Genomic DNA, 57,671 nt, shown 5'->3' with positions numbered 1-57,671 from the left:
CTGCTGTGGGACGTGACGGCCCGGCGCGTGCTGGGGCGGCTGCCCGCGCTGCGCGACTGGCACGGGTGCCAGGACCACTACGACTTCAGCGGCGACCGCACCGTGGTGGCCGACCTTCAGGGCGGTTACGAGGAGTGCGCGTTCGCGTTCTGGGACCTGCCGGGCGGCCGCCGCCGGTCCCTGCCCGGGCGGTGCAACCTGGAGGAGGCGGCCGCCCTCAGCCACGACGGCAGGCTGGCCGCGGTCGACGTCACCTTCCACGAGGAGGGCGAGCCCACCCCGGACGGCATCCACGTCGTCGACACCCGCACCGGACATCTCGTCGGCCCCGTCCTGACGGGCCATCTGAACGGCGCCGTCGCCATGGCCTTCGACCGGTCGGGCCGGCTGCTCGCCGTCGCCGCCTCCGACGGGGTGGTGCGGATCTGGGAGCTGCCCCGCTGACACCGGCACCGCCGGCACCGCCGCACCGCACCGGCGGAGCGACGGCGTCCGGATGTCGGGGTGCGGAGCCCGTCGCCCGTTTGGCCCAGCGCCTGACGGTCAATAGGATCCGCCGGTGATCACTAAAATCCGGCCGGCGGCATGGCTCTGGGTCCTGCTCGCCGCGCTCACCATGGGACTTCAGCCCGGTCCCGCCCTCGCGGGCGAACCGGGCGGGGACGCGGCGCCGAAGGTCGAGCTGGTACTCGACGTCAGCGGCTCGATGCGTGCCCGGGACATCGACGGCGGCTCCCGCATGGCGGCGGCGAAGCAGGCGTTCAACGAGGTGCTCGACGCCACCCCCGAGGAGGTCGAACTCGGCATACGCACCCTCGGCGCCCAGTACCGCGGCAACGACCGGCAGGAGGGCTGCAAGGACACCCAGCAGCTGTACCCGGTCGGCCCGCTGGACCGCACCGAGGCCAAGACGGCCGTCGCCACCCTGGCGCCCACCGGCTGGACCCCGATCGGACCGGCCCTGCTCAAGGCCGCCGACGACCTGCAGGGCGGCGAGGGCTCCCGCCGGATCGTCCTGATCAGCGACGGCGAGGACACCTGCGCCCCGCTCGACCCGTGCGTGGTGGCCCGCGAGATCGCGGCCAAGGACATCCACATCACGATCGACACCCTCGGCCTGGTGCCGGACGCCAAGACCCAGGCGCAGCTCAGCTGCATCGCCTCGGCGACGGGCGGCACGTACACCGCGGTCCGGCACAAGAAGGACCTGTCGCGGCGGGTGAACCAGCTCGTGGACCGGGCGGCCGAACCCGAGGTCACCCCGGTCGCCGTGGAGGGCGCCGCCGAGTGCGCGAAGGCCCCGGAGCTGGCCTCCGGGCTGTACACCGACCGGGAGGAGGCCGGCACGCACCGCTGGTACCGGGTCGCGCTGAAGCCCGGTCAGGAGCTGCGGGCTTCGGTGAGCGTGGCGGCCGACCGGGCGGTGGCCCGGGACTACGGGGTGCTGCTGCGCGCCACGACCCTGTACGGGCGGGAGATCGTCCGCGGTCAGGAGGCCGGTGACGGCCGCACCGACGTGATCTCCACCGGGCTGCGGTACCCGCGGCCCGAGGCCGGGTCCGACGACGAGGCCGACAACGCCGCCGAGACGGTGTGCCTGCGGGTGAGCAACTCGTTCGCGCCCGCGCCGGGCGTCAAGACCGCCCCCGGCTTCCCCGTCGAGCTGACGGTCGACGTGGTGGACGGTCCCGACGAGGCCTCGGACGTGGCCGCGTTCGGGCTGGGCCGCGGCTGGTGGCTGCTGGCCGTACTGGTGCTGGCCGGGTTCCTCGGGGGCCTGCTGTGGGGCTGGATCTCGCGTTGGCGCGTGACCGTGTGGAGGACCAACTGATGGGCGTCAAGCTGATGGGCGTGCGGACGATCGCGGCGGGCACCGCCGCCGTGCTGCTGCTGATGACCGGGGCGGGTGCCGCGGGCGCCGCGAGCCCGTCGCCGTCGGCGGGCACCGGGGGGTCGGGGCCGGCCGAGGCCGGGACCTCGTTCCGCACCGCCGGCGAGATCGAGGCGGCGGGCCGCGGCAGCGCCGACGCCTCCACCGGCGACTACCTGTACTGGTCGTTCGCCGCGGACGCCGGACAGCAGCCCACGGTGCGCGCCACGGTGCGGGTCCCGGAGACGGCCGCCGGCCGGTCCTCCTCGGCCTGGCAGCTCGACGTGTACGACGGGCTGCGCCGCCGGCAGGCCTGCCGGTACGGCGTCACCACGCGGGCCGCGACGGCCGGCGAGCGCGAGGTCGAACTGGTCTGCGCGCTGCGGACGGTGCGGGCATGGACCGAGCCGTGGGCCGTGGACCCGCTGCCGGGCACCTACTACGTCCGGCTGACGGCGGTCGGCCTGGCCAAGGCCGACCAGGGCCTGCCGGTGCACGCCGAGGTCGCGGTCGCCGCCGAGGACGTGGGCGGGGCGGCCGCGGTGGACGGCTCGCTGGCCGAGCCGCTGGTGCCGGGCATCGCCGCCGCGAAGTCCGGCGACGAGGCGGACTCGAAGGCCGGGCGCACGGTGGCGAAGCTGTTCTCCGGTGAGCCGGAGGACGGCTGGTCCTCGGGCTGGTGGACCGACCGCTGGCTGTGGACCGCTGCGGGCGGCCTGCTGGCCGCCCTCGCGGGCGTCTGGGGCTACCGCCTCACGCGCGGCACGGGCCGCCCGTCGCACCTGCCGCCGGGCACCTGACCCGAGTGACACGGAGCCCCTTCTCCCCGGCCGGGGAGAAGGGGCTCCGCGCTGTCGGCGACCGGGTTCAGGCGGGGGTCCTGACCGCGGCTCCGGCGATCACCTGGTCGAGCAGGGCGACCAGCACGTCGCGTACGTCGGCGCGCCGGCGGGCGTCGAGCATCAGGACCGGTGTGCCGGGGTTGCGCAGGTGCAGGGCGGCCGCGATCTCCTCGGCGGTGTAGTGCTGTTCGCCGTGGAAGCAGTTGGCGCCGATCACGAACGGCAGGCCGCGGCTCTCGAAGAAGTCGACGGCGGCGAAGCTGCGGTCCAGCCGCCGGGTGTCGACGAGGACGACCGCGCCGAGCGCCCCGTTCAGGAGGTCGTCCCACATGAACCAGAAGCGCTCCTGGCCGGGCGTGCCGAACAGGTACAGCACCACCCCGGCGTCGGTGAGGGTGAGCCGGCCGAAGTCCATGGCCACGGTGGTGACCGCCTTGGACTCGATGCCGTCGAGGTCGTCGACGCCCACGCCGGCGGCCGTCAGCCGCTCCTCCGTGCGCAGCGGCTCGATCTCGGAGACCGCCTCCACCAGGGTGGTCTTGCCGACTCCGAAGCCTCCGGCGACGAGGATCTTCACGGGGGCCGCCTGCGGGGCGGGGGTCTCATATCCGGGCAAGGTTGTCCCTGATTCTCATGAGCAGGTGGACGTTGCTGGTCTCGGCCCCCGCGAGCGGCGGCCGGTGGTGGACGAGTCCGCGGTCCGCGAGTTCGCCGAGCAGGAGCGTCATCGGGGTGAGGCGGATGTGCATGCGGGCCGCGAGTTCGGCGACCGCCCGCCCCTGGGGCGCCCGGCAGAGCGCGAGGACGGCCCGCCACTCGCTGGGCAGCCCGCTGTCGGCGTCCGGGTCGGCCGCGGCCGTGATGGTGGTGTCCATGGTGAGGACGGTGCACTCGGCGGCGGTCCGCCCGTCGGTGAGGGCGTACAGGCGGGTGCGGCGGCGGCCCCGGGGCCGGACGGGGACGGGCCCGCGCCCGTCCCCCGGCTCCTGCGCCCCGTCGGTCGGCTCCGGCGGCCCGTCGGCCGCCCCGTGCGGCGCCCCGGCCATTACGGCGTGGGCACCTGGGCGCGCTGCGGGGTGTCCAGCCACTCCCCGAGCGCCTGGGCGGTGCGGACGGCCTCGCCGCCGAGCTCGCCGAGGCGGGCCTTGCGGGAGGTGACGACGATGAGGGTGCTGCCCTCGCCGCAGCCGACGAGGCACAGGTAGCGGTCGTCCATCTCGACGAGCTGGCGGATGATCCGGCCGCCGTCGATCTCCCGGGATATCGCCTTCATGGTGGCGGCGACGCCGGAGGAGGCGGCGGCGACCCGTTCGGCCTGGTCGCGGTCGAGGAGGTAGGCGCTGAGCATGATCCCGTCGTTGGAGAGCAGCACGGCTCCCTGGATGCCGGCGATCCGGCTCAGGTTGTTGTCCAGGACGCTGAAGATCATGTCGTTGGATGCGGTCATGGCTGTTCCCGTCTGAGCTCTTGTTCCACTGTCTGGGTCCCGTGTTCGTAGTCGGCCCAGGCGTCGGCCACCTCTTCGGGGGTGGCGGTGTCCGGGCCGGTCGCCGGCTCCGCCGGGCGGGGCCCGCGGAGCTGCTCGGTCATGTGGGTCTGCGGGACGCGCTCGGGGAGGGCCGGGCGGCCGGCGGCGGGGCGCTGCGGCGGTACGGCGGCGGGCTCCACGGCGGCCTGCGGCGGGCCGGTCCTGCGGCGGGCGGGCAGCCCGGCCGCGGTGGGCGGCAGCGGTTCGGCGGCGGGCTGCGGTCCGGACGGGCGGGGCGCGGCGGGTACGGGCTCCGGGGCGGGCGCGGGTACGGGCTCGGGGCCGCGTGCGGCAGTGCCGGCGGGCACGGGGAGGCGCACGGGTGCGGGCAGCGGGGCGGCGGGCGGGCGTCCGGCGGCGGCCGCCGGGGCGGGTGTACCGGCCGTGGCCAGCAGTGCGCCCGGCAGGATCACCACCGCCGAGGTGCCGCCGTACACGGAGCGGCGCAGGGTGACGGTGGCGCCCAGCCGGTCGGCGAGGTGGCCGACGACGAACAGGCCGAGCCGGTGGGCGTTCTCGGCGAGGACGGAGTACGGCGGGGCGGTGTGCAGGCGCCGGTTCATCTCCTCGTACCGGGCGCTGCCGACGCGGGGGCCGCGGTCCTCGATCTCCACGGAGAGGCCGTCGGCGACGAGTTCGGCGCGGATGACCACCTTGGACCGGGGCGGGGAGAACCGGGTGGCGTTGTCGAGGAGCTCGGCGAGGAGGTGGCTGATCTGGCTGATCGCCTGCGGTTCGACGCTGGCCTCGTCCAGGGCCTGGCGTTCGATCCGGCGGAAGTCCTCGACTTCGGCGGCGGCTTCGCGCAGCAGGTCGGCCACCCGCATGGGTTCGGCGTGCGGGTCGGGGATCTCGCCGCCGGAGAGGATGAGCAGGTTCTCGATCTGGCGCCGCATGCCGACGGTCAGCTGGTCGGCGCGCATCAGCTCGGCGAGGAGCGCCTCGTCGTGGCCGAAGGTGTCCTGGAGGTCCTCGGTGAGGGCGAGCTGGCGGCTGACGAGGTTGCCGGTGCGGGAGGCGATGCCGGAGGCGAACATGCCGAAGCCGTGGCGTTCGGCGGCGAGCTGCCGGTGGCCGTCCACGGAGACGGCGACGACGCGGGCGAACGCGTCGTTGATGCGGCCCACTTCGTCCCGGTGCCCGCGGACCTCCGGCAGGGCGTCGGCCACGGAGTCGATGGAGTGCCCGCGGTGCAGCCGGGCGACCACGTCGGGCAGGACCTGCTCGGCGAGGGTGACCGTACGGCGGTGCAGGCCGTCGAGGCGGCGGAGCACGGAGCGGGTGGTGAGGACGACGACGGCGACGACGAGCAGCAGCACGCCGCCGCTGGTGCCGATGAGCCAGCCGACCTCGGCCTCCAGGGCGTCGGCGTCCGCGTCGGCGTCGGTGAGCACGGCCCGCCAGCGGTTGGCGCTCATGTCGGCGAGCCGCGGGCCGAACTGCTCGTACGCGACGCGCCAGCCGGCGACTTCGGCGGGCAGCCGGACGCCGGTCGCGACGTCCTCGTGGTCGGCGATGACGGCGTTCTCGATGCGCAGCTTGGTGCGCCAGGCCTGCGAGGCGGTGATCCGGTCGTAGAACTCGCGTTCGCGGACCGGGAGGTAGGGCACGATCGCGGTGTCGTACAGGTAGCGGTGGGAGCCGACGGCCTCGACGAAGCCGGCGAACTCGGTGCTGGTGAGCCGCCCGGAGGGGCCGGCGAGGGCGAGGAAGGAGCCTTCGCGGGCGACGGTCTCGAAGGCGGAGAGCAGGGCGACGGCGGCCCGGCTCTCCTGGCCGAGCCCGGAGTCGTCGGCGTGGCTGAAGGCCTCCTGGCAGAGCCGGATCAGCCGGTCGATGACGTCGGTGTAGTAGGCGATGGCCAGTTCGGGGCCGCCGACGTGGGTGTCGGAGCGTTCCCGCTGGGGGGCGAGGACGTCGAGTCCGCCGGCCACTTCGCGGAGCATCCGGTCGGCTTCGGGCGAGCGCTGGGTGCCGGCGGACATCCGGCGGAAGTCGGCGACGGCCCGGTCGGTGGCCCGGCGGCTGTCGCGCATCTCGGCGGCGGCGAGCGGGGCGCCCACCCACCAGCCGGCGGTGGCCGTGCGCTCGGTCTGGAGGGCGGACATCAGTTCCAGGAGCGGTTCGCCCATCCGGCGGCCGGACTCCAGGTCGGCCCGCAGGTGGTGGGATTTGGCCAGCAGCCGGTCGGCGGTCAGGACGGTCTGGGCCGCCATGGCGACGGTGGGGACGACCGCCAGCCAGATCAGCAGGGTGCGCAGCCGCACGGTCCGGCGCCGCCGGCGGCGCTTCAAGGGTGCGGGTATGCCTTCGGGTTCAGGGGCAGACATCGGACCTCGGGGACGGCGGGAGGGACGCGCGCGGAGCGAACCGGAGCGGGCCGGAGCGGGCCGGAGCGGGCCGGAGCGGATGTGACCAGGCGGGAGGCGCTGATCATATCCAGCCACACCGAGGAAACGGAGGGGTTGTTTCGATGGTTTGTACGTGTGCGGGGCAGCGGTTTCGAGGGCCGCGCCCGGTGACGGTGGGGGAAACGGGTGGAAACGGGGTGAAAAACAGCCGGGCCGGCCCGTGGTGGCGGGCCGGCCCGGATTCAGCCGGTGGGGCGGGGCAGGGTCAGGACAGGTCGAACCGGTCCAGGTCCATGACCTTCGCCCAGGCGGCGACGAAGTCGGTCACGAACTTCGCCTTCGCGTCGTCGCTCGCGTAGACCTCGGCGAGCGCGCGCAGCTCGGAGTTGGAGCCGAAGACCAGGTCGGCGCGGGAGCCGGTCCAGCGGACCGCACCGGAGGCGTCGGTCCCCTCGAAGGTGTGGGCGTCCGGAGAGGTCGGCTGCCACGTCGTGCCCAGGTCGAGCAGGTTGACGAAGAAGTCGTTGGTGAGGGTGCCGGGGTTGTCCGTGAACACGCCGGTACGGGACTCCTGGTGGTTGGCGCCCAGCACGCGCAGGCCGCCGACGAGCACCGTCATCTCGGGGGCGCTCAGGGTCAGCAGGTTCGCCTTGTCGAGCAGCAGGTACTCGGCCGGCAGCCGGGTGCCCTTGCCGAGGTAGTTGCGGAACCCGTCGGCCTGCGGCTCCAGGGCGGCGAAGGACTCCACGTCGGTCTGCTCCTGCGAGGCGTCCACGCGGCCCGGGGTGAACGGCACCTCGACGTCGAAGCCCGCGTTCTTGGCCGCCTGCTCGACGGCCGCGCCGCCGGCCAGGACCACCAGGTCGGCGAGGGAGACCCGCTTGCCGCCGGTCTGGGCGGCGTCGAAGGACGCCTTGACGCCCTCCAGGGCGCGCAGCACGCCGGCCAGCCGGTCGGGCTCGTTGACCTCCCAGCCGCTCTGCGGCAGCAGGCGGATGCGGCCGCCGTTGGCGCCGCCGCGCTTGTCGCTGCCGCGGAACGAGGAGGCGGCGGCCCAGGCGGCGGAGACCAGCTGCGAGCCGGGCAGGCCCGCGTCGAGGATCCGGCGCTTGAGGTCGGCGGCGTCGGCCGCGTCGATCAGCTCGTGGTCGCGGGCCGGCAGCGGGTCCTGCCAGAGCAGTTCCTCGGCGGGGACCTCGGGGCCGAGGTAGCGGACGACCGGGCCCATGTCACGGTGGGTCAGCTTGTACCAGGCGCGGGCGAAGGCGTCCGCGAAGGCGTCCGGGTCGGCCAGGAAGCGGCGCGAGATCTGCTCGTACACCGGGTCGAAGCGGAGCGACAGGTCGGTGGTGAGCATGGTCGGGGCGTGGCTCTTCGACGGGTCGTGGGCGTCGGGGATGGTGCCCGCGCCGGCGCCGTCCTTGGCGACCCACTGGTGGGCGCCGGCCGGGCTCTCGGTGAGCTCGTACTCGTAGCCGAAGAGGTTCTCGAAGAAGCCGTTGCTCCACCGGGTGGGGGTGCTGGTCCAGGTCACCTCCAGGCCGGAGGTGATCGCGTCGGCGCCCTTGCCGGTGCCGTACGTGGAGGCCCAGCCGAGGCCCTGGGCCTCCAGCGGGGCGGCCTCGGGGTCGGCGCCGACGTGGTCCGCGGGGCCGGCGCCGTGGGTCTTGCCGAAGGTGTGGCCGCCGGCGATGAGGGCGACGGTCTCCTCGTCGTTCATGGCCATGCGGCGGAAGGTCTCGCGGATGTCGCGGGCCGCGGCGATCGGGTCCGGGTTGCCGTTGGGGCCCTCCGGGTTGACGTAGATCAGGCCCATCTGGACGGCGCCGAGCGGGCTCTCCAGCTCGCGGTCGCCGGTGTAGCGCTGGTCGTCGAGCCAGGTGGTCTCGGGGCCCCAGTAGACGTCCTCGTCCGGCTCCCAGACGTCGGGGCGGCCGCCGCCGAAGCCGAAGGTCTTGAAGCCCATCGACTCCAGGGCCACGTTGCCGGCGAGGACCATGAGGTCGGCCCAGGAGAGGCTCTGGCCGTACTTCTTCTTGACCGGCCACAGCAGGCGGCGGGCCTTGTCGAGGTTGGCGTTGTCCGGCCAGCTGTTGAGCGGGGCGAAGCGCTGCTGGCCGGCGCCGGCGCCGCCGCGGCCGTCGCTGATCCGGTAGGTGCCGGCGCTGTGCCAGGCCATGCGGATCATGAAGGGGCCGTAGTGGCCGAAGTCGGCCGGCCACCAGTCCTGCGAGGTGGTGAGCACCTCGGCGATGTCCTGCTTGACGGCCGGCAGGTCGAGGGTCCGGAAGGCCGCCGCGTAGTCGAACTCCTCGCCGAGCGGGTTCGCCACGGCGGGGTTCTTGGCGAGGATCTTCAGGTTGAGCCGCTCCGGCCACCACTGGCGGTTGCCGCCACCCTGCGTGGGGTGGGGGGCGCGCCCGTGGACGACCGGGCAGCCGCCTGTGCCCTCCGCCGTCGCGGCGATGTCTGCGTCGTGCTTCTCGGACATGAAACGAATTCCTTCCGAACTTAGCGGATCTCGGAGCTCGGGAACTGAGGGCGATGGGACAGTCCGGGCACAGTCCACAGTAGGTGACCGGGGTCACAAACGAGAGCGAAGCCGTGGTCGTGTGGCACCCGGTCGCTCCTCGTACTCGGTCTCGTTCTGTTCCTTGGCTGCCACCGGATGCGATCCTACGATGGACAGATTCCAAGTCAATACGACAACAAGACCCGTACGGAATCACTCTTCGGACATCTCAGCGTGAGGCTGGTGACCATGAGCAACCTGCTCGAACGGCTCCGCGGACGCGGCTGGCGGATGACCGCCCAGCGCCGCGTGGTCGCCGAGGTGCTGGACGGCGAGCACATCCACCTGACCGCGGACGAGGTGCTGGCCCGGGCCTCCGCACGGCTTCCGGAGATCTCCCGGGCGACCGTCTACAACACCCTGGGCGAGCTGGTCTCGCTCGGCGAAGTGATGGAGCTGCCCGGGGACGGCCGCGCCAAGCGGTACGACCCGAACGCCCACCGCCCGCACCACCACCTGGTCTGCTCGGGCTGCGGCGCGATCCGCGACGTCCACCCCGACGGCGATCCGCTGGCCGCCCTGCCCGCCGCGGAACGCTTCGGCTTCTCCGTCTCCGCCGCCGAGGTCACCTACCGCGGGCTCTGCCCGGTCTGCGCGGCCCCCTGACGGCAGGCTCGCGCGCGGGCACGCGGAAGGGGCGGCCCCGGGTCCTGTCCGGACCGGGGCCGCCCCTTCGCGGGTGCGAGGCACTGCGCCTGCGTCAGCCCTGGCCGTCGGCGTCGGGCGTCAGGCGCAGGGAGATGGAGTTGATGCAGTAGCGCTGGTCGGTGGGGGTGCCGTAGCCCTCGCCCTCGAAGACGTGGCCGAGGTGGGAGCCGCAGCGGGCGCAGCGGACCTCGGTGCGGACCATGCCGTGCGAGGTGTCCGCGAGGAGTTCGACGGCGTCGCTGTCCTTCGGGTCGTAGAAGGACGGCCAGCCGCAGTGCGAGTCGAACTTGGTGTCGGAGCGGAACAGCTCGGCGCCGCAGGCGCGGCAGGAGTAGACGCCGGCGGTCTTGGTGTCCGTGTACTCACCGCGGAAGGCCGGCTCGGTGCCCGCCAGCCGCAGCACCTGGTACTCCGAAGGGGTGAGCTCCGCCTGCCACTGCTCGTCGGGCTTCTCGATCTCGTACGGCATGACGGCTGCTCCCTCAGTTCGCCAGACGGGCCAGGATGGCCGGGCCCAGGTCGGTCACGTCGCCCGCACCCATGGTGAGAACGAGGTCGCCGGGCTTCGCCATTCCCGCGATCACGTCCGGGACGGCGCCCTTGTCGTGCTCGGGGGCGGTGTCCGCGCCGGCCTGCCGGGCCGCGTCGATGATGATCTCGCTGGTGATGCCGGGGACCGGGTCCTCGCGGGCCGGGTAGATGTCCAGGACCACGGAGGAGTCGGCGAGCGCCAGGGCCCGGCCCATCTCGGTGCCCAGCTCCTGGGTGCGGGAGAACAGGTGGGGCTGGAAGACCACCAGGATCCGGGCGTCGCCGGCCGCGCCGCGGATGGCCTCCAGGTCGGCGGTCATCTCGGTCGGGTGGTGCGCGTACGAGTCGATGACCTGCACGCCGGCCGCCTCGCCCTTGAGCTGGAGGCGGCGCTTCACGCCGGTGTACTTGCCGAGGGCGGCGGCCAGCTCGGCGGCCGGGACGCCCAGGGCGGAGCCCGCGACCAGCGCCGCGACGGCGTTGTGCGCGTAGTGGCGGCCGGGCACGGAGACCGTGAAGGTCAGCGGGCTGCCGTCGAGGACCACGGTGACCTCACTGGTCAGGCCGCGCGGGACGACCTGGAGGACGCGGACGTCGGCGGTCTCGCTCTCGCCGTAGGTGACGACCTTGACGTCCTGGGCGGCGCGGACCCGGCGGGTCAGCTCGACGGCGCCGTCCTGGTCGGCGGAGACGACCAGGGTGCCACCGGGCACGACCTTGCCGACGAAGGTCTCGAAGGACTCGTGGATCTCGTCCATCGAGGCGTAGTTGGCGTGGTGGTCCAGCTCGGTGTTGAGGACGATCGCGACCTCGGGGGCGTACGTGTGGAAGGAGCGGTCGCTCTCGTCCGCCTCGGCCACGAAGATCTCGCCGGTGCCGTGGTGGGCGTTGGAGCCCGGCGCGTCCAGGTCGCCGCCGATGGCGTACGAGGGGTCCAGGCCGAGCGCCGACAGCGAGACGGCCAGCATCGAGGTGGTGGTCGTCTTGCCGTGGGTGCCGGCGACCGCGATCGGGCGGGTGCCGGTCATCAGGGCGGCCAGGGCGTCCGAGCGGTGCACGACCGGAATGCCCAGCTCGGCGGCGCGGGCCAGCTCGGGGTTGTCCGCACGGATGGCGCTGGAGACGACGACGCAGCTGGCGTCGTCGGCGAGGTGGCCGGCAGCGTGCCCGATGTGGACCGTCGCCCCGAAGGTGCGCAGCGCCTCCGCGGTGGCGGACTCGCGCGAGTCGCTGCCCGCCACCTTCGCTCCCCGCTGCGCGAGGATCTTCGCGATTCCGGACATGCCGGCGCCGCCGATGCCGATGAAGTGGGGCCGGTCCATGGCGGTCGGCAGGCCGAGTGTCATGCGTGTGTCTCCCGAGGGCGTGCCCGAAGGCGTGGTGCGGGCGGTGCCCCGGAACGGGACACCTACCCCCGCAGCCTATTCGTTCTCGTTGTGGGCGAAGAGCTTGAGCACGGGAACCCCCACTTTGTGGCGGGCCCGGGAGGCCCAGTCCCGGTGGAAGAACTCCTCCACGAAGTGCGGCGCCGTCAGCACGATCACCTCGTCGGCGCCGGTCTCCTCCACGACCGCCCTGAGCCGGTCCAGCGGGTGGTCCTCGACGATGTGCCCCACCGCCGAGTGGTTGCGTGCGCGCAGCGCCCGGAGCGAGTGCTCCAGGGACTGCGCGGCCGGGCCGAGCGCCTCGGCGCCTTCCGGTTCGTCGCCCTCCCGGATCGCCTCGGGGAGCTCGCCGAGCGCGACGTCGTCGATGGCGCGCAGCAGCCGGTCCCGGTCGCCCCGGGGCTGCAGCAGCACGACGAAGGAGACGGGGTCGTCTCCGTGCAGGGTCGTGACGAAGTCCACGTCTACGGATGTCAGAGGCTTCTCGATCATCAATACGCTCGTGAACACGGACGCCCTCTCGTTTTCATGGGCCGTGGGCCCCTGCGGAAACCATCCTGCCCCGCTGGCGCACGGGGCCGGTGCAGGTAAGTGTGCCCAGCCGGAGAAAAGCGGAACGGTAAATTCCGCAACGTGTCAGCTCCGACGGTAACGGGTGAACAGGAACCCGGCCTCCTCCAGCAGCCCGGCGAGTTCCAGCCGGGCCGGCACCGCCAGGGAGGGCCCCCCGGCGATCCGCTGCGCGTCGCCCGCGGTCAGGGTCGGCGACACCGTCAGGCACAGCTCGTCGAGCACCCCGGCCGCGATGAACTGGCCCAGCAGCCGCGGCCCGCCCTCGGTGAGCTGGCGCCGCAGCCCCCGCCCGGCGAGGGCGGTCACCGCCCGGGCCGGGTCCACCCCGGCGCCGTCCCCGGCGAACAGCACCTCGGCGCCCGCCGTCCGCGCCCCGGCCACCCGGTCCGCGGGGGCCGCCGCACCGGTCAGAACCAGGGTGGGCACCAGCGGGGAGGTGAACAGGGGCAGCGAGAAGTCCAGGTCCAGGCTCGCGCTGACCACGGCGATGGCGGGGGCCGGGCCCTGGCCGGCGGCCGCTCGGCGGGCGGCGAAGGCCTCCCGGGCCCGGGCCGGCCGGTAACCCTCCAGGCGAACCGTTTCCGCACCGACGACGACCACATCGGCCAGCGCCCGCAGGGTGCCGAAGATCCGCATGTCTGTGTCGCTGGAGATCGGCTGGGAGCGGCCCTCGTGCTGGGCGGCACCGTCCAGCGAGGAGACCATGTTGCCCCGCAGCCAGTGCCCGTCCGCCGCCTGCGCGGGGTAGGCGTAGGCCTCGGCCAGCTCGTCCAGGGACCACTCCCGGTCGGACTCGGCGGATGTCTGATCGGTCACAGGGAACAGGCGTCGCATGCGAGGCAGTGTGGCATGCGGCGTAAAGTTGAGGGCTGTGTCGACATCTCTCACCGCGTCCTCCGGGGCCCTCGCCACCGGTCCGGAGCCCATAGCCGAGGCGGGCCCGCAGTCCCTGTGCGCCCGCGAGCCGTACGTACCCGCCGAACGGCTGGTCGCGGAGATGGTGCCGCCACCGCGGTTCGACGGCGTGCGCTTCGACACGTACAACCCGGACCCGAACCAGCCGAGCCAGGCGCAGGCCGTCACCACCCTGAGCACGTTCGCCGCCGGCCTCGGCGGGGCGCACGCGAGCGGCACGGCCAAGCGGCGCTGGTTCTCGAAGAAGCCGGCCGCGCCCGCCGGTCCGCGCGGGGTCTACCTCGACGGCGGCTACGGCGTCGGCAAGACCCACCTGCTCGCCTCGCTCTGGCACGCCACCCCGGCCGCACCCGAGTACAAGGCGTTCGGCACCTTCGTCGAGCTGACGAACCTGGTCGGTGCCCTCGGCTTCCAGCAGACCGTGCAGACCCTCGGCGGGCACCGGCTGCTGTGCATCGACGAGTTCGAGCTCGACGACCCGGGCGACACCGTCCTCGTCTCCAGCCTGCTGCGCAAGCTGGTCGAATCGGGCGTCGCGCTGGCCGCCACCTCGAACACGCTGCCGGGCAAGCTGGGCGAGGGCCGGTTCGCCGCGGTGGACTTCCTGCGCGAGATCCAGGGCCTGTCCGCCCACTTCCGGCCGCTGCGCATCGACGGCGAGGACTACCGGCACCGCGGGCTGCCCGAGGCCCCGGCCCCGTACAGCGACGAGCAGGTGGCCAAGGCCGCGTACGCGACCCCCGGCGCCACCCTCGACGACTTCCCGGGGCTGCTGGCCCACCTCGCCCGGGTGCACCCGAGCCGCTACAGCGCGCTCACCGAGGACATATCCGCGGTCTGCCTCACCGATGTGCAGGCGGTGCCGGACCAGTCCACCGCGCTGCGCCTGGTGGTCCTCGCCGACCGTCTGTACGACCGGGAGATACCGGTGCTGGCGTCGGGCGTGCCGTTCGACCGCCTGTTCAGCGAAGAGATGCTGAACGGCGGGTACCGAAAGAAGTACTTCCGCGCCATCTCGCGGCTCACCGCGCTCGCCCGCGACGCAAAGGGGCTGGTGTCCCAGTAGGTTGGGCCGGTCGGGCCAACACCGGCCCGGCCGAACAGCCTTGAAGGGATCCATCATGGCCGCCACGCGTCATGCACACGCTGTCTGGGAAGGCGATCTGCTGGGGGGCAAGGGCGAGGTGACCCTCGACTCCTCGGGCCTCGGCACGTACGCCGTCTCCTGGCCGGCCCGCACCGACGAGGAGGCGAACGGGCGCACCAGCCCGGAGGAGCTCATCGCCGCCGCGCACTCCAGCTGCTACAACATGGCCTTCTCCAACGTGCTGGCCAAGGCCGGGCACGCGCCGGCGCGGCTGAACACCAAGGCCGCGGTGACCTTCGTGCCCGGCCAGGGCATCACCGGCAGCCACCTGACCGTCGAGGGCGAGGTGCCCGGCATCAGCGAGGAGGACTTCCTCGCCGCGGCCGAGGACGCCAAGAAGAACTGCCCGGTCAGCCAGGCCCTGACCGGTACGACGATCACGCTGAGCGCCAAGCTCGTCTGACGCCGGGGGCGGCGACACCCCGCGGGGGTGCGGCCCGCATGGTTCCCCACGCCGCAGGCACGTGGTACCACATGCGGGTCACATCTCCTTTCCACCCCCCGGGGAGTTGTTGCCTGATGTCCGCGACCCGCCGTCAGATCCTCACCGGTACGGGGGCCGTCGCCTCCGTCGCCTTCGCCGGGGCCCTCGGCGAACTGTTCACGGGAGCCGCGAGCGCCGCCGTTCCGGGCCGCGCTCCGGCCGTCGCCGGGTACGGGCCGCTGCTGCCGGATCCGGCCGGACTGCTCGACCTGCCCGCCGGGTTCCGCTACCGGGTGCTGTCCCGGTCGGGCGACCCGATGCGGTCGGGCGAGGGCCGGGTGCCGCAGAACTGCGACGGGATGGCGGCCTTCGCGGGCGGCCGCGGCCGGGTGCGGCTGGTGCGCAACCACGAGAACCGGGCCACCGCCGCGCTGCGCGTCCCGCCGGTGCCGGGGCTCACCTACGACCCGGGGGCCCGGGGCGGCTGCACCGTCCTGGAGCTGGACGCGGACGGCGCGGTCACCGGGGAGCGGGTGGGCGTCGCGGGCACGGCCGTGAACTGCGCGGGCGGCCCGACGCCCTGGCGGACCTGGCTGACCTGCGAGGAGACCGAGGACCTGGCCGGCACCGGCGACTACGTGCGGGACCACGGCTTCGTGTTCGAGGTGGACCCGGCCGATCCGCGGCGCAGCGGCGCGGTCCCGCTGACGGCCCTGGGGCGGTTCGCCCACGAGGCGGTGGCGGTGGATCCGCACAGCGGGATCGTGTACGAGACCGAGGACGCGTTCGTGAAGCCGTTCGGGCTGTTCTACCGCTTCCTGCCGGACCGGCCGTGCGGCGGGCTGGGCTCGCTGCGGGCGGGCGGGGCGCTGGAGGCGCTGCGGGTGCGGGACGTGCCGGACCTGTCGGCGGTGCGGGAGCCGGGGGCGCAGTTCCGGGTGGAGTGGGTGCCGGTGCCGGATCCGATGGCGGTGGGCACGCCGATCCGGTTCCAGGACTTCGGGCGGGGCGGCATCACGCACGCGCAGAAGCTGGAGGGCTGCTATTGGAGCGGCGGCGCGGTGTACTTCGTGTCCTCGTTCGCGCGCAGCCGGGAGGGGGCGGCGGCGGACCACTCCGGGCAGGTGTGGAGGTACGAGCCGAAGCGGGGGCGGCTGACGCTGGCGGTGGTGTTCGGGCCGGCCTCCGACGTGCAGCTGCCCGGGGAGTCGCCCGACAACATCTGCCTGGCGCCGGGGGGCGGGCTGATGGTGTGCGAGGACGGGAGCGGGCTGCAGCACGTGTACGGGGTCTCCCCGCGCGGCGAGGTGTACGCGGTGGCCCGCAATGCGCACAACATCGGGACGCCGGCCGAACCGGACTACGGCGAGTTCGCCGGTGTCACCTTCTCCCCCGACGGCTCGACGATGTACGTCAACTGCTACGCCCCCGGCACCACCTTCGCCGTGACGGGCCCCTGGCGCTGACCCGGGGGCCGCAGGGAGTGCCGTAGCGGTGGGGTCGGCGGATTGTCATATATGTTTCTGGTGTGACCATTTCTGTACGAAGGGTGGTCGCCGCGGCATTGCTCGGCGCCACCCTGGCCGGCTGCTCCGGCGGCACCGGTCCCGCCGAAACCAGGACCGCGGCAAGCCGGAAGCCCCCGGCCCCCGGCACGTCCCCCAAGGCTGCCGCCCCCGCAGAACCCGCCGAGCCCCCTGCCAGGCCCCCCACCATGGCCCCCGGCCCGGCCGGTCTCACCCCGGTGTTCGAGCGCGCCGCCGGCACCACCGACAAGACCGTCGCCCTCACCTTCGACGCCGACATGACGGCCGACCAGGGCCCCCGCGCCGCCGCAGGCGAGCGTTTCGACAACCCGCAGCTCATCGCGGCACTGCGCAGCCTGAAGGTGCCGTCGACGGTGTTCATGACCGGCCGCTGGGCGGAGGAGTACCCCGACCAGGCCCGCGCCATCGGCACCGACCCGAACTTCGAGATCGCCAACCACTCGTACAGCCACCACGCCTTCAAGAGCCCCTGCTACGGGCTGCCTGCGCTGGACGGGGCGGCGGCCCGGGCCGATGTGGACCGCGCCTTCGAGGCGTTCCGGACGGCCGGCGCCCGCAACGTCGTCCCCTACTTCCGCTTCCCCGGCGGCTGCTACGACGACGCAGCGCTGCGCGCCCTGTCCACGGCGCGGGTCACCGCCGTGCAGTGGGACGTGGTCAGCGGGGACGCGTTCGCGAAGGACCCGGGCCCGGTGGCGCAGCAGGTCCTGGACGGGGTGAAGCCCGGCTCGGTGGTGGTGATGCACTGCACGCGCAGTGCGGCCCCCACCACCGAGCAGGCGATCCGGCGGATCGTGCCGGAACTCCGGGCCCGCGGCTACCGCTTCGTCAAGGTGTCCGAGCTGATCGGCCGCTGAGAGCCGGCGGCGGTCAGCTCGTGGCCGGCCGCTCGACGAGCTCGCTCGGCCGGACGATGACGAAGCCCTCGCCCTGGAGCATCAGCTGGACGGCCTCGCCGGAGCCGCCGCGGATCATCGAGCCGACGGACTGCGAACGGTGCAGGCCGGTGCTGAGCTGGGCGCTCCAGCCGACCACCGCGTCGGTGTCCACGTACACCGGCAGCTGCGGGGTGACGGGGATGACGATGGGGCTGCCGTCGCAGATCACGGCCAGCTTTCCCTGACCGGTGAAGACGCTGTTGAACAGGCCGCCGCCCACCATGCCGCCGCCCTTGACCGTCTTTATCTCGTAGGACAGGGTCGGGTCGAAGCACAGCACGTTGCGGCCGTTGATGGTGAGGGCGTCGCCCGGCTCGATGTCGACGATGAAGCAGTTGGCCGCCTCGTGCGCGAACCAGGCCTCGCCCTGGCCGCGGACGGCCATCAGCGGCAGGCCCTCGCCGGTGACGGCGCGCTTGAGCATGCCGCCGATGCCCTGGCCCTTGCGCTCGAACTGGAGGTTGCCGCGGTAGGCGATCATCGAGCCCTGCCGGGCCAGCATCTCGCCGTTCACCGCGTACTTGACGGACTTGGCGTTCTGCAGGGTCATCCCGGGGGCGGTGGCCTGCTGCGCCAGGTTCTCGGAGGAAAAAAGGTCGCTCTTCATCCTGCGATCTAAGCGCGGGCGGGGGCGGCCGGACAACAGCCCGGCCACCCCCGGGCGTGTCACGGCCCCGCCCGGGCGGCTGGCATCCTTGACCGGATGAGCAGCAGCCAGGACATGAGAGCCAGCTTCCGGGACGAGGCCCCGCAGTACGTACTGCCGCTGGTGGTGCGGATCGAGAAGGCGGAACCCCCGGCCCGCACCGACGCGCTGGAGACGGCCGCGCGGGCGGTGCTGGTGCTGCTCGCGGACGAACGGGCGCGCGGCGAGGGCGAGTGGGCCGAGGAGGTGCGCGCCTGGCAGGACGCCCGGATCCGCAAGGTGGTGCGCCGGGCCCGCGGCGCCGAGTGGCGCAAGGCGGCCGCGCTGCCGGGCATCACGGTGCCCGGCGAGCGGGCGGAGGTGCGGGTGTTCCCGCCGGTGCCGCTGGACGGCTGGCCCAAGGAGCTGGCCAAGCTCCAGGTGTCCGGGACCGACCTGGACGACCCGGAGCCGGTCCCGCCGGTGCCGGCGCAGCGGCCGGTGCTGTGGCTGAACCCGGACCTCGGCATGTCGGCGGGCAAGGCGATGGCCCAGGCCGGGCACGGCGCCCAGCTGGCCTGGTGGGAGCTGACCGGGGCGGAGCGGGCGGCCTGGCGGGAGTCCGGCTTCGCGCTGGCCGTGCGGACGGCCCCGCGGGAGCGGTGGGAGCAGCTGTCCGCGAGCGGGCTGCCGGTGGTGCGCGACGCCGGTTTCACGGAGATCGCGCCCGGCTCGTGCACGGTCGTCGCGGACCATCCGGCGCTGCGGGCCCGGCTGGAACCTCAAATGTTCCTCTGAACGTCCCCACCTCCGGATTCACGGGGTGCCCGGCGGGTCATCACACCGGCACACGGAATCGGGGGAGGTACGAGCATGAAGCGGATGGACCGCCTGGGGGTGGGGATCGGCTGGCGCCCGGAGATCGCGGACGCGGTCGAGCGGCTGCCCGGTCTCGACTGGGTGGAGGTGGTGGCCGAGAACCTGTGCCCCGGCCACCTCCCGGAGTCACTCGTGCGGCTGCGCGAGCGCGGGGTCACGGTGGTGCCGCACGGCGTCTCGCTCGGGCTGGGCGGGGCGGACCGGCCGGACCCGGCACGGCTCGCGGCGCTGGCCGAGCGGGCGGTGGCGGTGGGGGCTCCGCTGGTGACCGAGCACATCGCGTTCGTCCGCGCGGGCGGGGAGCTGACCGCCTCCCCGCTGCTGGAGGCCGGGCACCTGCTGCCGGTGCCCCGCACCCGCGACGCCCTGGACGTGCTCTGCGAGAACGTCCGGATCGCCCAGGACGCACTGCCGGTGCCGCTGGCGCTGGAGAACATCGCGGCGCTGATCTCCTGGCCCGGCGAGGAACTGTCCGAGGGCCGCTTCCTGGCCGAGCTGGTGGAGCGTACCGGCGTACGGCTGCTGATCGACGTGGCGAACCTGCACACGAACCGGGTGAACCGCGGCGAGGACCCCCTCGCGGTGCTGGCCGCGCTGCCGCCGGAGGCGCTGGCGTACGTGCACGTGGCCGGCGGGACCGAGCGGGACGGCGTGTGGCACGACACGCACGCCCACCCGGTGCCGCCGCAGGTCCTCGACCTGCTCACGGCCCTCCGCGAGCGGCTGGACCCGCCGGGCGTGCTGCTGGAACGCGACGACGCGTTCCCGCCGGAGGCGGAGCTGGCCGCCGAACTGACGGCGGTCCGGGGGGCGCTGGCGCGGGGCGCGGAGGCTGCTCGGGCGGAGGCACCGGCGGAGGCACCGGCGGAGGCGGAGGCCGAAGCCGCTGCCGGGCCGGCGGCCGGGGCCGGGTCCCGGGAGCGGGTGGCCGTGGCGCAGACCGCGCTGCTGTCGGCGCTGGTGGCGGGGACTCCGGTGCCCGAGGGGTTCGATCCGGTGCGGGTCCGCGTGCAGGTGCGGGCGCTGGCCGGCAAGCGGGCCGATGTGGTCCGCAAGGTCGCGCCGGAGCTGCCCGGCATCCTGGGCGACGGCTACCGGGACGCCTTCCTCGGGTACGCCCGGACCCGGCCGATGACCGGCGGCTACCGCCGCGACGCGCTGGACTTCGCCGAGCACCTGCTCGTACACGGCCTGCCGGCGGACGCCGACGCCCGCCGTGACCTCACCCACTGGTGGCAGGACCGCACCGGACCCCGGCCGCCCGGCCGGATCCGCCGGCTGCGGCGCCGGGCCCGCACCCTCGTCGGGAGGTGGACGCCGTGAGCGGTCCGCTGATGTTCCTCGGTTTCGCCGTCTGGGCGGCGATCGCCGCCTCCACGCTGCTGCTCGGGATCGGCTCGGTCCGGGCCCGCTCCCGGCGGGCCTCCGGGTCGGACCCGGTGGTCCGGGACCTGTCCGAGGCCGCGTTCCTGACCGGCGGCCCGCGGCTGGTCGTCGACTCCGCGGTCGTCGCTCTCTGCCAGGACGGCCGGATGATGGTGGGCGGTCCCGGCATCGTCCAGGTCCGTCCGGGGGCCCGGGCCGCGGACCCGGTCCAGCGGGTGGTGCTCCGGACGTTCGAGGCGGGCCCGCACGGCTCGCTGGGGCTGCTGCGGCCGGCCGCGATGGCCGACCCGGTGGTCCAGGAGATCGGCGACGACCTCGCCGAGCGCGGCCTGCTGGCCCGGCCGGGCAGCGGTGACGCGTGGCGGCGGCGGGCGAAGGCGCAGATGTTCGCCTGCCTGCTCCTGCTGCCGGTGTCGTTCGCGCTGACCGTGGTCCAGGCGGCGAGTGCCGACCCGTTCACGGGCTTCGGGGTGCCGCCGCTGCTGGTGGTGGCGCCGGCCGCGATCCTCGGCCTGATCGCGGGCGGGGCGGTGTACGCCACGGCGGGGCGCCGGGTCACACCGGCGGGCCGGCGGGCGCTGAACGCGTACCGGGTCGCGCACCTGTCCTCCCGGGACCCGGTGGTGCTGGTCTCGCTGTTCGGACTGGCCCGGCTGCCCGACCCGGTGCTCCGGGCGCAGATGCTCCGCAGCCGCGACGACCGCGTCCCCGCGGCGCCGGTCCGCCGGACCCGCAGCCACTCGGCCGTGCCCTCGGACCACCGGACGGGAGCCGAGGCCGCGGTGGTCGTGTGGTGCGCGGCGAACGACCCCGGGCCGGGCACGGGCAGCGGCTGCGGCAGCAGCTCCGGCTCCTCGTGCGGCTCGTCCGGGTCCTCGTGCGGGTCCTCCGGATCCTCCGGATCCTCCGGGTCATCGTGCGGCTCGTCGTCCGGGTCGAGTTGCAGCAGCGGCTCCAGTTGCGGCAGTTCGTCCGGTTCGAGCTGCGGAAGCAGCAGTTCCTGATCACGGGTCCGTCACGAGCTGCTCACGCCTCGGCGGACACCTGAGGGGGCCGCGCCGGCGGCAGGTAGAACCACGGCATGTTCTGGGTCCTCTTCCTGCTCGTGTCCTGGGCCGGGGCGCTGTTCGCCTGCGGGCGGCTGCTGATCGCGGCCGGCGCGGCCGCCGAGCCCGCGCCCCGGGCCACCGTCCGGCACCACGGGGAACTGAGCCTCTACGAGGCCGCCTACCTTGCCGGCGGCCCGCAGCGGGTCGCCGTCCTCGCGCTGCTGTCGATGGCCCGGCAGGGCCGGCTGCTGCTCGCGCACACCGGCTGGGCGACCGTGGTCGACCCGGTGGGCCGCGATCCGCTGGAGCGGTCCCTGCTCGGCACGTTCGGCCCGGACGGCCAGTGCCCGGTCGCCTCGGTGCGCACCGCTGCGGCCGGCTGCCCGCCGGTGCGGGAGCTCGCCGAGCGGCTCGGCGCGGCCGGACTGGCCGTACCGGACGCCGTGCGCACCGGGTACGAGGAGGGGGTGCGGGCGGTGTGGGCGGCCACCGTGCTGATCCTCGTGCTGTCCGCGGTGGCGCTCTCCCAGCTGTCCGGCGCCGGCGCCGACCCGACGCTGGTGGCCTGCTGGTTCGCGCTGCCGCTGCTGCTGACGGTGTCCTGCCTGGCGATTTCGCGGTTCGAGGCCCGGCCGCACTCGCCGTGGGCGTCGCCGGCCGGCCAGCGGCTGCTGGTCGGTCTGGACCGGGACCGGCGGCAGGACCCGGCGGAGGGCGAGCTCGGGCTGCTGACGGCGGTGGCGGTCCGCGGGCCGTCGGCGGTGCCGGACCCGGGGCTGCGGGCGGCGCTGTCCTGCGGCCGGGGGAAGCGGCTGGTGCATCGGGGTCGTTGAGGCCGACACCCGGGGCCGCTCCTTTACTTCCCCTGAGGTTCCGTCAACCATCGCGGTCTGACGATCCGATGGTCCGACTGACGCTCGGAGGGTGCGGGATGCGGACGCTGGTACGGAGCGCGGCCGGCGCGACGGTGCTCTCCCTGGCCCTGGGCGCGCCCGCCCCCGCCACGGCCGCCGCTCCCCCCGCCCCCGCCGCTGCCGCCGCCTTGCAAGCCGCCGCCGAGCAGGCCGGTGCCGAGCGCGCCGCCCGCCGCGCGGCGACCGCCGGGCTGGCCTTCGGCCGCTGCCCGCTCGTGGAGGACCTGCCCGCGGAACTCCGCTGCGCGCGCCTGGAGGTGCCGCTCGACTACGCCCGTCCCGACGGCCGCCGGATCACGCTGACCGTCAGCCGGGTCCCCGCGTCCGGCCCGCCCGGCAGCCGCCAGGGCTCCCTGGTCTTCAACCCGGGCGGCCCCGGCGCCTCCGGCATGTGGTTCCCGGCGGTCGCGGAGCTGCCGCAGTGGCGGCGGACGGCGGCCGCGTACGACCTGGTGGGCTACGCCCCGCGCGGGGTCGGCCGGTCGGCCCCGCTGTCCTGCCGGGACCCGGCGGTGTCCGGCGCCTCCCCCACCCAGGTGCCGCCGCACCCCACGGCCGCCGAAAAGCAGCGCCGGACGGCGGCGGCACGGGCGTACGCGCAGGGCTGCGCGCGGCGCGCGGGCACGGCCCTCCCCCACTACACGACGCGGGCCAACGCCCGCGACCTGGACGTCCTGCGGGCCGCGCTGGGCGAGCCGCAACTGACCTTCATGGGCGCCTCGTACGGCACGTACCTCGGGGCGGTGTACGCGACCCTGTACCCGGGCCGGGTGCGGCGGATGGTGTTCGACTCGGCGGTGAACCCCGATCCGGCGCGGGTCTGGTACCTCAACAACCTCGACCAGTCACGGGCGTTCGAGCGGCGCTGGTTCGACTTCCGCGCCTGGGTGGCCCGGCACGATTCCGTGTACCGGCTGGGGCGCACCCCCGCGGCGGTACTGGCGAGCTACGAGAAGGTACGGGCGGCGGTGGCCCGGCGGCCGGCCGGCGGGCGGGTCGGCACCGGCGAACTCCAGGCCGCGTTCCTGAAGACGGCGTACCACGACGGCTTCTGGGCGGTGCGGGCGGCGGCGCTCAGCGCGTTCCTGGCGGGCGATCCGGGCCCGCTGGCGGAGCAGGCGGCGCCGTCCCCGCAGACGGCGGCCGAGGACGAGAACGCGACGGCCGTCTACACGGCGGTGCTGTGCAACGACGCACCCTGGCCGGCGGACTTCCGCCGGTGGGACCGGGACCATTCGGCGCTGGCGGCCGGGGCCCCGTTCGAGACCTGGGCCAACGCGTGGACGAACCTGCCGTGTGCGTACTGGCCGCACGGGCCGCGGCCGCGGCCGGTGGACGTGCGCACCGGGCCGGGGGCTCTCCCGCACACCCTGATCGTGGCGGCGGAGCGGGACGGGGCGACTCCGTATCCGGGGGCGTTGGAGCTGCAGCGCCGGCTGCACGGCGCGGCGCTGGTCACGGAGCGGCGGGCGGGCTCCCACGGGGTGGCCGGCGGGCTGAACGCGTGTGTGGACCGGCACGTGGAGCGGTATCTGCTCACGGGCCGCATCCCGGGATGGCGGGCGGCGTGTGCGCCGCATCCGGAGCCCGCACCGGTGTCGCTGGACCGCACGGCGGCAGCGCCCCCGCTGGGCGGGGGCGTGCTGGCGCCGGGCGTCTGAACTTCCGGGCGGGGTCCGGCTGCGTCGTTTCGGGGGCAGGGCCTCCCGATCCGCCGGAGGCCACTTGTGTCAGGAGTGGTCCTCCGGCCCGTCCCCCCAGGGGAGGTCTCAGGCGAGTCCGGCCACCAGGTCGGCGACGGACTTGCGGCGCCCGGTGAAGAAGGGGACCTCTTCGCGGACGTGCATGCGGGCCTCGGAGGCGCGCAGGTGACGCATCAGGTCGACGATCCGGTACAGCTCGTCGGCCTCGAAGGCCAGCAGCCACTCGTAGTCGCCCAGCGAGAAGGAGGCGACGGTGTTGGCGCGGACGTCCGGGAAGCCGCGGGCCATCTTGCCGTGGTCGGCGAGCATCCGGCGGCGGTCCTCGTCGGGCAGCAGGTACCAGTCGTACGAGCGGACGAAGGGGTACACGCTGACGTAGTCGCGGGCCACCTCGTCGGCCAGGAACGCCGGGATGTGCGACTTGTTGAACTCGGCGGGGCGGTGCAGCGCCATGTTCGACCAGACCGGCTCCAGCGCGCGCCCCAGCCGGGTGCGGCGGAACAGGTTGTACGCGGTCTGCAGCTCGTCGGCGGTCTCCGCGTGCCACCAGATCATGACGTCGGCGTCGGCGCGCAGGCCGGAGACGTCGTAGGTGCCGCGGACCGTGATGTCCTTGGCGGCGAGCTGGTCGAACAGCTCCTGCACCTCGTCGGCGAAGCCGGCGCGGTCCTCGGGGAGCACGTCCCGCAGCTTGAAGACAGACCACAGGGTGTAGCGGATGACCTCGTTGAGGTCCTTCGCCTTCTTCCCTGCGTTGGGGATCTTCTCGGGTGCAGTCATGTGCCTATTGTCCCGTGTCCGAATCGGTGCTCTTCGCCAGGGTGCCCAAGATCGCATCGGCGGCCTTCCGGGCGCTGCCGATCACGGCCGGGATGCCCACCCCGTCGTAGACCGCGCCGCACACCGCGAGGCCCGGTACGGCGGCCGCGCCGGCCCGGATCCGGGCCACCCGGGCGAGGTGGCCGACGGGGTACTGGGGCAGGCCGCCGTCCCAGCGGGTGACGGTGGCCGCCACCGGCTCCGCGGCCAGGCCGACGGCCTCGCCCAGGTCGGTGAGGGAGATGCCGACCAGTTCGCCGTCCTCGCGGGCGAGGTCGCGCTCGTCGCCGTGCCGGCCGACCGAGGTGCGCAGCAGGAACAGGTCGCCCCCGGCCTTCCCGGTCCAGGCCCACTTGTTGCTGGAGAAGGTGGAGGCCTTGATCGTCCGGCCGTCGACGGGCGGGACGAGGAATCCGCTGCCGGCGCCGGGGCCGGTGAGCGCGGCGGGCAGGTCGGTGCGGCGGAAGGCCATGGTGACCAGGGCCATGGAGGCGTACTCGACGGTGCGCAGCTCGGCCGCGGCGGCCGGGGCGGTGCCGGCGAGCAGCGCGGCGGCCGGGCCGGCGGGCACGGCGAGGACCACGGCGGCGGCTTCGAGGACCTCGCCGGCCGCGGTCACGGCCCGCCAGCCGTCGGCGGTGCGGGTCAGCTCGCGTACGGCGGTGCCGGTGCGCAGGTCGGCGCCCGCGGCCCGGCAGGCGGCGGCGACGGCCTGCGGCAGCCGGCCGATGCCCCCGTCGATGCCCTGGAAGACGGGGCCGGCCGCGCGGGGGGCCGCGGCGGCGGCGCGCTGGATCTCGCGGACGCCCTCGCCGAGGCTGCGGTGGGTGCGTGCGGCCTCGAACAGGTTCGGCACGGCGGCCCGCATCGAGATGCGGTAGGCGTCGCCGGCGTACACCCCGCCGAGGAGGGGTTCGACGAGCCGGTCGACGACCTCGCGGCCCAGCCGGGCGGCGACGTACGCGCCGACGGCGACGTCCTCGCCGATCTCGGTGGCGGGCAGTTCGGCGTCCTGCGCGGTGCGGCGCAGCCCCTCGTCGGTGAGCACGCCGGACGCGGCGAGCGGGGCGAGGTCGCCGGGGACGCCCATGACGTGGCCGGTGGGCATCGGGCGCAGGGCGCCGCGGGTCCACAGGGTGGCGGTGGCGGTGGCGGGCGGCTGGAGGGCGTCGCCGAGGCCGACGGCGCGGGCCAGTTCGACGGCTTCGGGGCGGCGGGCGAGCATCGACTCGGCGCCCAGGTCGACGGGCCGGCCTTCGAGTTCGCCGGCGTACAGCTTGCCGCCGAGCCGCCCGGAGGCCTCCAGCAGGGTCACCTGTGCACCGGCGCCGACCAGCCGGTGCGCGGCGGCGAGGCCGGCGATGCCGCCGCCGATCACGAGCACCCGGCCGGGCGCGCCGCCGGGGTCCGGCCGCCGGGTGGATTCCGTACGCACGTCCGCTTCTTGCATGGGTGCATCGTCTCATTTCCCGTACCGAGGCCGGACCGTGACCGGTTCGGGACCCGCGGACGGCAACCCGGCCCGGGGCTCTGTACGTCGAACCAGCACACGGTAGACACCGGCACAACCGACGCCTCGGGGGCAGCCCATGCACACCACCCGTACCACCGGCCGTACGGCCGCCGGACGAGCCGCGACCGGTCTCGCGGCGCTCTCCCTCGCGGGGATGCTCGCACTCACCGGCTGCGGAGCCTCGGACACCGCCGCGAACGGCGGCAAGGCGGCGGACCGCGGGGCCGCACCGGAGGCCGCCGACCGGGCGGGGCAGTCGGCCGCGGGCGCGAAGGGCTCCGGCACGACCGCTTCCCGGCCGGGCGCCCCGGCGAAGCCGCCGGCGGTGCGTTCGCACATCATCCGTACGGCGAACCTGTCCATCGAGGCCAAGAGTGCCCAGCAGGCGCTGGCCACGGCGCGCGCGGCGGCGGTGGACGCGGGCGGGTACGTCGGCAACGAGAGCAGCCGGCGGAACCCCGGCAGCGGGATGGTGTCCCAGGTGACGCTGCGGGTGCCGGCGGACCGGTTCGACCACGTGCTCGGCGCGCTGGAGGGCAGCGGGAAGCTGCTGAGCCGGACGGTGAACGCGCAGGACGTCACCCAGCAGGTGGTGGACGTCGAGAGCCGGATCAAGTCGCAGCAGGCGAGCGTGGCCCGGGTCCGGCAGATGATGGAGCGGGCCGACGCGCTGAGCGATGTGGTCATGCTGGAGAGCGAGTTGAGCCGCCGCCAGTCGGACCTGGAGTCCCTGTTGACGCAGCAGGAGTCGCTGAAGGACCGGACCTCGCTGGCCACGATCACCCTCTCGGTCTCCGAGCCGGCGAAGGTGGTGGTGACGGAAGAGAAGGAGGAGGCCGAGCCGGGCTTCCTGGACGCGCTGTCCGGCGGCTGGTCGGTGTTCCTCGCGGTGGTGCGGTGGATCACGCTGGTGTTCGGCGCGCTGCTGCCGTTCCTGGTGCCGGCGGCGGTGCTGGTGGCGCTGCGGCGGCCGCTGGGGCGGCTGTACCGGCGGGTGCGGCCGTCCCGTCCGGCGCCGGAGCGGGAAGCGGCCGGGCCGTGGGTGGTGCGGGCGCCGGCGGGTCCGGCGGCGCCGGTGGCTCCGGCCGTCCCGGTGGTCCCGCCGCAGGGGCCCGGGGCGGGCGCCGGTGACGGGGCCGGCTCCGAGGACGGCTCCGGTCCGGGCTCCGGGAACGTCTGACGGGCCGTACGCGCCCGAAGGGCCGTTCCCCGTAGCGTGTTCCGCAGGAGGGCCGGCGACGGGTCCGGCTGCGGCGGAGGGACGGGACACGGCATGGCGACGGAACGACTGGTGGTGGTCGGGGGCGACGCGGCGGGCATGTCCGCCGCGTCCCAGGCCCGGCGGCTCAAGGGCCCCGACGAGCTGGAGATCGTGGCCTTCGAGCGCTCCGGCTTCACCTCGTACTCGGCGTGCGGGATCCCGTACTGGATCGGCGGGGCGGTGCCCGAGCGGGACGACCTGATCGCCCGTACGCCGGAGCAGCACCGGGCCCGGCACATCGGGCTGCGGATGCGGACCGAGGTGGTGGAGCTGGATCTGGCCGGGCAGCGGGTGCGGTCCCGCGATCTGGACACCGGGGCCGAGGAGTGGACCGGCTTCGACAAGCTGGTGCTGGCCACCGGGGCCCGTCCGCTGCGGCCGCCGCTGCCGGGGATCGACGCCCCCGGGGTGCACGGGGTGCAGACCCTCGCCGACGGGCAGGAGCTGCTGGACACCCTGGCCGGACTGGAGGCCGCGGATCCGGCCGGCGGGCGGGAGCGGCGGGCGGTCGTGGTCGGCGCCGGGTACATCGGCGTGGAGATGGCCGAGGCGCTGACGGGGCGCGGGTACGAGGTGACGGTGCTGCACCGGGGGGAGCAGCCGATGGCCACGCTCGACCCGGACATGGGCGGGCTGGTGCACCGGGCGATGAACGCGATGGGCATCCGTACGGTCGCCCGGGCGGAGGTCACCCGGGTCGCGACGGGTCCGGACGGGCGGGTGCGGGCGGCGGTGACGGCCGACGGCACGGAGTATCCGGCGTCGGTGGTCGTCCTCGGGCTGGGGGTCGAGCCGCGCACCGAGCTGGCGCGGGCGGCGGGGCTGCCGCTCGGCGACTCCGGGGGGCTGCTGACCGATCTGTCGATGCGGGTGCGGGGGCACGAGAACGTGTGGGCGGGCGGGGACTGCGTGGAGGTCCTCGACCTGGTGGCGGGACGGACGCGGCACATCGCGCTGGGGACGCACGCGAACAAGCACGGGCAGGTGATCGGGTCCGGGGTCGGCGGCGGGTACGCGACCTTCCCCGGCGTGGTCGGGACCGCGGTCAGCAAGGTGTGCGATCTGGAGATCGCGCGGACGGGGCTGCGGGAGAAGGATGCGCTGGCGGTCGGGCTGCGCTTCGTGTCCTCGACGATCCGGTCGACGAACACGGCGGGCTACTACCCCGGGGCGGCGGAGATGACGGTGAAGATGCTGGCCGAGCGGCGGACCGGGCGTCTGCTCGGTGTTCAGATCGTCGGCGGGGCGGGGGCGGCGAAGCGGGTCGACGTGGCGGCCGTCGCGCTGACGGCGGGCCTGACCGTCGAGCAGGTCGCCGCACTCGACCTCGGCTACGCGCCGCCGTTCTCCCCCGTCTGGGACCCCGTCCTGGTCGCGGCCCGCAAGGCGGTCTCGGCCGTCCGCTCGGCCGGCATCTGACCCCGCGGGGCCTCGTGCCGCCGGGCCGGGGGGGGTACGGCGGAGCCCAAAGCCCCGGGGCTCCGCCCCGCACCCCGCGCCTCAATCGCCGGCGGGGCTGGATTTCGCCCCGCGGCATCCAGCCCCCTGGCAAGTCCGAGCGGCGGAACCGGGGCGCAATCAAGCCCCGCCACGGGGTGGGTCAGCGCTGGGTCGCGGTGTGGACGTAGTCCACCAGGTGGGTCAGGGCGTCGGGGTCCGTGGTGGGGAGGACACCGTGGCCGAGGTTGAAGACGTGGCCCTCCAGACCGGCCGCCGCGGCCAGGACCTCGTCCGTCTTCGCCTCCACCGCCTCACGGGTGGAGAAGAGGACCGCCGGGTCCAGGTTCCCCTGGAGCGCCTTGCCGGGCCCGACCCGCCGGGCCGCCTCGTCGAGCGCCACCCGGTAGTCGACGCCGACGACGTCCGCCCCGGCCTCGCCCATCAGCCCGAGCAGCTCGCCCGTGCCCACGCCGAAGTGGATCCGCGGCACCCCGTACGAGGCGACGGACTGCAGGACCTTGGCGGAGGCCGGCATCACCGAGCGCCGGTAGTCCGCGGGGGCCAGCGCACCGACCCAGGAGTCGAAGAGCTGCACGGCGGACGCGCCGGCCTCGATCTGCACCTTCAGGAAGGCCGAGGTGATCCCGGCGAGGCGGTCGAGCAGGTCGGCCCACAGCTGCGGGTCGCCGTACATCATCGCCTTGGTGTGCTCGTGGTTGCGCGACGGCCCGCCCTCGACGAGGTAGCTCGCGAGGGTGAAAGGCGCCCCGGCGAAACCGATCAACGGCGTGCCGCCCAGTTCACCCGTGAGCATGCCGATCGCCTCGGTGACGTACGGGACGTCCTCGGGGGTGAGGTCGCGCAGCTGTGCGAGGTCCTCGCGGCGCCGGATCGGCTGCGCGACGACCGGGCCGATGCCCGGCTTGATGTCCAGGTCGATGCCGATCGCCTTCAGCGGCACCACGATGTCGCTGAAGAAGATCGCCGCGTCCACCTTGTGCCGGCGCACCGGCTGCAGCGTGATCTCGGTGACCAGGTCGGGCCGCATGCAGGACTCCAGCATGGCGGTGCCCTCGCGGACCTTGCGGTACTCGGGGAGGGAGCGCCCGGCCTGCCGCATGAACCAGACCGGCGTGTGCGGCACGGGCTCGCGCCGGCAGGCCTTCAGGAAGGCGGAATCGTACGTCTGACTCGGCTGGCCCTCGGGGCGGTGGTTGGCGCTCACGACCCGAATCTTCGCACGTATGAAGAAGTGCCCGTCCCGGCGCGGGTGTCCTTGCGCCGGACGGGGCCTCGTTCCGCCTAGTCTTCCCCGCATGGCTGCGGCTCAGGGACGATTTTCAGATGGCGCTGACGGTGTGGACAGCGCGAAGGAGAGCTCCGTCCCACTCCCCTTCCGGCGGGCGGTCGACGGCTTGCGGAAGGCACGGCTGCGCCCGGGGATCGAGATCGACCCCACCAGGCCGCCGCAGCGCCTCGCTCCGCACGCCTACGCCCTGGAGGCGGCGGTGGTGGAACCGGGCGGGGAGGACGACCTGGCCGACGGCCGGCTCATCCTGCTGCACGACCCGGCCGGTCACGAGGCCTGGCACGGCACGTTCCGGCTGGTGACGCTGGTACGGGCGGAGCTGGAGCCGGAGATGGCCGCGGACCCGCTGCTGCCCGACGTGTGCTGGTCCTGGCTGACCGGGGCGCTGGACGCGCGCGGGCTGTCGTACGGGGAGGCGGGCGGCACCGTGACCCGCGCCAGCTCGCACTACTTCGGCGGGCTGGCGGAGCGCCGGCCCGCGACGCAGATCGAGATCCGGGCCTCGTGGACGCCCCGGGAGGGCGTGGGCGGGGTCCCGGACACGGCGGCCCACCTGTCGGCCTGGTGCGAGCTGCTGTGCCAGGTCGCGGGCCTGCCGCCGGTCGGGCCCGCCGACACGGCAGTGGTGTCCCTGCCACAGCGGCGCGGCCCGCACCACCCGTAGCAGTCGGCCGGCCGGCCCAGCCCGCACGCCGGGCAGGGCCCGGCGGCGGGCCGCCCGGTACCGGGCGCCACCCGTAACGGAGCGTCAGAACGAGGCGTCCGCTGCGAGGTTCCGATCGGCACGTGATCGATCGCACGTCCGAATTGCCCGAATTGTTACTCACCAAATCGTGATCATTCCCTAAAGCCGGGCGGGTGACGTGCCGAAGGAGTCAGTGACCATCCGCACGGAGCGCCCCGGCTTCTTCCCCGAGCCGGCCGTCCCGCCACTTCCCCAGGAGGGCCTGTTGTCCGTTCTTCTCGAGCAGCCCGCAAGCCTGGTCGCCTACCGCCCGAACAAGCCGACCGCCATGGTCGTCGTGGCCGACCCGCGCGTCCGCTCCACCGTGACCCGCCACCTGTGGGCGCTCGGAGTCCGCGACGTGATCGAGGCGTCGTCCATCGCGGAGGCCCGCCCTCGTGTCGGCAGCCCGCGCGACATCTGCGTGGCCGACGTCCACCTGCCCGACGGTTCCGGTCTCACCCTGCTCTCCGAGACCCGCGCCGCGGGCTGGCCCAACGGCCTGGCCCTGTCCGCGGCCGACGACATCGGCGCCGTACGCAACGCCCTGGCCGGCGGCGTGAAGGGCTACGTCGTCACCGGCACCCGCACCAACATCGGGCTCCCCACCCGACCCGGCGCCGCTCCCATCGGCTCCGCAGCCGCCCGCATGCACCGCCGCCCCCCGGGTGCCCCGAGCCACCCGGGCGGCTACCGCGAGCTCTCCGGCCGCGAGGTGGAGGTCCTGCGCCTCGTCGCCGAAGGGCAGTCCAACAAGGCCATCGGCGTCTCGATGGGCCTGTCCGCCCTGACCGTGAAGTCCCACCTCGCCCGCATCGCCCGCAAGCTGGGCACCGGCGACCGGGCCGGCATGGTCGCCGTCGCCCTGCGGACCGGCATCATCCACTGACGCCGGATCCGGGCGGGCGGGTGACGCCCGGAGAACAGCAGTGCCCATGCAGCGCGCCCGTCGACGGAACGTTCCGGCGACGGGCGCGCTGCATCCGCGGATACCCTTGACAGGTGACCGACGCCCAAGAGACCGCAGCAGCACTGCGCACCACCACCGGGGGCGGCCCCCCGGACGAAGTCGCCAAGTCCGATGGGCTTCCGATTCCGTTGCTCGAACCGCGCGACGGCATCCCGCCGGTGGTGGCCGACGAGGACGCCCTCGCCCGGGTGATCGCGGCCTTCGCCGCCGGCACCGGGCCCGTCGCCGTGGACGCCGAACGCGCTTCCGGCTACCGGTACGGCCAGCGCGCCTATCTGGTGCAGCTGCGGCGCGAGGGGGCCGGATCCACCCTGATCGACCCGGTCGGCTGTCCCGACCTGTCGGGTCTGGGCGAGGTGCTGTCCGGCACCGAGTGGATCCTGCACGCCGCCACCCAGGACCTGCCGTGCCTGCGCGAAATAGGCATGGTGCCGACCTCGCTCTTCGACACCGAGCTGGCCGGCCGGCTCGCCGGCTTCCCGCGGGTCGGACTGGGCGCGATGGTCGAGAGCGTGCTCGGCTACGCCCTGGAGAAGGGGCACTCGGCGGTCGACTGGTCGACCCGCCCGCTGCCCGAGCCGTGGCTGCGGTACGCCGCACTGGACGTGGAGCTCCTCGTCGACCTGCGCGACGCGCTGGAGGAAGAGCTGGACCGGCAGGGGAAGCTGGACTGGGCGCGGCAGGAGTTCGACGCCATCGCCTCGGCCCCGCCCGCGCCGCCGCGCAAGGACCCGTGGCGGCGGACGTCCGGCATGCACAAGGTGCGGCGCCGGCGCCAGATGGCCGTGGTGCGGGAGCTGTGGAACACACGTGACCGGATCGCCCAGCGGCGGGACGTGTCGCCCGGCAAGGTGCTCGGGGACGCGGCCATCGTGGAGGCGGCGCTCGCGCTGCCGGTGAACGCACATGCGCTGGCCGCGCTGCCGGGGTACGGGCAGCGGATGGGGCGGCGCCAGCTGGACCAGTGGATGGCGGCCGTGGACCGGGCCAAGGCGCTGCCGGAGAACGAGCTGCCGCTGCCGGGGCAGAGCCAGGCGGGGCCGCCGCCGCCGCGGTCCTGGGCCGACAAGGACCCGCTCGCCGCGGCGCGGCTGTCCGCGGCGCGGGCGGCGGTGTCGGCACGGGCCGAGGAGCTGAAGCTGCCGCAGGAGAACCTGGTGGCGCCGGATTCCGTGCGGCGGCTCTGCTGGGAGCCGCCGCAGCGGGTGTCCGAGGCGTCCGTGTCCGAGGCGCTCTCGGGCTACGGCGCCCGCGCCTGGCAGATCGAGCAGGTGGCCCCGTCGCTGGCCACCGCCCTCACGGAGGCCCGCGCCGCCTCCTGACCGCCCGCTGCGCGGGCTCCCTCCCGGGGCTCCGCCCCGGACCCCGGTCCTCAAACGCCGGACGGGCTGGATGTTCCCGCCCGGGCCGGCGTTCGAGGCGCGGGGTCCGGGGGGAGCCCCGTTCCGGTACCTGCGGGATGTGACGTTCACCGCTCCGGCGGGGAGGGGTGTGCACATTGGTTACCCGCAAGTAGCATGGGTGAGGTGAGCGCGCGCTCAGTCGCCGCGCCGCGCAGCAGTGCCATCCCGCACCTGGAGGAGAGCCAACGTGCCTCGTACCGTCAGGGACGTCGTCTTCGTCGACGGCGTCCGCACCCCGTTCGGCAAGGCGGGCCCGAAGGGCATCTACCACGAGACCCGCGCCGACGACCTCGTCGTGAAGGCGATCCGGGAGCTGCTGCGCCGCAACCCGGACCTGGACCCCAAGAAGATCGACGAGGTCGCCATCGCCGCGACCACGCAGATCGGTGACCAGGGTCTGACGCTGGGCCGCACGGCCGGCATCCTCGCGGGCCTGCCGCAGTCCGTCCCGGGCTACTCGATCGACCGCATGTGCGCCGGTGCGCTCACCGCCGTGACCGCGGTCGCGGGCGGCGTGGCCTTCGGTGCGTACGACGTCGCCATCGCCGGCGGTGTCGAGCACATGGGCCGCCACCCCATGGGCGAGGGCGTCGACCCGAACCCGCGCTTCGTCTCCGAGAAGCTGGTCGACGAGTCCGCTCTGTTCATGGGCATGACCGCCGAGAACCTGCACGACCGGTACCCGACGATCACCAAGCTCCGCGCCGACGAGTACGCCGTGCGCTCGCAGGAGAAGGCCGCCAAGGCGTACGCCGACGGCAAGATCCAGCAGGACCTGGTCCCGATCTCGGTGCGCAACACCAACGAGGCGGCCGGCGAGACGGGCTGGGGCCTGGTCACCGCCGACGAGCCGATGCGCCCGGGCACCACGCTGGAGAACCTGGCCGGCCTGAAGACCCCGTTCCGTACCCACGGCCGGGTCACGGCGGGCAACGCGGCGGGCCTGAACGACGGCGCCACCGCCTCGCTCATCGCGTCCGAGGACTTCGCCCGCGAGAACAACCTCCCGGTCAAGATGCGCCTGGTCTCGTACTCCTTCGCCGGCGTGGAGCCCGAGGTCATGGGCTACGGCCCGATCCCGGCCACCGAGAAGGCCCTCGCCCAGGCGGGTCTGTCCATCGAGGACATCGGCCTGTTCGAGATCAACGAGGCGTTCGCCGTCCAGGTCCTCGCGTTCCTGGAGCACTACGGCATCGCCGACGACGACTCCCGCGTCAACCAGTACGGCGGCGCGATCGCGTTCGGCCACCCGCTGGCCTCCTCCGGCGTCCGCCTGATGACGCAGCTGGCCCGCCAGTTCGAGGAGCAGCCGCACGTCCGCTACGGCCTGACCACCATGTGCGTCGGCTTCGGCATGGGCGCGACGGTCATCTGGGAGAACCCGCACTTCGACTCCGAGGGAGACTCCAAGTGAGCACCACCGCTGAGCTCCTGAAGGGCGCGGCCGAGCTGTTCCCGGACGAGGTCGTCACGCAGGCGCACGTCCGCCACCTCGACCTGCCGTTCGGCGCCGGGCGCTTCGCGCTCATCACGCTGGACAACGGCTTCGACCACACCAAGCCGACCACCTTCGGCCCGCAGTCGCTGGCGAACCTGAACGCCGCGATCGACCAGGTCGAGAAGGAGGCCGCCGAGGGTGCGGTCACCGGTGTCGGCCTGACCGGCAAGCCGTTCATCTTCGCGGTCGGCGCCGACCTCAAGGGCGTCGAGCTGCTGAAGAAGCACGAGGAGGCCCTGGCCATCGGCAAGGGCGGCCACGACGTCTTCAAGCGGCTCGCCGCGCTGGCCGTCCCCACCTTCGCGTACTACAACGGCGCGGCGATGGGCGGCGGTGTCGAGGTCGGCCTGCACTGCACCTACCGCACCGTCTCGAAGGCCATCCCGGCCTTCTCGCTGCCCGAGGTCTTCCTCGGCCTGGTGCCCGGCTGGGGCGGCTGCGCCATCCTGCCGAACCTGATCGGCGCCGAGCGCGCTGTCTCGGTGATCATCGAGAACTCGCTCAACCAGAACAAGCAGCTCAAGGGCAAGCAGGTCTTCGACCTGGGCATCGCCGACGCGCTGTTCGACGGTGCGGACTTCCTGGAGCAGTCGCTGCTGTGGACCGCCCGGGTCCTCACCGGCGAGACCGAGGTCGTCCGCGCCGAGGTGGACCGCGGCGAGGCGTGGGACGCCGCCGTCGCCAAGGGCCGCTTCATCGCCGACTCCAAGGTGCACGGCGCGGCCCCGGCCGCGTACCGCGCCCTGGAGATCATCGAGGCCGCCAAGGACGGCGACCTGCAGAAGGGCTTCGACGCCGAGGACGCCGCGCTGGCCGACCTCATCATGGGCGGCGAGCTGCGCTCCGGCATCTACGCCTTCAACCTGGTCCAGAAGCGCGCCAAGCGCCCGGCCGGTGCCCCGGACAAGTCCCTGGCCCGCCCGGTCTCCAAGGTCGGCGTGGTCGGCGCGGGCCTGATGGCCTCGCAGCTGGCGCTGCTGTTCCTGCGCCGCCTGGAGGTGCCGGTGGTCCTCACCGACATCGACCAGGAGCGCGTGGACAAGGGCGTGGGCTACGTCCACGGCGAGATCGACAAGCTGCTCCTCAAGGGCCGCATCAACCAGGACAAGTCCAACCGCCTCAAGGCGCTGGTGACCGGTGTCCTGGACAAGGCCGAGGGCTTCGCGGACGCGGACTTCATCATCGAGGCCGTGTTCGAGGAGATGTCCGTCAAGCAGAAGGTGTTCGCGGAGGTCGAGGCGGTCGCCCCGGCGCACGCGATCCTCGCCACCAACACCTCCTCGCTGTCGGTGTCGGAGATGGCCTCCAAGCTGCAGCACCCGGAGCGCGTGGTCGGCTTCCACTTCTTCAACCCGGTCGCGATCCTCCCGCTGCTGGAGATCGTCCGCGGCGAGCAGACCGACGACGCGTCGCTGGCCACGGCCTTCGGTGTCGCCAAGAAGCTGAAGAAGACCGCGGTCCTCACCAAGGACGCCCCGGCGTTCGTCGTGAACCGCATCCTGACCCGCTTCATGGGCGAGATCCAGAACGTCATCGACGAGGGCACCCCGGTCGTCACGGCGGAGAAGGCCATCGAGCCGCTCGGCCTGCCGATGTCCCCGCTGGTGCTGCTGGAGCTCGTCGGCCCGGCGATCGGCCTGCACGTCTCCGAGACCCTGAACCGCGCCTTCCCGGAGCGCTTCACCGTCTCGCCGAACCTCAAGCGCGTGGTCGAGGCGGGCAAGCGCGGCTTCTACGTCTACGACTCCGGTAAGCCGGAGCTGGACCCCGAGGTCGCCGCCCTCCTGGTGCAGGGCGACTCGGTCCTGACCGAGGAGCAGGTCCGCGACCGCGTCCTGGACGCGGTGGCGCAGGAGATCGGCCTGATGCTGGAGGAGGGTGTCGTGGCCGAGGCCCAGGACATCGACCTCTGCCTCATCACGGGCGCCGGCTGGCCCTTCCACCTCGGCGGCATCACGCCGTACCTGGACCGCGAGGGCGTCTCGGAGCGCGTGAACGGCAAGAAGTTCCTGGCTCCCGGCACCGCGAGCGTTCCGGCGTAAGGACCGACGGACACCCGCAGCCGCGGGCCGCGTGCGGCCCGGATCCTGCCACGGCGAGGCCCGCCCCCGGTGAACCCGGGGGCGGGCCTCGCCCGTTGGCGCGCTGATGAGAGAATGCACGGCATGAGTTTCCGCACCGCCAGTGAGAAAAGCCGACCGAGCCGCCGGACTCTCCTGTTGGCGGGAGGTGCGGCCCTGACGGGCCTGGCAGGTACCGGAATTATCGTTTCCGCAAAGTCGGACGAAAAGACTGCCGAAAAAGACTTCGGAACCAGGGTCGGTGAATTCAACATCGCCCGGTCGAAAGAATTTCTGAAGCCCTCCGCGCTCTACAACAAAACCGGGCCGCAGTCTTTTGCGTTCGATGACGAGAACCGGCTCATATACACGCTCCAGCTCATTCAGGGCGGAATAGAACTGCCCGGCGAAAGAGGTGCTCTCACCACGGGTTCGCGCCGCCAGTACGGCGACATGTGCGTCACCAGACTGGATTTCGACGGAAAGATCCGCGGGCACATGTACCTGCGCGGTTTCGGGCACGGCATTTCCCTCGGCGTGGAGCCTTCGGGCCGCCGCACCCACCTGTGGATCGAGGGCGACGCCGACGACGAGACCGGTTACGGGCGGACCGTGACGCGGGTGCCGTTCCGCGACGGCGAGGTGCTGGACAGCACCGACGACGGAGTGCGCCACCAGGAGCCGCTGCCCGGCGCCCGGGCCACCCATCCGGCCGTCGACCTGGAGAGCCGCCGGGTGCTGGTGAGCTTCCGGGAGGGCCCCGAACGCCGGTACGCCGTCTACCCCATGGACAAGTTCCGCAAGGGCGGCCACGGCCCCGAGCACGAGCTGGCCGACGTCTGGCAGCGGGACGGCGAGTCCTTCCAGGGCTGCGCCCTGTACGGGGACCACATCTACCAGCTGACCGGCAGCCCCTACACGGACGACGAAGGGGAGAATCCGCCGTCCGGCGGAGGAAATACGTACGTCGCGGCCATCAACGTGCAGACGGGTGAGCGGGCCGGCCGTCAGCTCGTGACGGCGGCGCCGGACCTGGAGTTCCGGGAGCCGGAGGGAATCGCGGTGACGCTCTCGGGCGGCCGTCCACAGCTGTGCGTGGGGTTCTCCGTGAAGAGCGGCGACCGCCGCAAGCTCACTGTGTATCGCTTCACACCCTGAGGGCCGGTGGCGGACCGGGGTTCCGGATAAACCGCCGGAACGTAGCCGCCCGGGCACGGAGCGTCACATTTCATTGCGCCCATATCACTCAGCGGTCAGCTGGTGATGAACTCCCGTGACGGCGTTTGCCGGGTGTTTCTGCCCACGTCATTCGGCGGTTCAGCGGGGGCGACTTTGATGCCTATACTACTGCGGCACTTAACAAGATCCTTACAGCCGGGAGGCCATGCCGCATGGGCAGGCAAAGCCGTCAGGCAGCGCTGGGCGTTCTCATCAGCTCTGCCCTGGTGCTGAGCTTTCTCGGCATGATGGCGGCGGTGGCGATGGCCTCGCTGCCGATCTTCGTGTACTCGGCGGCGGTCAGCTACGGCGCCGACCTGATGCTGCACAGCGCCGAGTCCTCGACCCTGGACCGGCTGCGCGACTCCCGCTTCGGCCTCACGATCCGCTTCCTGATCCGGCAGTTCCTGCTGCTGGCCCTGTGCGGCTCGATCGCCGACCTCGACTCGTTCGTGGCCAAGATGGCCTCGCTCGGCCTGCTGCTGCTGTTCGTGCTCCAGCTCGCGTACGGCGCGGTCCTCAAGCGGGTCCGCAGCAAGCGCAACGAGCTGCCGTTCACCACGCGCGGCCTGGACATGGAGATCCTGGGCATCCGGCGCATGCCGCACCCGTTCCTCATGGACAAGCACGTCCGCAAGATGCTGCACCTGGACGTGCCGCTGGTGGCGGGCGCGCTCGGCACCATCGCCACCGACGACTGGCGGTTCGTGACGTTCGGCTCCATCGCCACCGTCTGGATCGCCTTCGTGGCCGTCCTGGTGCTGCTGCCCGGTGCCTGGAACGCGCTCCTGCTGCCCACCGGCGACGAGGCCCTCGACGAGCTGAACCGCCAGCTGGAGGGCTACCGCCCCCAGGTCGCCCTGTACTTCACCTTCGCCGCGATCTCCCGGGACTTCATGTACCAGGTGAACATGTGGCTGGAGGCCCTGGAGGCCCTCGACCTGCGGCCGATCATCGTGCTGCGCGAGCGGGCCACCCTGCGCTACCTGGACGCGACCTCCGTGCCGGTCATCTGCGTGCCCAAGGCCGACAACCTGGCCCGCGTCGAGATGCCCGAGCTGCGCGTCGCGCTGTACCCCGGCAACGCCGGCAAGAACGTCCACATGCTCCAGCGGGCCGAGGTCAAGCACGTCTTCATCGGCCACGGCGACAGCGACAAGCTGGCCTCCAGCAACCGCGTCAGCAAGGTCTTCGACGAGATCTGGGTGGCCGGCCGGGCCGGCCGCGACCGCTACGAGCGCATCAAGCACGCCGTCACCGCGGGCCAGATCGTCGAGGTCGGCCGCCCGCAGCTGATGACCCTGCACCACTGGACCGGCCGCGTGGCCGGCAAGGTGCCCACCGTCGTCTACGCCCCCACCTGGGAGGGCTGGACCGACGACGCCTGCTACACCTCGGTCATCCCGGCCGGCGAGAAGCTCATCCGCACCCTGCTGGACCACCCGCAGGAGATCCGGATCATCTACAAGCCGCACCCGCTGACCGGTACGCGCTCCCCCGTGGCCCTCGCCGCGCACAAGGCGATCATCGCCCTGCTGGAGGAGGACAACGCGAACCGGTTCGGCCGCAACCTGGCCGAGTCCAAGACCGCCGCGCGCAAGCTGGCCCGGATCGACAAGCGGATCGCCGACCTCACCGAGCGCGGCGTCCGCTCCAAGTACCCGGACCTCACCGAGGAGGAGCGGACCGCCCGCATCCGCGGCAGCCGCAACCAGGCCGGCGCGCTGTACTGGGAGTCCATGCCGGAATCGGCGCACCACGTGGTCGTCGAGCGCATCCCCGCGCTCTACGACTGCTTCAACCACTCGGACCTGCTGATCGGCGACATGTCGAGCGTCGTGTCCGACTTCGTGGCCACCCGGAAGCCCTACGCCATCTTCAACCTGGAAGGGCTCCCGGACACCGAATTCCGGAACGAGCAGCGCACCGCGTACGCCTCGTACCTGCTGGACGAACAGTGCGGCGGGCTCGACCAGGCGATCGACGCGATGCTGAACCCGGAGAACGACGTCATGGCGCACTACCGCGAGCAGCTGAAGGAATATCTGCTCGGGCAGGATTACCCGCCGTCGACGGTCCGATTCAACAACGCCGCGAACGACCTGTACCGGCGCGGGCTCCGCGATTTCCCCATCGAGTACCCGGAGCAGCCCGCCCTCCCGGCGTAGTTCCTTCGGCCCCACCGGCAACCCGACGGCATCCCGACCGTTTCCCTCATCTCTCTCAGGAAGCAGGAGACCTTGTCCCACAGTGCATCCCGACGCCGTACGGTCGCCGTCGTCCTCGCTGGTGGCACCGGTCAGCGCATCGGACTCGAAATCCCGAAGCAGCTTCTGAAGATCGCCGGAAAGCCGATCCTCGAGCACACGCTGCACATCTTCGAGCACGCTCCGGACATCGACGAGGTCATCGTGCTGATGACCCCCGCGTACACCGGCGAGGCCGAGAAGATCGTGGCGCGGGCCGGCCTGAAGAAGGTCTCCCGGGTGCTCGCCGGCGGCTCGACCCGCAGCGAGACCACCAACGTGGCCATCGCCGCCATCGCCGCGGACCTCGGCGCCGACGAGGACTGCAACCTGCTCTTCCACGACGCCGTCCGCCCGCTGCTGTCGCAGCGCGTGGTCAAGGAGTGCGTCGAGGCGCTGGAGCGCTACCAGGCCGTGGACGTGGCCATCCCGTCCTCGGACACCGTCATCGTCACCCGTACCCACGGGGACGACGGCGAGTTCATCACCGAGGTCCCGGACCGCTCCCGGCTGCGCCGCGGCCAGACCCCGCAGGGCTTCTGGCTGTCCACGATCCGCCGCGCGTACGAGCTGGCCGGCGGCGACCCGGCGTTCCAGGCCACCGACGACTGCTCGGTCGTGGTGCGCTACCTGCCGGACGTTCCGGTGCACGTGGTCATGGGCGACGAGTACAACATGAAGGTCACCCAGCCCGTCGACGTGTTCATCGCCGACAAGCTGTTCCAGCTCGCCTCCTCGCTCGCCCCCGAGCAGGCCGGCGACGAGTTCTACCGCGAGCAGCTGACGGGCAAGACCATGCTGGTCTTCGGCGGCTCGTACGGCATAGGCGCGGACATCGCGCGGATAGCCGAGGGCTACGGCGCCCGGGTCTTCGCCCTGGGCCGCTCCACCACCGGCACCCACGTGCAGAACCCCGACCACGTCGACGAGGCGTTCGCGCAGGCGTACGCGGAGACCGGCCGGGTCGACTTCGTCGTCAACACCGCGGGCATCCTGCGCGTCGGCCGGCTCGCCGAGACCGACAACGACGCGATCCGCGAGGCGCTGGAGGTCAACTACCTCGCGCCGGTGAACATCGCCCGGTCCGCGTTCAAGTACCTGAGCGAGACCAACGGCCAGCTGCTGCTCTTCACCTCCAGCAGCTACACCCGCGGCCGCGCGGACTACAGCCTGTACTCCTCCACCAAGGCGGCCATGGTCAACCTGACCCAGGCGCTCGCCGACGAGTGGGCCGGCGACCGGGTCCGCGTCAACTGCATCAACCCGGAGCGCACCGCCACCCCGATGCGCACCAAGGCCTTCGGCCAGGAGCCCGAGGGCTCCCTGCTGTCGTCCGAGTCGGTGGCGCGCAGCTCGCTGGACGTGCTGCTGTCCGAGATGACGGGCCACATCATCGACGTGCGCCAGCAGGACCCGACCCTCCCGGCGCAGCGGTCCGGCTTCGACGCCGCGCTCGCGTCCGTCCTGAGCCGGTCCTCGGAGGACTGATGACCCACCCAGCAGACCAGGGGCAGCGCCCGCGGATCTTCGTCGCGGGCGGTTCGAACGCGGTCAGCCGCCCGTACAGCTACCTCCCGATGGCCGGGTGGGTACAGGCGATGCCGCTGTTCCTCACCGATCACGTCGAGGTCGTCAACTGCGCCCGGGCGCGCGCCAGCTCCAAGAGCTTCCGTGAGCGCGGCCGGCTCCAGTGGATCCTGGAGAACATGTCTCCGGGCGACTACCTGCTGTTCGGTTTCGGCCAGAACGACGTGAAGCCGGACCCCGGTCTGCACACCAAGCCGTTCTCGACGTTCATCGAGCACATGTCGGCGTACGTGCACGGCGTCCGGGAGGCCGGCGGCCACCCGGTGATCATGCTTCCGTACGAGCGGCGCCGGATCGACCGGCACGGCAACGTGTCCCGGTTCCTCGGCGACTACCCGCTGGCCGCGCAGCAGCTGGCCGAGGACGAGCACGTACCGGTGATCGACCTGTACCGGCAGAGCCTGCAGTGGTGGGAGGAGCTCGGCCCGGAGAACTCCAAGCCGGTCTTCGTCTACCTGCGGCCCGGTGAGCCGCTCCAGGCGAACGTCCAGGACGCGGACAACGTGCACCTGCGGGCCGAGGGCGCCGTGGAGGTCGCCCGGTTCGTCGTGCGCAGCATGCTGGAGCAGGGCGTGATCCCCGGGCACTGGGGCCGCGACCTCGACCGCCGCCGGTTCTCGTACGACGAGATGGGCTGGCTGGACGAAGAGACGTTCTGGCACCGCACCAAGACCCGCGTGTCCAAGTACCCCGGCAAATAAGGAGCCCGGCGCGTGAACCACCTGCTGTGCCGGGGCCGGATCCTCGGCGAGAACCCGTCCCTCGGCCTCGTCTACGCGGGCCTGTACTGCTCGGCCGACCCGTTCCGCGGGGTGCAGCCGGGCGAGACCCTGCAGCTCGGCCTGTCCGTGGCGCCCGGCGAGGGCGCCTCGCGCGGGTACGCGTACCTGCCGGAGGCGCCGCTGCTCGGCGCCGCCGAGATCGAGGCCGTGCAGGGGCTGGAGTACTTCCGCGAGCAGAAGTGGTTCCGGGTGCGGGCCGACGGCGGTGCCACCGGCACCGGCGTGATCCAGCTGCGCATCAAGGACCCGGTCAGCGCGCGCCGCATCCGGCCGCAGATGCTGGTCGGCATGCCGGACGCCTCGGGCCGCAAGGTGCTGCGCACCGGCAAGCTGAGCGACGAGGCGCTGATCGTGCTGCGGCCGAAGGCGCCCGGTCTGCGGCTGGTGGCCGAGCCGGGGCAGACGGCGTCCGTGAACGTGCTGGCGGCGGTGCCCGCGGGCAGCTCCGCGGTGTCGGTGACCCGGCCGCGGCACGGCAAGTCCGAGCTGTCGTACGACGGCTGGGTGACGTACTCGCCCGAGCGCGGGTACACCGGCTGGGACCGCTTCGAGTACACGGTGAGCACGCCGGCCGGCGGCACCCTGTCCTCGCACGTGAACGTGCTCGTGGGGGCCGGGCCGCAGACGCCCGGCGTGTTCCCGGAGCAGCGGACGACGGCCCCGTTCCGGCCCTGGCAGTGGCCGGAGCTGACCGGGGAGATGCCGTGGCCCCGGCCGGACCAGTCCGCGCAGAACCGATGAGGTGCATTCGACGATGAGCTCTGCCTGGGTGCGACCCGGAGACGTCAAGGACGTGACGGTCGCCGTCCGCGTCTGCAACCACGCGTCGGTGATCGACGCCTGCCTGGCCTCGCTGACAGCGCAGACCCTCGGCACCGAGCGGATGGAGATCATCGCCGTCGACGACGGCTCCACCGACGACAGCGGTGCGATCCTGGCGCGCGCGGCGCACGCGTACCACTCGTTCATGAGGGTGGGGCAGGTGCCGCGCGGGCTGAGCGCGGCGGCGGCCCGCAACTGGGCGCTGAGCCAGGCCACCGGCCGGTACGTGATCTTCCTGGAGGCCACGGACAAGCTGGCGCCGGGCGCGCTGGAGGCGATGGTGGCCTCCGGTGACCGCAACGAGGCCGACGTGGTGCTGGGCAAGCTGGAGAGCTCGGGCCGGCACACGGTCGCGACGTCCATGTTCCGCAAAAGCCAGACGCACACCGACCCGTACTCCTCGAAGGTGTACTGGTCACTGACGCCGGACAAGCTGTTCCGGACATCGATGGTGCAGCGGCGCGGGCTGGCGTTCCCGTCCGACATGACGATCGGCGACGACCAGGCCTTCACGGCGGCCGCGTACATCGGGGCCGACAACATCTCGGTGGTCGGCGAGACCACCTGTGTGATCAAGGGCCCGAGCCAGGCGGCCCGGGTGTCGCTGGCCGAGCGGGTGTCACTGGTGTCGCGGATGCTGCGGCTGGTGGACTCGCAGCTGCCGCCGGGCCCGCAGCGGGACAAGCTGCACTCGCGGCACCTGGAGGTCGAGCTGGGCAAGGCGACGGCCACGGCGCTGCTGAACCCGGCGGACGCGCGGGACCGGGAGCAGACCCTGTGGGCGGCCTCGGAGGTGCTGCGGACGCAGGTCTCCGCGGGTGCGCTGGCGCTGCTGCCGCGGATGGTGGCGGTGCGCTTCGCGCTGCTGGCCGCGGGCAAGTTCGCGGAGGCGGAGCGGATCGCCGCGTTCGAGGTGGACAAGGAGCGGCCGGGCGTCCGCAAGACGGTGGAGAACGGGCGGGTGTACACCCAGCTGCCGTTCTTCCGGGACGCCGCGGTGGGCCTGCCGGACGAGCTGTTCGACATCACGGACGACATGACGGTCAGCCACGAGCTGCAGAGCATGAAGTGGAACGGTTCGCTCCTGCTGCTGGACGGCTACGCCTTCTACGAGCAGCTGTCGACCAAGGAGCGGGCGACCCGCGTGGTGCTGCGCGAGCGGACCACGGGCCAGGAGGAGTCGTTCTCGGTGACGGCCCGCCGGGACGACAACCTGACCAACGCGAAGGGCAACGCCCGCGCCATGGGCCGGTTCTCCTCGCGCATCAACCTGTCGCAGACGTCCAGCGGCTGGCCGGTGCCGCCGGGCGTGTGGGACCTGTACCTGAAGGTCAGCTTCGAGGGCGTGACCCGCGAGGTCCGGCTGGGCCCGAAGCGGGCGCCGGAGCTGGACACCATGGCCCGGCTGCCGGTGCGGATCGCGCCGTCGCCGACGGTGCAGGGCATGGAGCTGGTGGCCACCCCGCACTACACGCCGGCCGGCGGGCTGAGCCTGGAGGTGTCCCAGCGGACGCCGCTGCCGGCGCAGCACGGCTGAGCGGGAGCGCACGGGAGCAGCAGAAGAGCCCGGCACGGCGGGCCGGTTCGTCCGGCCCGCCGTGCCGGGCTCCGTCGTGCCGCGGGGGCGGCGGGACAGCGGCCCGGGCTCCCGCCCGGGCCGCTGTCTCAGGCCGCGCGCCAGGGGCCGAAGGCGAGGCCCTCCTGGCCGGGGTCCTGGCGGGCGAGGGCGAGGTTGCCGGCGCGGTCGAAGGCGCCGACGACGAGGCGTCCGGCGGCGTCCACGGCCGGCTGGGGGTTGCGCAGGCCCTGGCCGCCGAGGGAGGCCCACCAGGTGCCGTAGCCCTCGTTCTCCGTGACGTACGCGGTGAGTTCGATGCCGCCCTGGGCGCCGTTCTGCGCGAGGACGGTGCAGTCGTAGCCGCCGATGACGGCGCGGCCGACGCCGACCGGGCCGTGGCCGCCGGCCCCGCCGAGGGCCATCAGCCCGCCCTGGACCTCGCGGTGGGGGGCCCGCCAGGCGACGAGGGAGCCGTCGCCCGGATAGCGCCAGAAGTACGTGGCCCGGCCGCGGCCGGTCTCGCAGACGGCGGGGGTGCCGGGGACCACGGGGGTGCCGATGCGGTCGGCGAGGGCGAAGCGGCCCTGTCCGGCGCCGCTCCAGCGGTCGATGCCGGCGGGGCCGAAGGCGAGGAGTTCCAGCGGGGCGCCGGCGGGCATCACGGCCGCGAGTTCGCCGCCGTAGGTCTCGGGGGTGACCTGCTTCCAGCTGCCCCAGGCGCCTTCGGAGTTGCGGCTGCGCCGGACTATGCCGCCCTGGCGGAGCGGGACGAGGACGTGCACGGAGCCGGAGCGCTGGTTGACGGCGATCCGGGGCGGGCCGGCGATCCGGTCGCCGGCCGGGCCGCCGCGTACGCCGGGGGCACCGAGGCCGTGCCAGTCGGTGAGGGCGCGGCCGGACTGGAACTGGGTGGCGAAGGCCGGCTCGGGTTCGCCCTCGCCGCCGGGCGGGTACCGCAAAGCCACGAAGTGGACATATCCCTCGCGGTTTTGAGCCATGGCGACGGTGCCGGTCCAGCCCGGCACGTCGAGGGGCTCGGGACCGCTCCACGGGTCCCCCGGAGCCGCGCCCTCGGTCCAGCGGACCAGGGCCTCGGGAGTGGCGGCGTAGGCCGTCAGGCGGCCGTCCCCGGCCTTGAACAGCCATTTCCCGGCAGGGCCGAGCGGCGCGGGGGCGTGACCGCCCGCGGCGGCTTCCGTCCCGGATGTGGAGACCGCGGCCCTGTTGCCGCCCCTGCCACGGATCACAGCGACCGCTGCCTTTCCGTTGTTCCTGTCACGCGGACCGGTCGCGTCGTACCGGCCGTTCGCCCTCTGCCCACTGTCACGCCCCGATGGGAAAGCCCCCGAAGACCTCGCCTCTCGAACGCCTCGAAAGTCTGTCTATTATTCACACCATCCTTGAATCGACGGCTGGGCAGGTTCACATCAGGCCCCCGTCGCTCGCACGCCACCCTAGCGTCCCGACGGAAGGGCCCGACGAGCCATGACAGAGCAGACCGGCACCTCCCGGCGACGCAGGAAGGCGCCGAAGAGCCGTGCCCGGCGCGCGCTGACGATCGCGCTGGTGTCGCTCGGCGTCCTCGTCGTGGTCGTCGCGGGCGCCGGCTGGTGGCTGTTCAGCCACCTCAACGGCAACCTCGACAGCGTCGACCTGGACAAGGCGATCGGCGACAACCGGCCGGCGAAGGTGGCGACCGGCGCCCAGAACATCCTGGTGCTCGGCTCCGACTCGCGCAGCGGCGCCAACGCCGAGCTGGACCACGGCGACGTCGGCGGCACCGCCCGCTCCGACACCGCGATGCTGATGCACATACCCGAGGGCCGCGCCAAGGCGACCGCGGTGAGCATCCCCCGCGACACCCTGGTGACCCGGCCCGAGTGCCGCAAGGAGGACGGCTCGACGCTGCCGTCCAAGAAGCGCGTCATGTTCAACTCGATCTACACGGTGGCCGGTCCGGCCTGTGTGGTGAACACCGTCGAGCAGATGTCGAACGTGCGCATCGACCACTTCGTCGAGGTGGACTTCGCAGGCTTCAAGGGCCTGGTGGACGCGCTCGGCGGGGTGAACGTCACCATCGACGAGCCCATCAACGGCGGCAAGGGCGGCCTCCGGCTGGAGCCCGGCACCCACAAGCTCGACGGCACCGACTCCCTCAAGTTCGTCCGTACCCGCTACGGCTACAAGGACGGCAGCGACCTCGGCCGCATCGGCCTCCAGCAGCAGTTCATGCTGGCGATGCTCACCGAGATCAAGAACCAGAACGCCTTCGGGAACCCCACGCGCCTGTACAAGCTGGCCGACGCCGGCACCAAGTCGCTGACCACCGACTCCGAGCTGGGCTCGCTGACCGCCCTCGCCGACTTCGCCAAGAGCATGAAGGGCGTGGACGCGAACACCATGGAGACGATCATGCTCCCGGTGGAGTACGACAAGGTGGACAAGAACCGCGTGGTCGCGGCCCAGCCGCAGGCGGACCAGCTGTGGGAGGCCATCCGCAACGACACCGCCATCCCGGCGGCCGCGAAGAAGTCCCCCGCCACCGGCGGCTGAGCCGGCCGGACCCGCACCGCAGACGGCCCCGGGCCGCCCGCCTCCTCGGCGGGCGGCCCGGGGCCGCCGGTGTGTGCGCCCGCGGACGGACGGCACGTTCAGCGGGTCGTCATCGGCGGCTCGGTGGGTTCGTCGGAGGCATCGGGTGCGGGGGCCCGTTCCAGACCCTTGCCCAGCCTGCTGTGGGACTGCCCGTACAGGAAGTAGACGGCGATGCCGATCACCATCCAGATGCCGAACCGCACCCAGGTCTCGGCCGGCAGGTTCAGCATCAGCCAGACCGAGGCCGCGATCGACAGGATCGGGATCAGCGGCACCAGCGGGGTGCGGAAGGAGCGGTGCAGGTCGGGCCGGGTGCGGCGCAGGATGATCACGCCGAGCGCGACCACGACGAAGGCGAACAGCGTGCCGATGTTCACCAGGGTCGCCAGCTCGTTGATGCTGGTGAAGCCGGACACGATCGCGATGACCACGCCGAGCAGGATGGTCGGGCGGTACGGGGTGCGGTACTTGGGGTGGGTCACCGAGAAGAACCGCGGCAGCAGACCGTCCCGGCTCATCGCGAAGAACACCCGGGTCTGGCCCAGCAGCAGGATCATGCAGACCGTGGTCAGGCCGACGGCCGCACCGAAGCTGATGATGCCGCCGTACACGGGATGGCCGGCGTCCTTGAAGGCGTCGGCGAGCGGGGCGCTCGTCGACAGGTTCGAGTAGTGCTGCATGCCGGTGACCACCAGGGACACCGCCACGTACAGCACGGTGCAGATCAGCAGCGAGCCGAGGATGCCGCGCGGCATGTCCTTCTGCGGGTGCTTGGTCTCCTCGGCCGCGGTGGCCACCACGTCGAAGCCGATGAAGGCGAAGAACACGACGGAGGCGGCGGTGAAGATGCCCATGATGCCGAAGTTCGTGGGCTCGTAGCCGAAGATCAGCTGCACCAGGGGTGCGTCGAGCCCCGAGCCGCCCTCCTGCGGCTGCGCCTTCGGGATGAACGGCGAGTAGTTGCTGCCGGTGATGAAGAACAGGCCGGCGATGATGACGATGAGCACCACCGTCACCTTGATGGCCACCACCAGGGCCGTGATGCGGGCCGACAGCTTCACGCCGACGACCAGGATCGCCGTCAGCACCAGGACCAGGATGAAGGCCAGCAGGTCGAAGGTGCCGCCTTCGACGTCCGGGCCCTGGAGTGACACCGGCAGATGGATGCCCGCGTTGTCCATGAGCGAGCGTACGTAGCCGGACCAGCCGACCGCGACCACCGCGGTGCCGAGCGCGAACTCCAGCACCAGGTCCCAGCCGATGATCCACGCCGGCAGCTCGCCGATCGAGGCGTACGAGAACGTGTACGCCGAGCCCGCGACCGGAACGGTCGAGGCGAACTCGGCGTAGCAGAGGGCGGCCAGGGCGCACACCACGCCGGCGGCCACGAAGGCCAGCGCCGTGGCGGGTCCCGCCGTCTCCTTGGCGACCTTTCCCGTCAGCACGAAGATGCCGGTGCCGATGATCACACCGACGCCGAAGACCGTCAGGTCCCAGGCCGAGAGCGACTTCTTGAGCGCGTGCTCCGGCTCTTCGGTGTCGCGGATCGACTGCTCCACCGTCTTCGTGCGGAACGGTCCCGAGACCTTGCCGGGGCGTCCCGGCCCCGCGTCCTGCGATGTGCTCACCGGAATACCTCCACGCTGTCACGCGAATGGGCCGGTCGGACCACCCCTCCAGGGTGACCCGACCGGCCCGGGACGTGCAACGCGAACGATCACTGCGAGTGATCGCCGCCGTGTCCGGCTGCCGCGTCAGTCGCGGGCGACTTCCGCCGGCTCGCTGTCGAAACGCCCGTCCAGCTTGGCCACCAGGCCGGTGACCTGCCGGGCGATGTCCGGAGCCGTCAGGCCGATCTCGGCCAGGATCTCCTTGCGGAGCGCGTGGTCGAGGAAGCGCTGCGGGATGCCGAAGTCGCGCAGCGGAACGTCCACGCCGGCGTCGCGCAGGGCCTGCGAGACGGCCGCGCCGACGCCGCCGGTGCGGCCGTTGTCCTCGACGGTGACGACGACCCGGTGGCGCTCGGCCAGCGGGGCCAGGGCCTCGTCCACCGGCTTGACCCAGCGCGGGTCGACCACCGTGGTGGAGATGCCCTGCTTGTCGAGCAGGTCGGCGATCTCCAGGCACATCGGCGCCAGCGCGCCGACCGAGACCAGGAGCACGTCCGGCTTCTTGACCTCGGGGGCCGGGGTGCGCAGCAGGTCCATGCCGCCGATCCGGCCGACGGCCGGGACGGCCGGGCCGACGACGCCCTTGGAGTAGCGCACGACGGTGGGGGCGTCCTTGACCTCGACGGCCTCGCGGAGCTGCGCGCGCAGCTGCTCGGCGTCGCGCGGGGCGGCCAGCCGCAGGCCGGGCACCACCTGGAGGATCGACATGTCCCACATGCCGTTGTGGGAGGCCCCGTCGTCGCCGGTGACGCCGGCCCGGTCCAGCACGAAGGTGACGCCGCACTTGTGCAGGGCCACGTCCATCAGGACCTGGTCGAAGGCGCGGTTGAGGAAGGTCGCGTAGACCGCGAAGACCGGGTGGACGCCGCCGGTGGCCAGGCCGGCCGCCGAGGTGGCGCCGTGCTGCTCGGCGATGCCGACGTCGTAGATCCGGTCCGGGAAGGTGTCCGCGAACTTCTTGAGGCCGACCGGGTGGAGCATGGCCGCGGTGATGGCGACGATGTCCTCGCGCTCGTGGCCGAGCTTGACCATCTCGTCGGCGAAGACGGAGGTCCAGCTGGCGGCGGAGGCCTTCACCGGCAGGCCGGTGTCGGGGTGGATCACGCCGACCGCGTGGAAGCGGTCCGCCTCGTCCTGGACGGCCGGCTCGTAGCCGCGGCCCTTCTGGGTGAGGCAGTGCACGATGACCGGGCCGCTGAACCGCTTGGCGCGGGTCAGGGCGGACTCCAGGGCCTCGATGTCGTGGCCGTCGATCGGGCCGATGTACTTCAGGCCCAGGTCCTCGAACATGCCCTGCGGGGCGATGAAGTCCTTGAGGCCCTTCTTGGCGCCGTGCAGGGTCTCGTAGAGCGGCTTCCCGACGACGGGGGTGCGCTCCAGGATGTCCTTGCCGCGGGCCAGGAAGCGCTCGTAGCCGTCCGTGGTGCGCAGGGTGGCCAGGTGGTCGGCGAGACCGCCGATGGTGGGGCCGTACGAGCGCTCGTTGTCGTTGACGACGATGACGAGCGGGCGGTCCTTGGCGGCGGCGATGTTGTTCAGCGCCTCCCAGGCCATGCCTCCGGTGAGGGCGCCGTCGCCGATGACCGCGGCCACGTGGTGGTCGGCCCTGCCGAGCACCTGGTTGGCCTTGGCCAGGCCGTCGGCCCAGCCCAGCACGGTGGAGGCGTGCGAGTTCTCGATCACGTCGTGCTCGGACTCGGCCCGCGACGGGTAGCCGGACAGGCCGCCCTTGGAGCGCAGCCGGGAGAAGTCCTGGCGGCCGGTGAGCAGCTTGTGGACGTAGGCCTGGTGACCGGTGTCGAAGAGGACCTTGTCCTTGGGCGATTCGAACACCCGGTGCAGCGCGATCGTGAGTTCGACGACGCCGAGGTTGGGGCCGAGGTGCCCGCCGGTCTTGGAGACCGCGTCGACGAGGAAGGACCTGATCTCCGCGGCCAGCTGGTTCAGCTGCTCCGGGCTGAGCCGGTCCAGATCGCGCGGTCCCTTGATGCGGGTCAGCAGCACCCGTGCCTCCTTGCAGTTGCTTGCTGGTCTGTCGAGTCTAATGTTCCGCTCGCGGCGGCGGTCATCGGGCGGTCCCCGCAGGGTCACCCCATTGTCATACCTGTACACATCACCGCGGCGTCACACGCCACGAACGGGTGGTCGTACGCACAGGTGCCCGGCGCCACGCGGAGTGGCACCGGGCACCGGGCGTACGGACCGCCCGACCGCACAGACCGTGCGGCCGGGCTCGGTCGCACTAGGCGCGACCTGCGGTCTTCTGGGTCTTGCGGGTGACCGAGTCGATCACCACGGTGGCCAGCAGCACCGCGCCCGTGATCATGTACTGGATCGGCGTGGCGATGCCCTGCAGTGCGAGACCGTACTGGATGGACGTGATGACCATGACACCGAGCAGGGCGTTCCAGGTCCGGCCGCGGCCGCCGAAGAGGCTCGTGCCGCCGATGACGGCCGCCGCGATCACGTTCATGAGCAGGTCGCCGGCGCCGGCGCTCTGGTTGGCCGCGGCGATCTTGGAGGCCCAGAACAGGCCGCCGACCGCGGCGAAGGTGCCGGCGATCGAGAACACCGCGATGCGGATCGCGGCCACGTTGATGCCCGCGCGGCGGGAGGCCTCGACGCTGCCGCCGAGCGCGAAGATCTTGCGGCCGAAGGCGGTGCGGCGCAGCAGGAAGTCGGTGCCGACGAGGACCAGCAGGAACAGCAGGACGGCCAGCGGCAGGCCCTTGTACTGGTTGAAGACGGCGGCGGCGCCGAAGGCGACCACGGCGAGCAGGGCGGTGCGCAGCACGATCTCGCCGACGGGCCGGGACGGGACCCCGGCGGCGGTGCGCCGGCGGCTGTCGAGGAAGGCGCTCGCGAAGTAGACCGCGACGGCGGCGAAGGCCAGGCCGTAGGCGGCGGCCACGTCGCTGAAGTAGTACGTGGTGAGCTTGCCGACGACGCCCTCGGAGTCGAGGTTGATGGTGCCGTTGCTGCCCAGGACCTGGAGCATGAAGCCGGACCAGAACAGCAGGCCGGAGAGGGTGACGGCGAAGGCGGGGGCACCGATCTTGGCGAAGAAGAAGCCGTGCAGGGCGCCGATGGCCGCGCCGGAGGCGAGGGCGACCAGGATGGCCAGCCATTCGTTGACGCCGTGGGTGACGGCCAGGACGGCGACGATCGCGCCCGAGACGCCGCTGACGGAGCCGACGGAGAGGTCGATCTCGCCGAGCAGCAGGACGAAGATGATGCCGACGGCCATCATGCCGGTGGCGACCATCGTCACGCCGATGTTGTTCAGGTTCTCGGCGGACAGGAAGTTGGAGTTCAGGCTCTGGAAGATGGCGCAGATGACGACGAGGCCGATGACGACCGGGAGGGATCCCAGGTCGCCGGCGCGCATCTTGCGCTTGAACTCGTTCACGTAGCCGGCCAGGCCCTGCTCGCGGACGAGGAGGCGGGGGTCGACGACCGGGATGGCGTCCGCCGCGGCGGCGGGGTTGGCCAGGTCGGCGACGGCCTCCGTGCCGTGGTGCTGGTCTGGGGCGTGGTGTTCGGTGCTCACTTGCGAGCCTCCCCGGTACGGGCCGCACGGCGGGTCACGGCGTTGTCCGTGGCGCCCGTGATGGCGGAGATGATCTCTTCCTGCGTGGTGTCGGCGACGCTGAAGACGCCGTTGTTGCGGCCCAGCCGCAGCACCGCCACCTTGTCGGCCACGGCCTTCACGTCGGCCATGTTGTGGCTGATCAGGATGACGGCGTGGCCGCGCTCGCGGAGCCGCTCGACCAGGTCGAGGACCTGGGCGGTCTGCTCGACGCCGAGGGCCGCGGTGGGCTCGTCGAGGATGACCAGCTTCGGCTCGCCGAGCATCGAGCGGGCGATGGCCACGGTCTGCCGCTGGCCGCCGGAGAGGGAGGCGATCGGGATGCGCACGCTGGGGATGCGGATCGACAGGGTGGTGAGCAGCTCGCGGGCGCGGCGCTCCATCTCCACCTCGTCGAGCACGCCGCGGCGGCGCAGCTCGCGGCCCAGGAACAGGTTGCCGACGACGTCGATGTTGTCGCACAGGGCGAGGTCCTGGTAGACGGTCGCGATGCCCAGCTGCTGGGCGTCGTGCGGCCGGCCGATCGACACGGGCTTGCCTTCCCATTCGATGGTTCCCTCATCGATGGGGTGCACGCCGGCGATCGTCTTGACCAGCGTGGACTTTCCGGCGCCGTTGTCGCCGACGAGGGCGACGACCTCGCCGGCGTGGATTTCGAGCTCTACGTCGGTGAGCGCCTGGACGGCACCGAACCGCTTCGAAACCCCTCGCAACGCCAGCACGGGCGCAGCGGTCACATGAACCATCTCCTTCGCCGCCTGACCGGCGGGGATGTCGTACAGAAGAGTCGTACGGAAGAGCTGTGGGGTGGGGAGGGGAGCGGGGAAACGTTTCAGCGGGGATTCGCCCGATCGGGGAAACGTTTCTTGTTCCATCCGGCGCCCCGCCGGTGGCGGGGTGGGTGGGGCAGGGCGCCGGACAGGCTCGGGGTGTTCCGGGCAGGGCCCTCGGGGCCCGGGCCGGGGCGGCCTCGCGGGGGAGGCCGGGGGGCCTACTTCAGGCCGATGGCGGCGCAGGCGGCCGCGTACTTGCCGGCGCAGATCTCCTTGGCGGAGTACACACCGTCCTTGACCACAGTGTCCTTGATGTTGGCCTTGGTCAGCGAGACGACCGGGACCAGGATGGACGGGACGCCCTTGGTGGTGGGGCTGTCGACGGTGGACTTGGCGAGGGAGTCGAGCTTCTGGCCCTTGGCCAGCGCGACGGCCATCTCGGCGGCGGCCGCGGCCTCGGGGGCGTACGGCTTGTAGACGCTCATGAACTGCTCGCCGGCGACGATGCGCTGCACGCCCGCGAGTTCGGCGTCCTGGCCGGTCACCGGGGGCAGGGTCTTGAAGCCGGCCGCCTTGAGGGCGGTGATGATGCCGCCGGCCATGCCGTCGTTGGCGGAGTAGACACCGATGATCTTGTTCTTGCCGAGGGCCGTGATGGCGCCCGCCATGTTGGTGTTGGCGTTCTCCGGCTTCCACTCGACGGTGTCGTACTCCTTGCCGATGTTCACCTTGCCGTCGAGGACGGAGTGCGCGCCCTTCTTGAAGAGGGCGGCGTTCGGGTCGGTGACGGACCCGTTCATCATCACGATCTGGCCGTTCTTGGCCTTGCCGCCCAGGGCCTCCAGCAGGGCCTTGCCCTGGACCTTGCCGACCTCTTCGTTGTCGAAGGAGGTGTAGGCGTCGATCGGGCCCTCGGCCAGGCGGTCGTAGGCGACGACCGGGATGCCCGCGTCCTTGGCGCGCTTGACGGCGCCGGCGATGGCCTTGGAGTCCACCGCGTCCAGGATCAGGACGTTCACCTTGTTGGTGATCATCGTGTCGACCTGCGAGTTCTGCGCGGTCGCGTCCTGCTTGGCGTTGGCGTAGACGACCTCGGCCTTGCCGCCGGTGAGTTCGGCGATCTTCTTCTCGATGAGCGGCTTGTCGAAGGCCTCGTAGCGGGCCGTCTGGTTCTCGGGCAGGAGCAGACCGACCTTGATGTCGTCGCCCGCGGCCGGAGGTGCGGATTCCTTGGTCTTGTCGCCGGATTCCTTGGCGGAGCCACAGGCGGCGAGGGACACGGCCATCGCGGTGGCCGCGACGGCGACAGCTGCACGGCGCATACGCGTGTTCATCTTGTGAACCTCCCTGACGAGGCCGCGTCCTTGCGGCCGAGGTGTGACGTGAGTCAACTCGGCCACACCCTTGCCGTCAAGGAGTGAAGACTTAACGAGATGACAACGGTGCCATTCGTTATCTAGCTGAACACAGCAATGGTGGCCGCAGAGAGCACTGCGGCCACCTTGAACCACGCCTGCCGGCCGGGCGGGCACCCCGCCCCGGCACGTCACCCCGGCAGCAGCGTCGAATCACCCATCTCGCTCAGCACCAGCGCCAGCGCCCCGAGGACCTCGGCGCGGCTGCCGAGCGCGCCCGTGGCTACCGCCAACTGGCGTGCCGCGCTGGGGATCGCGTACCGGGACACGGAGTCGCGTATCGGCGCCAGGACCAGCTCGCCGGCCTCGGCGAGGCTGCCGCCGAGCACCACCCGGCTGGGGTTGAGGAGGTTGCAGAGGTTGGCCACCCCGCTGCCGATGTGCCGGCCGACGTCCGCGATGACCCGACGGCAACCGGGGTCGCCCTCGCGGGCCAGCGCCACCACCTTCTCCATCGTCAGGTCCGGCCCGTGGGTGCCCTGGAGCAGCGGCAGGACGTACCGGGCGGCCGCGAAGGTCTCCAGGCAGCCGCGGTTGCCGCAGCGGCACACCGGGCCCGACTCGTCGAGCGTGATGTGCCCGATCTCGCCGGCGGTGCCGCCCGGGCCGCGGTAGATCTGCCCGTTGATGACCAGGCCGGCGCCCACGCCGCTGGCCACCTTGATGTACGCGAGGTCCTTCACCCCGCGCCCGCTCCCCCACACCATCTCGCCCAGCGCGCCGAGGTTGGCGTCGTTGTCCACGTACACCGGCACGCCGAGCCGCTCCGAGAGCTCGCGCCGCGGGTTGATGCCGGCCCAGCCCGGCAGGATGGCGGTCGAGCCCAGGGTGCCGGACTCCACGTCGATCGGGCCGGGCACCCCGAGGCCCACCCCGATCACCTTCTCCCGGCCCACCCCGACGGTCTTGATCAGCTGTCCGACCAGGGCCTCCGCCCGGTCGAAGCCGTCCGCCCAGGAGGCGTCCACGTCCAGCGGCTCGGCCTCCTCGGCGAGCACCTGGTGGGCCAGGTTGCCCACCGCCACCCGCAGGTGCTCGTGGCCGAAGTCGACGCCGATCACGATGCCCGCGTCACCGCTGAGCGAGACGCTCCGGGCCCGGCGGCCGCCGGCCGAGGTGTCCGCGACCTCGACGGTGCCGCCCCCCTTCAGCTCCCGGACGATGTTCGACACCGTGGCCGCCGACAGGCCGGTGGTACGGGCGATCTCCGCCTGGGTCAGCGAACCGGCGAGCCGCACGGCACGCACGACCCGTTCGAGATTCGCCCGGTGCAGTGACGACTGCGAACCCGGAGTCTCCACGCCTCATCCACTCCTGCCCGTTGGCGACGGCCGGCCGTCGCCCCCCGGCCGGGGCGCCGCACAGGTGTCCCTGGCGAGCGAGACCCCGGCGTCTCTCCAACTTGTGAACCCTAAGTCGAGCCTTTGGGTATCCAGACGTCAAGAGGCCGACACAACTCGAATCAGCCACTACCGGTCATAAGTATGAGAGATCCGGCGCCGGAGTTCGTGTTACGGTCGCTGAGGCGCCGGTGATCTGCGGCCCTTCCGGCCGGACCGGGCGCCCTTCAGTGACCGCGCGAGGCGAGGAGGTGTTCGGGATGAGTCCCGACCGAAGTTCCTGCCGCGCGCTCTCCGGCTGACGCAGCCGGCCCCCGCGACCGCCTTCCGGCGCCGCCTCCCGTGAGGCCCGCGCCGCCGGGCACCCGCGCGCCCGTTTCCGTTTCCCCCTCTCAGCCCTTCAGCATGCCCTGACGCGCCCCGCGGCGCCCCAAGGGATGCGACACACCCGTGCCGGTCCGCGGCCCGGTGCCGCCCCGCGGCTCCGGCCGCCGGCCCACGACCACTCCGGGTGACCGGACGGCTCCGCGCTGTCCGCATCCGCCCGGAGGGAGGTTCCCCATGACCCTGCTCACCCCCCTGACCCCCCGCCCGCTCGCCCCGCCGGGCCCCGGCCGCCGCGAGCGCAGGGCCGCCGAGCTGGAGGCCCGCACCCGCGAGGCGGGCCGCCGGCTGGCCGAGCTGAGCGCGGCCCCCGCCGTCGCCGTCCTCCAGGAGCTGGACACCTGCCCCGACGGCCTCACCCGGCCCGAGGCCGCGGCCCGGCTGGAGCGCCACGGCCCGAACGAGGTCGACCGCGAGCGCACCCCGCGCTGGTTCGTCCAGCTGGCCCGGGCGTACGCGAACCCGTTCATCGGCGTCCTCGTGTTCCTGGCCGCCGTGATGTACGTCCAGGACCCGGCGGACCCCGGCGTCGTGATCCTCTCCGTGATGGTCGGCGTCTCCGGGCTGCTCCGGTTCTGGCAGGAGTACCGCTCCGGGCGGGCCGCCGACGCCCTGGCCCGGCTGGTCACCACCACCTGCGCGGTGCAGCGCCGGGCCGGCAGCGGACACCTGCCCACCACCGTCGAACTGCCGATGAGCCAGGTGGTCCCGGGCGACCTGGTCCGGCTCGCCGCCGGCGACCTCGTACCGGCGGACCTGCGTTTGATCGCCGCCAAGGACCTGATGGTCAGCCAGGCCGCGCTGTCCGGCGAGTCGCTGCCGGTGGCCAAGCACGACACCCCGGCCGAAGACCTCGGCCGGCAGGAGA

At 72.9% G+C, this 57,671-nt stretch carries 48 protein-coding genes (2 of these 48 cut by a window edge); 28 read left to right on the top strand and 20 right to left on the bottom strand.

What is annotated here, in order from left to right:
• The 3 genes from LG634_RS12155 to LG634_RS12145 form a co-directional block, all read left to right on the top strand.
• Positions 1–444, top strand: the 3' portion of a protein-coding gene (locus LG634_RS12155; protein ID WP_226733751.1) for a hypothetical protein. The gene continues 2,763 nt to the left of window position 1, outside the view; 444 of the gene's 3,207 nt are visible here — the last part of the coding sequence; its start codon lies beyond the left edge, outside the window; it ends in the stop codon at positions 442–444.
• Between the two features lie 115 nt (positions 445–559).
• Positions 560–1,831 (top strand): VWA domain-containing protein, encoded by a 1,272-nt coding sequence (locus LG634_RS12150; RefSeq protein WP_226733750.1) that lies wholly within the window; start codon positions 560–562, stop codon positions 1,829–1,831.
• Positions 1,831–2,670, top strand: coding sequence for a hypothetical protein (locus LG634_RS12145; RefSeq protein WP_226733749.1), 840 nt, complete (start codon positions 1,831–1,833; stop codon positions 2,668–2,670). Before LG634_RS12150 ends, LG634_RS12145 begins: the two co-directional genes overlap by 1 nt.
• Positions 2,671–2,737: 67 nt before the next feature.
• Here LG634_RS12145 and LG634_RS12140 read toward each other — a convergent pair whose 3' ends face one another.
• The 5 genes from LG634_RS12140 to katG all read right to left on the bottom strand — a co-directional run bounded on the left by LG634_RS12140 (position 2,738) and on the right by katG (position 9,082).
• Positions 2,738–3,328 (bottom strand): GTP-binding protein, encoded by a 591-nt coding sequence (locus LG634_RS12140; RefSeq protein WP_226733748.1) that lies wholly within the window; start codon positions 3,326–3,328, stop codon positions 2,738–2,740.
• Positions 3,315–3,758, bottom strand: coding sequence for a DUF742 domain-containing protein (locus LG634_RS12135; RefSeq protein ID WP_226733747.1), 444 nt, complete (start codon positions 3,756–3,758; stop codon positions 3,315–3,317). The genes LG634_RS12140 and LG634_RS12135 overlap by 14 nt, the downstream gene beginning before the upstream one ends.
• Positions 3,758–4,159, bottom strand: a complete 402-nt coding sequence (locus LG634_RS12130) for a roadblock/LC7 domain-containing protein (RefSeq protein WP_226733746.1) — start codon at positions 4,157–4,159, stop codon at positions 3,758–3,760. Before LG634_RS12130 ends, LG634_RS12135 begins: the two co-directional genes overlap by 1 nt.
• Positions 4,156–6,534, bottom strand: coding sequence for a sensor histidine kinase (locus LG634_RS12125; protein ID WP_226733745.1), 2,379 nt, complete (start codon positions 6,532–6,534; stop codon positions 4,156–4,158). Before LG634_RS12125 ends, LG634_RS12130 begins: the two co-directional genes overlap by 4 nt.
• A gap of 322 nt (positions 6,535–6,856) precedes the next feature.
• On the bottom strand, positions 6,857–9,082 hold the full coding sequence (gene katG / locus LG634_RS12120) for a catalase/peroxidase HPI (protein WP_226733744.1): 2,226 nt from the start codon (positions 9,080–9,082) through the stop codon (positions 6,857–6,859).
• A 270-nt stretch (positions 9,083–9,352) separates the two neighbouring features.
• Between katG and LG634_RS12115 the strand changes: the two genes are divergently transcribed.
• Positions 9,353–9,769, top strand: a complete 417-nt coding sequence (locus tag LG634_RS12115; RefSeq protein ID WP_226733785.1) for a Fur family transcriptional regulator — start codon at positions 9,353–9,355, stop codon at positions 9,767–9,769.
• Positions 9,770–9,863: 94 nt separating this feature from the next.
• On the opposite strand, the gene msrB is transcribed toward LG634_RS12115, so the two are convergent.
• The 4 genes from msrB to LG634_RS12095 form a co-directional block, all read right to left on the bottom strand.
• On the bottom strand, positions 9,864–10,280 hold the full coding sequence (msrB, locus tag LG634_RS12110; protein WP_226733743.1) for a peptide-methionine (R)-S-oxide reductase MsrB: 417 nt from the start codon (positions 10,278–10,280) through the stop codon (positions 9,864–9,866).
• Positions 10,281–10,293: 13 nt separating this feature from the next.
• Positions 10,294–11,688, bottom strand: a complete 1,395-nt coding sequence (gene murC, locus LG634_RS12105) for a UDP-N-acetylmuramate--L-alanine ligase (protein ID WP_226733742.1) — start codon at positions 11,686–11,688, stop codon at positions 10,294–10,296.
• Positions 11,689–11,763: 75 nt separating this feature from the next.
• On the bottom strand, positions 11,764–12,237 hold the full coding sequence (locus LG634_RS12100) for an indole-3-glycerol phosphate synthase (protein ID WP_226733741.1): 474 nt from the start codon (positions 12,235–12,237) through the stop codon (positions 11,764–11,766).
• Positions 12,238–12,363: 126 nt separating this feature from the next.
• Positions 12,364–13,134, bottom strand: a complete 771-nt coding sequence (locus tag LG634_RS12095; RefSeq protein ID WP_226733740.1) for a pyrimidine reductase family protein — start codon at positions 13,132–13,134, stop codon at positions 12,364–12,366.
• A 37-nt stretch (positions 13,135–13,171) separates the two neighbouring features.
• On the opposite strand from LG634_RS12095, the gene zapE reads away from it, so the two are divergent.
• The 4 genes from zapE to LG634_RS12075 all read left to right on the top strand — a co-directional run bounded on the left by zapE (position 13,172) and on the right by LG634_RS12075 (position 17,190).
• The gene (gene zapE / locus LG634_RS12090; RefSeq protein ID WP_226733739.1) at positions 13,172–14,281 is read left to right on the top strand and encodes a cell division protein ZapE; all 1,110 of its coding nucleotides are present in this window, start codon (positions 13,172–13,174) and stop codon (positions 14,279–14,281) included.
• Between the two features lie 55 nt (positions 14,282–14,336).
• The gene (locus LG634_RS12085) at positions 14,337–14,765 is read left to right on the top strand and encodes an OsmC family protein (protein WP_226733738.1); all 429 of its coding nucleotides are present in this window, start codon (positions 14,337–14,339) and stop codon (positions 14,763–14,765) included.
• Between the two features lie 116 nt (positions 14,766–14,881).
• On the top strand, positions 14,882–16,252 hold the full coding sequence (locus LG634_RS12080; protein WP_226733737.1) for an alkaline phosphatase PhoX: 1,371 nt from the start codon (positions 14,882–14,884) through the stop codon (positions 16,250–16,252).
• 62 nt (positions 16,253–16,314) lie between these two features.
• Complete coding sequence (locus LG634_RS12075) at positions 16,315–17,190, top strand: polysaccharide deacetylase family protein (protein ID WP_226733736.1); 876 nt, start codon at positions 16,315–16,317, stop codon at positions 17,188–17,190.
• Between the two features lie 13 nt (positions 17,191–17,203).
• On the opposite strand, the gene LG634_RS12070 is transcribed toward LG634_RS12075, so the two are convergent.
• On the bottom strand, positions 17,204–17,878 hold the full coding sequence (locus LG634_RS12070; RefSeq protein WP_226733735.1) for an AIM24 family protein: 675 nt from the start codon (positions 17,876–17,878) through the stop codon (positions 17,204–17,206).
• A gap of 96 nt (positions 17,879–17,974) precedes the next feature.
• Here LG634_RS12070 and LG634_RS12065 point away from each other — a divergent pair, with 96 nt between their 5' ends.
• The 5 genes from LG634_RS12065 (at position 17,975) to LG634_RS12045 (ending at position 23,785) form a co-directional block, all read left to right on the top strand.
• Entirely contained in the window at positions 17,975–18,694 is a 720-nt protein-coding gene (locus LG634_RS12065) for an aminoacyl-tRNA hydrolase (protein ID WP_226733734.1), read from the top strand.
• 75 nt (positions 18,695–18,769) lie between these two features.
• The gene (locus LG634_RS12060) at positions 18,770–20,098 is read left to right on the top strand and encodes an MbnB/TglH/ChrH family RiPP precursor modification enzyme (protein ID WP_226733733.1); all 1,329 of its coding nucleotides are present in this window, start codon (positions 18,770–18,772) and stop codon (positions 20,096–20,098) included.
• Positions 20,095–21,165 (top strand): TIGR04222 domain-containing membrane protein, encoded by a 1,071-nt coding sequence (locus LG634_RS12055; protein ID WP_226733732.1) that lies wholly within the window; start codon positions 20,095–20,097, stop codon positions 21,163–21,165. The genes LG634_RS12060 and LG634_RS12055 overlap by 4 nt, the downstream gene beginning before the upstream one ends.
• 77 nt (positions 21,166–21,242) lie before the next feature.
• Positions 21,243–22,043: a TIGR04222 domain-containing membrane protein gene (locus LG634_RS12050; RefSeq protein WP_226733731.1), complete on the top strand. Its 801-nt coding sequence runs from the start codon at positions 21,243–21,245 to the stop codon at positions 22,041–22,043.
• A 98-nt stretch (positions 22,044–22,141) separates the two neighbouring features.
• Positions 22,142–23,785, top strand: a complete 1,644-nt coding sequence (locus LG634_RS12045; protein WP_226733730.1) for an alpha/beta hydrolase — start codon at positions 22,142–22,144, stop codon at positions 23,783–23,785.
• A gap of 108 nt (positions 23,786–23,893) precedes the next feature.
• Here LG634_RS12045 and hemQ read toward each other — a convergent pair whose 3' ends face one another.
• Positions 23,894–24,607 (bottom strand): hydrogen peroxide-dependent heme synthase, encoded by a 714-nt coding sequence (hemQ, locus tag LG634_RS12040; RefSeq protein WP_226733729.1) that lies wholly within the window; start codon positions 24,605–24,607, stop codon positions 23,894–23,896.
• Positions 24,608–24,611: 4 nt separating this feature from the next.
• Complete coding sequence (gene hemG, locus LG634_RS12035; protein WP_372482414.1) at positions 24,612–26,096, bottom strand: protoporphyrinogen oxidase; 1,485 nt, start codon at positions 26,094–26,096, stop codon at positions 24,612–24,614.
• A 139-nt stretch (positions 26,097–26,235) separates the two neighbouring features.
• Between hemG and LG634_RS12030 the strand changes: the two genes are divergently transcribed.
• Both LG634_RS12030 and LG634_RS12025 read left to right on the top strand, forming a co-directional pair.
• The gene (locus LG634_RS12030) at positions 26,236–27,339 is read left to right on the top strand and encodes a DUF4349 domain-containing protein (RefSeq protein WP_226733727.1); all 1,104 of its coding nucleotides are present in this window, start codon (positions 26,236–26,238) and stop codon (positions 27,337–27,339) included.
• Between the two features lie 93 nt (positions 27,340–27,432).
• Complete coding sequence (locus LG634_RS12025; RefSeq protein WP_226733726.1) at positions 27,433–28,839, top strand: FAD-dependent oxidoreductase; 1,407 nt, start codon at positions 27,433–27,435, stop codon at positions 28,837–28,839.
• A 181-nt stretch (positions 28,840–29,020) separates the two neighbouring features.
• Here the strand turns inward: LG634_RS12025 and hemE are convergent, their stop codons facing one another.
• Positions 29,021–30,085, bottom strand: a complete 1,065-nt coding sequence (gene hemE / locus LG634_RS12020) for a uroporphyrinogen decarboxylase (protein ID WP_226733725.1) — start codon at positions 30,083–30,085, stop codon at positions 29,021–29,023.
• Between the two features lie 91 nt (positions 30,086–30,176).
• On the opposite strand from hemE, the gene LG634_RS12015 reads away from it, so the two are divergent.
• The 11 genes from LG634_RS12015 to LG634_RS11965 all read left to right on the top strand — a co-directional run bounded on the left by LG634_RS12015 (position 30,177) and on the right by LG634_RS11965 (position 45,016).
• On the top strand, positions 30,177–30,833 hold the full coding sequence (locus LG634_RS12015) for a DUF3000 domain-containing protein (protein ID WP_226733724.1): 657 nt from the start codon (positions 30,177–30,179) through the stop codon (positions 30,831–30,833).
• A 286-nt stretch (positions 30,834–31,119) separates the two neighbouring features.
• Positions 31,120–31,782, top strand: a complete 663-nt coding sequence (locus LG634_RS12010; protein WP_030202492.1) for a response regulator transcription factor — start codon at positions 31,120–31,122, stop codon at positions 31,780–31,782.
• Positions 31,783–31,895: 113 nt separating this feature from the next.
• A complete protein-coding gene (locus LG634_RS12005) occupies positions 31,896–33,185 on the top strand; it encodes a ribonuclease D (RefSeq protein WP_226733723.1) in 1,290 nt (429 codons plus the stop codon).
• A 268-nt stretch (positions 33,186–33,453) separates the two neighbouring features.
• Positions 33,454–34,680 (top strand): thiolase family protein, encoded by a 1,227-nt coding sequence (locus LG634_RS12000; protein WP_226733722.1) that lies wholly within the window; start codon positions 33,454–33,456, stop codon positions 34,678–34,680.
• Positions 34,677–36,806, top strand: a complete 2,130-nt coding sequence (locus LG634_RS11995; protein ID WP_226733721.1) for a 3-hydroxyacyl-CoA dehydrogenase NAD-binding domain-containing protein — start codon at positions 34,677–34,679, stop codon at positions 36,804–36,806. The genes LG634_RS12000 and LG634_RS11995 overlap by 4 nt, the downstream gene beginning before the upstream one ends.
• A gap of 114 nt (positions 36,807–36,920) precedes the next feature.
• Positions 36,921–37,982, top strand: coding sequence for a phage baseplate protein (locus tag LG634_RS11990; RefSeq protein WP_372482413.1), 1,062 nt, complete (start codon positions 36,921–36,923; stop codon positions 37,980–37,982).
• A 233-nt stretch (positions 37,983–38,215) separates the two neighbouring features.
• Positions 38,216–40,210 carry a hypothetical protein gene (locus tag LG634_RS11985; RefSeq protein ID WP_226733719.1) on the top strand — a complete coding sequence of 665 codons (1,995 nt, stop codon included), beginning with the start codon at positions 38,216–38,218 and terminating at the stop codon, positions 40,208–40,210.
• A 72-nt stretch (positions 40,211–40,282) separates the two neighbouring features.
• On the top strand, positions 40,283–41,776 hold the full coding sequence (locus tag LG634_RS11980; protein WP_226733718.1) for a bifunctional cytidylyltransferase/SDR family oxidoreductase: 1,494 nt from the start codon (positions 40,283–40,285) through the stop codon (positions 41,774–41,776).
• Complete coding sequence (locus LG634_RS11975) at positions 41,776–42,576, top strand: rhamnogalacturonan acetylesterase (RefSeq protein WP_226733717.1); 801 nt, start codon at positions 41,776–41,778, stop codon at positions 42,574–42,576. Before LG634_RS11980 ends, LG634_RS11975 begins: the two co-directional genes overlap by 1 nt.
• 12 nt (positions 42,577–42,588) lie before the next feature.
• Positions 42,589–43,398 carry an Ig-like domain-containing protein gene (locus LG634_RS11970; RefSeq protein WP_226733716.1) on the top strand — a complete coding sequence of 270 codons (810 nt, stop codon included), beginning with the start codon at positions 42,589–42,591 and terminating at the stop codon, positions 43,396–43,398.
• 13 nt (positions 43,399–43,411) lie between these two features.
• Positions 43,412–45,016 carry a glycosyltransferase family 2 protein gene (locus LG634_RS11965; protein ID WP_226733715.1) on the top strand — a complete coding sequence of 535 codons (1,605 nt, stop codon included), beginning with the start codon at positions 43,412–43,414 and terminating at the stop codon, positions 45,014–45,016.
• 128 nt (positions 45,017–45,144) lie between these two features.
• On the opposite strand, the gene LG634_RS11960 is transcribed toward LG634_RS11965, so the two are convergent.
• Positions 45,145–46,284: a hypothetical protein gene (locus tag LG634_RS11960; RefSeq protein ID WP_226733714.1), complete on the bottom strand. Its 1,140-nt coding sequence runs from the start codon at positions 46,282–46,284 to the stop codon at positions 45,145–45,147.
• 238 nt (positions 46,285–46,522) lie between these two features.
• On the opposite strand from LG634_RS11960, the gene LG634_RS11955 reads away from it, so the two are divergent.
• The gene (locus LG634_RS11955; protein WP_226733713.1) at positions 46,523–47,590 is read left to right on the top strand and encodes an LCP family protein; all 1,068 of its coding nucleotides are present in this window, start codon (positions 46,523–46,525) and stop codon (positions 47,588–47,590) included.
• Positions 47,591–47,688: 98 nt separating this feature from the next.
• On the opposite strand, the gene LG634_RS11950 is transcribed toward LG634_RS11955, so the two are convergent.
• The 6 genes from LG634_RS11950 to LG634_RS11925 all read right to left on the bottom strand — a co-directional run bounded on the left by LG634_RS11950 (position 47,689) and on the right by LG634_RS11925 (position 56,380).
• Entirely contained in the window at positions 47,689–49,260 is a 1,572-nt protein-coding gene (locus LG634_RS11950; protein WP_226733712.1) for an amino acid permease, read from the bottom strand.
• Positions 49,261–49,386: 126 nt separating this feature from the next.
• The gene (dxs, locus tag LG634_RS11945; RefSeq protein WP_226733711.1) at positions 49,387–51,306 is read right to left on the bottom strand and encodes a 1-deoxy-D-xylulose-5-phosphate synthase; all 1,920 of its coding nucleotides are present in this window, start codon (positions 51,304–51,306) and stop codon (positions 49,387–49,389) included.
• 238 nt (positions 51,307–51,544) lie between these two features.
• A complete protein-coding gene (locus LG634_RS11940; protein WP_226733784.1) occupies positions 51,545–52,795 on the bottom strand; it encodes a sugar ABC transporter permease in 1,251 nt (416 codons plus the stop codon).
• 53 nt (positions 52,796–52,848) lie between these two features.
• Positions 52,849–53,637, bottom strand: a complete 789-nt coding sequence (locus LG634_RS11935; protein WP_226733710.1) for an ATP-binding cassette domain-containing protein — start codon at positions 53,635–53,637, stop codon at positions 52,849–52,851.
• Positions 53,638–53,882: 245 nt separating this feature from the next.
• Positions 53,883–54,998, bottom strand: coding sequence for a sugar ABC transporter substrate-binding protein (locus LG634_RS11930; protein WP_226733709.1), 1,116 nt, complete (start codon positions 54,996–54,998; stop codon positions 53,883–53,885).
• Positions 54,999–55,210: 212 nt separating this feature from the next.
• Entirely contained in the window at positions 55,211–56,380 is a 1,170-nt protein-coding gene (locus LG634_RS11925) for an ROK family transcriptional regulator (RefSeq protein ID WP_226733708.1), read from the bottom strand.
• 600 nt (positions 56,381–56,980) lie between these two features.
• Here LG634_RS11925 and mgtA point away from each other — a divergent pair.
• Positions 56,981–57,671, top strand: partial view of a magnesium-translocating P-type ATPase gene (mgtA, locus tag LG634_RS11920; protein ID WP_226733707.1) — the 5' end (the start) only. Its footprint extends 2,030 nt past the window's final position; the window shows 691 of its 2,721 coding nt (coding positions 1–691); its start codon is at positions 56,981–56,983; its stop codon lies off the right edge, out of view.

It is taken from the genome of Streptomyces bambusae (assembly GCF_020532645.1).
GTDB lineage: Bacteria > Actinomycetota > Actinomycetes > Streptomycetales > Streptomycetaceae > Streptomyces > Streptomyces bambusae.
This window is presented reverse-complemented; position numbering and strand designations above follow the sequence as displayed.

Coding starts and splice junctions, on each gene's coding strand:
- LG634_RS12145 (WP_226733749.1), top strand. CDS start 1,831: ATGGGCGTCAAGCTGATGGGCGTGCGGACGATCGCGGCGGGCACCGCC.
- LG634_RS12135 (WP_226733747.1), bottom strand. CDS start 3,758: ATGGCCGGGGCGCCGCACGGGGCGGCCGACGGGCCGCCGGAGCCGACC.
- LG634_RS12130 (WP_226733746.1), bottom strand. CDS start 4,159: ATGACCGCATCCAACGACATGATCTTCAGCGTCCTGGACAACAACCTG.
- katG (WP_226733744.1), bottom strand. CDS start 9,082: ATGTCCGAGAAGCACGACGCAGACATCGCCGCGACGGCGGAGGGCACA.
- LG634_RS12115 (WP_226733785.1), top strand. CDS start 9,353: ATGAGCAACCTGCTCGAACGGCTCCGCGGACGCGGCTGGCGGATGACC.
- msrB (WP_226733743.1), bottom strand. CDS start 10,280: ATGCCGTACGAGATCGAGAAGCCCGACGAGCAGTGGCAGGCGGAGCTC.
- murC (WP_226733742.1), bottom strand. CDS start 11,688: ATGACACTCGGCCTGCCGACCGCCATGGACCGGCCCCACTTCATCGGC.
- LG634_RS12095 (WP_226733740.1), bottom strand. CDS start 13,134: ATGCGACGCCTGTTCCCTGTGACCGATCAGACATCCGCCGAGTCCGAC.
- LG634_RS12085 (WP_226733738.1), top strand. CDS start 14,337: ATGGCCGCCACGCGTCATGCACACGCTGTCTGGGAAGGCGATCTGCTG.
- LG634_RS12080 (WP_226733737.1), top strand. CDS start 14,882: ATGTCCGCGACCCGCCGTCAGATCCTCACCGGTACGGGGGCCGTCGCC.
- LG634_RS12070 (WP_226733735.1), bottom strand. CDS start 17,878: ATGAAGAGCGACCTTTTTTCCTCCGAGAACCTGGCGCAGCAGGCCACC.
- LG634_RS12065 (WP_226733734.1), top strand. CDS start 17,975: ATGAGCAGCAGCCAGGACATGAGAGCCAGCTTCCGGGACGAGGCCCCG.
- LG634_RS12060 (WP_226733733.1), top strand. CDS start 18,770: ATGAAGCGGATGGACCGCCTGGGGGTGGGGATCGGCTGGCGCCCGGAG.
- LG634_RS12050 (WP_226733731.1), top strand. CDS start 21,243: ATGTTCTGGGTCCTCTTCCTGCTCGTGTCCTGGGCCGGGGCGCTGTTC.
- LG634_RS12045 (WP_226733730.1), top strand. CDS start 22,142: ATGCGGACGCTGGTACGGAGCGCGGCCGGCGCGACGGTGCTCTCCCTG.
- hemQ (WP_226733729.1), bottom strand. CDS start 24,607: ATGACTGCACCCGAGAAGATCCCCAACGCAGGGAAGAAGGCGAAGGAC.
- hemG (WP_372482414.1), bottom strand. CDS start 26,096: ATGCAAGAAGCGGACGTGCGTACGGAATCCACCCGGCGGCCGGACCCC.
- LG634_RS12030 (WP_226733727.1), top strand. CDS start 26,236: ATGCACACCACCCGTACCACCGGCCGTACGGCCGCCGGACGAGCCGCG.
- LG634_RS12025 (WP_226733726.1), top strand. CDS start 27,433: ATGGCGACGGAACGACTGGTGGTGGTCGGGGGCGACGCGGCGGGCATG.
- LG634_RS12015 (WP_226733724.1), top strand. CDS start 30,177: ATGGCTGCGGCTCAGGGACGATTTTCAGATGGCGCTGACGGTGTGGAC.
- LG634_RS11990 (WP_372482413.1), top strand. CDS start 36,921: ATGCACGGCATGAGTTTCCGCACCGCCAGTGAGAAAAGCCGACCGAGC.
- LG634_RS11985 (WP_226733719.1), top strand. CDS start 38,216: ATGGGCAGGCAAAGCCGTCAGGCAGCGCTGGGCGTTCTCATCAGCTCT.
- LG634_RS11975 (WP_226733717.1), top strand. CDS start 41,776: ATGACCCACCCAGCAGACCAGGGGCAGCGCCCGCGGATCTTCGTCGCG.
- LG634_RS11965 (WP_226733715.1), top strand. CDS start 43,412: ATGAGCTCTGCCTGGGTGCGACCCGGAGACGTCAAGGACGTGACGGTC.
- LG634_RS11955 (WP_226733713.1), top strand. CDS start 46,523: ATGACAGAGCAGACCGGCACCTCCCGGCGACGCAGGAAGGCGCCGAAG.
- LG634_RS11935 (WP_226733710.1), bottom strand. CDS start 53,637: ATGGTTCATGTGACCGCTGCGCCCGTGCTGGCGTTGCGAGGGGTTTCG.
- LG634_RS11930 (WP_226733709.1), bottom strand. CDS start 54,998: ATGAACACGCGTATGCGCCGTGCAGCTGTCGCCGTCGCGGCCACCGCG.